Source organism: Pseudomonas sp., from assembly GCF_028293835.1.
GTDB lineage: Bacteria > Pseudomonadota > Gammaproteobacteria > Pseudomonadales > Pseudomonadaceae > Aquipseudomonas.
The window spans coordinates 1-56,905 of the sequence record NZ_JAQGNX010000184.1; the positions used below are offsets into that span (position 1 = coordinate 1).

General features: G+C 56.1%; 55 protein-coding genes and 2 pseudogenes (1 of these 57 cut by a window edge). 28 read left to right on the forward strand and 29 right to left on the reverse strand.

Translation table 11 applies throughout. The features are described 5' to 3' along the window. Positions 1-252: SDR family oxidoreductase (locus JWR17_RS25920; protein ID WP_299836181.1), on the forward strand; the 252-nt coding region annotated here is incomplete at its 5' end. Between the two features lie 216 nt (positions 253-468). Here the strand turns inward: JWR17_RS25920 and JWR17_RS25925 are convergent. After that, positions 469-915: a helix-turn-helix domain-containing protein gene (locus tag JWR17_RS25925; protein ID WP_299836183.1), complete on the reverse strand. Its 447-nt coding sequence runs from the start codon at positions 913-915 to the stop codon at positions 469-471. A 304-nt stretch (positions 916-1,219) separates the two neighbouring features. On the opposite strand from JWR17_RS25925, the gene JWR17_RS25930 reads away from it, so the two are divergent. The 7 genes from JWR17_RS25930 to JWR17_RS25960 all read left to right on the forward strand — a co-directional run bounded on the left by JWR17_RS25930 (position 1,220) and on the right by JWR17_RS25960 (position 7,758). Further along, positions 1,220-2,092 (forward strand): NmrA family NAD(P)-binding protein, encoded by an 873-nt coding sequence (locus JWR17_RS25930; protein WP_299836184.1) that lies wholly within the window; start codon positions 1,220-1,222, stop codon positions 2,090-2,092. 53 nt (positions 2,093-2,145) lie between these two features. Then, complete coding sequence (locus JWR17_RS25935; protein WP_299836186.1) at positions 2,146-2,511, forward strand: DoxX family protein; 366 nt, start codon at positions 2,146-2,148, stop codon at positions 2,509-2,511. Positions 2,512-2,845: 334 nt separating this feature from the next. Beyond that, positions 2,846-3,520, forward strand: a complete 675-nt coding sequence (locus tag JWR17_RS25940; protein WP_299836188.1) for a GntR family transcriptional regulator — start codon at positions 2,846-2,848, stop codon at positions 3,518-3,520. A gap of 97 nt (positions 3,521-3,617) precedes the next feature. Continuing rightward, positions 3,618-4,424 (forward strand): ABC transporter substrate-binding protein, encoded by an 807-nt coding sequence (locus JWR17_RS25945; RefSeq protein WP_299836190.1) that lies wholly within the window; start codon positions 3,618-3,620, stop codon positions 4,422-4,424. A gap of 23 nt (positions 4,425-4,447) precedes the next feature. Next, positions 4,448-5,215 (forward strand): amino acid ABC transporter permease, encoded by a 768-nt coding sequence (locus JWR17_RS25950; RefSeq protein WP_299836192.1) that lies wholly within the window; start codon positions 4,448-4,450, stop codon positions 5,213-5,215. A gap of 1 nt (position 5,216) precedes the next feature. Further along, entirely contained in the window at positions 5,217-5,996 is a 780-nt protein-coding gene (locus tag JWR17_RS25955; RefSeq protein WP_299836194.1) for an amino acid ABC transporter ATP-binding protein, read from the forward strand. Positions 5,997-6,147: 151 nt separating this feature from the next. Beyond that, positions 6,148-7,758 carry a gamma-glutamyltransferase family protein gene (locus tag JWR17_RS25960; protein WP_299836196.1) on the forward strand — a complete coding sequence of 537 codons (1,611 nt, stop codon included), beginning with the start codon at positions 6,148-6,150 and terminating at the stop codon, positions 7,756-7,758. A gap of 169 nt (positions 7,759-7,927) precedes the next feature. Here the strand turns inward: JWR17_RS25960 and JWR17_RS25965 are convergent, their stop codons facing one another. The 7 genes and pseudogenes from JWR17_RS25965 to JWR17_RS26415 form a co-directional block, all read right to left on the reverse strand. After that, positions 7,928-9,292 (reverse strand): ATP-binding protein, encoded by a 1,365-nt coding sequence (locus JWR17_RS25965; protein ID WP_299836198.1) that lies wholly within the window; start codon positions 9,290-9,292, stop codon positions 7,928-7,930. Then, entirely contained in the window at positions 9,268-9,933 is a 666-nt protein-coding gene (locus JWR17_RS25970) for a response regulator transcription factor (protein WP_299836200.1), read from the reverse strand. The genes JWR17_RS25965 and JWR17_RS25970 overlap by 25 nt, the downstream gene beginning before the upstream one ends. 135 nt (positions 9,934-10,068) lie before the next feature. Beyond that, a complete protein-coding gene (locus JWR17_RS25975; RefSeq protein WP_299836201.1) occupies positions 10,069-10,512 on the reverse strand; it encodes a hypothetical protein in 444 nt (147 codons plus the stop codon). Positions 10,513-10,539: 27 nt separating this feature from the next. Continuing rightward, positions 10,540-11,304, reverse strand: coding sequence for a hypothetical protein (locus JWR17_RS25980; protein ID WP_299836204.1), 765 nt, complete (start codon positions 11,302-11,304; stop codon positions 10,540-10,542). 151 nt (positions 11,305-11,455) lie between these two features. Next, a pseudogene (locus JWR17_RS25985) lies at positions 11,456-11,629 on the reverse strand (DUF892 family protein); the annotation flags it as partial. 8 nt (positions 11,630-11,637) lie between these two features. Next, positions 11,638-12,516 carry a manganese catalase family protein gene (locus JWR17_RS25990; protein WP_299836206.1) on the reverse strand — a complete coding sequence of 293 codons (879 nt, stop codon included), beginning with the start codon at positions 12,514-12,516 and terminating at the stop codon, positions 11,638-11,640. A 600-nt stretch (positions 12,517-13,116) separates the two neighbouring features. After that, on the reverse strand, positions 13,117-13,272 hold the full coding sequence (locus JWR17_RS26415; RefSeq protein ID WP_366944197.1) for a PSPA7_2676 family Cys-rich small protein: 156 nt from the start codon (positions 13,270-13,272) through the stop codon (positions 13,117-13,119). A gap of 356 nt (positions 13,273-13,628) precedes the next feature. Between JWR17_RS26415 and JWR17_RS25995 the strand changes: the two genes are divergently transcribed. The 7 genes from JWR17_RS25995 (at position 13,629) to JWR17_RS26025 (ending at position 19,419) form a co-directional block, all read left to right on the forward strand. After that, positions 13,629-14,126 carry a CinA family protein gene (locus JWR17_RS25995; RefSeq protein WP_299836208.1) on the forward strand — a complete coding sequence of 166 codons (498 nt, stop codon included), beginning with the start codon at positions 13,629-13,631 and terminating at the stop codon, positions 14,124-14,126. Between the two features lie 28 nt (positions 14,127-14,154). Then, on the forward strand, positions 14,155-15,222 hold the full coding sequence (locus tag JWR17_RS26000; protein ID WP_299836335.1) for a M42 family peptidase: 1,068 nt from the start codon (positions 14,155-14,157) through the stop codon (positions 15,220-15,222). Positions 15,223-15,273: 51 nt separating this feature from the next. Beyond that, positions 15,274-15,582, forward strand: coding sequence for a hypothetical protein (locus JWR17_RS26005; protein ID WP_299836211.1), 309 nt, complete (start codon positions 15,274-15,276; stop codon positions 15,580-15,582). A 451-nt stretch (positions 15,583-16,033) separates the two neighbouring features. Beyond that, entirely contained in the window at positions 16,034-16,327 is a 294-nt protein-coding gene (locus JWR17_RS26010; protein ID WP_299836213.1) for a hypothetical protein, read from the forward strand. 347 nt (positions 16,328-16,674) lie between these two features. After that, positions 16,675-17,526, forward strand: a complete 852-nt coding sequence (locus JWR17_RS26015; protein WP_299836215.1) for an SRPBCC family protein — start codon at positions 16,675-16,677, stop codon at positions 17,524-17,526. Then, positions 17,526-18,695 carry a zinc-dependent alcohol dehydrogenase gene (locus JWR17_RS26020; protein WP_299836218.1) on the forward strand — a complete coding sequence of 390 codons (1,170 nt, stop codon included), beginning with the start codon at positions 17,526-17,528 and terminating at the stop codon, positions 18,693-18,695. Before JWR17_RS26015 ends, JWR17_RS26020 begins: the two co-directional genes overlap by 1 nt. A 214-nt stretch (positions 18,696-18,909) precedes the next feature. Beyond that, positions 18,910-19,419, forward strand: coding sequence for a ferritin-like domain-containing protein (locus JWR17_RS26025; RefSeq protein WP_299836221.1), 510 nt, complete (start codon positions 18,910-18,912; stop codon positions 19,417-19,419). Positions 19,420-19,502: 83 nt separating this feature from the next. Here the strand turns inward: JWR17_RS26025 and JWR17_RS26030 are convergent, their stop codons facing one another. From JWR17_RS26030 to ppnN, 3 genes are all read right to left on the reverse strand, one after another. Beyond that, positions 19,503-20,591, reverse strand: a complete 1,089-nt coding sequence (locus tag JWR17_RS26030; RefSeq protein WP_299836223.1) for a glycosyltransferase family 1 protein — start codon at positions 20,589-20,591, stop codon at positions 19,503-19,505. Positions 20,592-20,910: 319 nt separating this feature from the next. Beyond that, entirely contained in the window at positions 20,911-21,495 is a 585-nt protein-coding gene (locus JWR17_RS26035; RefSeq protein WP_299836226.1) for a LysE family transporter, read from the reverse strand. A 126-nt stretch (positions 21,496-21,621) separates the two neighbouring features. Beyond that, on the reverse strand, positions 21,622-22,995 hold the full coding sequence (gene ppnN, locus JWR17_RS26040; RefSeq protein WP_299836229.1) for a nucleotide 5'-monophosphate nucleosidase PpnN: 1,374 nt from the start codon (positions 22,993-22,995) through the stop codon (positions 21,622-21,624). Positions 22,996-23,256: 261 nt separating this feature from the next. Here ppnN and JWR17_RS26045 point away from each other — a divergent pair, with 261 nt between their 5' ends. Then, positions 23,257-23,781, forward strand: coding sequence for a DUF3087 domain-containing protein (locus tag JWR17_RS26045; protein ID WP_299836232.1), 525 nt, complete (start codon positions 23,257-23,259; stop codon positions 23,779-23,781). A 37-nt stretch (positions 23,782-23,818) separates the two neighbouring features. On the opposite strand, the gene JWR17_RS26050 is transcribed toward JWR17_RS26045, so the two are convergent. Then, on the reverse strand, positions 23,819-24,049 hold the full coding sequence (locus JWR17_RS26050) for a DUF6555 family protein (RefSeq protein ID WP_299836235.1): 231 nt from the start codon (positions 24,047-24,049) through the stop codon (positions 23,819-23,821). Between the two features lie 115 nt (positions 24,050-24,164). Here JWR17_RS26050 and JWR17_RS26055 point away from each other — a divergent pair. After that, a pseudogene (locus JWR17_RS26055) lies at positions 24,165-24,326 on the forward strand (GlxA family transcriptional regulator); the annotation flags it as partial. 24 nt (positions 24,327-24,350) lie between these two features. Here JWR17_RS26055 and JWR17_RS26060 read toward each other — a convergent pair. The 4 genes from JWR17_RS26060 to gcl all read right to left on the reverse strand — a co-directional run bounded on the left by JWR17_RS26060 (position 24,351) and on the right by gcl (position 29,025). After that, positions 24,351-25,187 carry an aldo/keto reductase gene (locus tag JWR17_RS26060; RefSeq protein ID WP_299836238.1) on the reverse strand — a complete coding sequence of 279 codons (837 nt, stop codon included), beginning with the start codon at positions 25,185-25,187 and terminating at the stop codon, positions 24,351-24,353. Between the two features lie 187 nt (positions 25,188-25,374). Next, entirely contained in the window at positions 25,375-26,277 is a 903-nt protein-coding gene (locus JWR17_RS26065; RefSeq protein ID WP_299836240.1) for a 2-hydroxy-3-oxopropionate reductase, read from the reverse strand. A gap of 162 nt (positions 26,278-26,439) precedes the next feature. Then, the gene (hyi, locus tag JWR17_RS26070; protein ID WP_299836243.1) at positions 26,440-27,222 is read right to left on the reverse strand and encodes a hydroxypyruvate isomerase; all 783 of its coding nucleotides are present in this window, start codon (positions 27,220-27,222) and stop codon (positions 26,440-26,442) included. Positions 27,223-27,249: 27 nt separating this feature from the next. Next, a complete protein-coding gene (gene gcl, locus JWR17_RS26075) occupies positions 27,250-29,025 on the reverse strand; it encodes a glyoxylate carboligase (RefSeq protein WP_299836246.1) in 1,776 nt (591 codons plus the stop codon). 108 nt (positions 29,026-29,133) lie between these two features. Between gcl and JWR17_RS26080 the strand changes: the two genes are divergently transcribed. Continuing rightward, positions 29,134-30,042, forward strand: a complete 909-nt coding sequence (locus JWR17_RS26080; RefSeq protein ID WP_299836248.1) for a LysR family transcriptional regulator — start codon at positions 29,134-29,136, stop codon at positions 30,040-30,042. A gap of 38 nt (positions 30,043-30,080) precedes the next feature. Here the strand turns inward: JWR17_RS26080 and JWR17_RS26085 are convergent, their stop codons facing one another. The 3 genes from JWR17_RS26085 to JWR17_RS26095 form a co-directional block, all read right to left on the reverse strand. Continuing rightward, positions 30,081-30,845, reverse strand: coding sequence for a 2-keto-4-pentenoate hydratase (locus tag JWR17_RS26085; RefSeq protein WP_299836251.1), 765 nt, complete (start codon positions 30,843-30,845; stop codon positions 30,081-30,083). An 81-nt stretch (positions 30,846-30,926) separates the two neighbouring features. Beyond that, on the reverse strand, positions 30,927-32,243 hold the full coding sequence (locus JWR17_RS26090) for an MFS transporter (protein ID WP_299836254.1): 1,317 nt from the start codon (positions 32,241-32,243) through the stop codon (positions 30,927-30,929). A gap of 173 nt (positions 32,244-32,416) precedes the next feature. After that, on the reverse strand, positions 32,417-33,628 hold the full coding sequence (locus JWR17_RS26095) for an aminotransferase class V-fold PLP-dependent enzyme (protein ID WP_299836257.1): 1,212 nt from the start codon (positions 33,626-33,628) through the stop codon (positions 32,417-32,419). A 153-nt stretch (positions 33,629-33,781) separates the two neighbouring features. Here JWR17_RS26095 and JWR17_RS26100 point away from each other — a divergent pair, with 153 nt between their 5' ends. The 4 genes from JWR17_RS26100 (at position 33,782) to JWR17_RS26115 (ending at position 37,016) form a co-directional block, all read left to right on the forward strand. Beyond that, positions 33,782-34,507, forward strand: a complete 726-nt coding sequence (locus tag JWR17_RS26100; protein ID WP_299836260.1) for a GntR family transcriptional regulator — start codon at positions 33,782-33,784, stop codon at positions 34,505-34,507. A gap of 80 nt (positions 34,508-34,587) precedes the next feature. Beyond that, a complete protein-coding gene (gene tam / locus JWR17_RS26105) occupies positions 34,588-35,352 on the forward strand; it encodes a trans-aconitate 2-methyltransferase (RefSeq protein WP_299836263.1) in 765 nt (254 codons plus the stop codon). Positions 35,353-35,532: 180 nt separating this feature from the next. Beyond that, positions 35,533-36,546 carry an SDR family oxidoreductase gene (locus tag JWR17_RS26110; RefSeq protein WP_299836265.1) on the forward strand — a complete coding sequence of 338 codons (1,014 nt, stop codon included), beginning with the start codon at positions 35,533-35,535 and terminating at the stop codon, positions 36,544-36,546. A gap of 242 nt (positions 36,547-36,788) precedes the next feature. After that, positions 36,789-37,016, forward strand: coding sequence for a PLD nuclease N-terminal domain-containing protein (locus JWR17_RS26115; protein ID WP_299836268.1), 228 nt, complete (start codon positions 36,789-36,791; stop codon positions 37,014-37,016). Positions 37,017-37,080: 64 nt separating this feature from the next. Here JWR17_RS26115 and JWR17_RS26120 read toward each other — a convergent pair whose 3' ends face one another. The 5 genes from JWR17_RS26120 to JWR17_RS26140 all read right to left on the reverse strand — a co-directional run bounded on the left by JWR17_RS26120 (position 37,081) and on the right by JWR17_RS26140 (position 43,646). Further along, on the reverse strand, positions 37,081-39,252 hold the full coding sequence (locus JWR17_RS26120) for an ATP-binding protein (RefSeq protein WP_299836270.1): 2,172 nt from the start codon (positions 39,250-39,252) through the stop codon (positions 37,081-37,083). Positions 39,253-39,309: 57 nt separating this feature from the next. After that, the gene (locus JWR17_RS26125; RefSeq protein WP_299836273.1) at positions 39,310-39,921 is read right to left on the reverse strand and encodes a Yip1 family protein; all 612 of its coding nucleotides are present in this window, start codon (positions 39,919-39,921) and stop codon (positions 39,310-39,312) included. Between the two features lie 131 nt (positions 39,922-40,052). Continuing rightward, positions 40,053-40,886: a taurine dioxygenase gene (tauD, locus tag JWR17_RS26130; protein ID WP_299836276.1), complete on the reverse strand. Its 834-nt coding sequence runs from the start codon at positions 40,884-40,886 to the stop codon at positions 40,053-40,055. Between the two features lie 75 nt (positions 40,887-40,961). Then, complete coding sequence (tauA, locus tag JWR17_RS26135) at positions 40,962-41,948, reverse strand: taurine ABC transporter substrate-binding protein (RefSeq protein WP_299836279.1); 987 nt, start codon at positions 41,946-41,948, stop codon at positions 40,962-40,964. Positions 41,949-42,545: 597 nt separating this feature from the next. Beyond that, positions 42,546-43,646: a catalase family protein gene (locus JWR17_RS26140; RefSeq protein WP_299836282.1), complete on the reverse strand. Its 1,101-nt coding sequence runs from the start codon at positions 43,644-43,646 to the stop codon at positions 42,546-42,548. A gap of 284 nt (positions 43,647-43,930) precedes the next feature. Here JWR17_RS26140 and JWR17_RS26145 point away from each other — a divergent pair, with 284 nt between their 5' ends. Continuing rightward, complete coding sequence (locus JWR17_RS26145; RefSeq protein WP_299836284.1) at positions 43,931-45,043, forward strand: alpha/beta hydrolase; 1,113 nt, start codon at positions 43,931-43,933, stop codon at positions 45,041-45,043. A gap of 128 nt (positions 45,044-45,171) precedes the next feature. Here JWR17_RS26145 and JWR17_RS26150 read toward each other — a convergent pair whose 3' ends face one another. Next, complete coding sequence (locus tag JWR17_RS26150) at positions 45,172-45,501, reverse strand: hypothetical protein (protein WP_299836287.1); 330 nt, start codon at positions 45,499-45,501, stop codon at positions 45,172-45,174. A gap of 596 nt (positions 45,502-46,097) precedes the next feature. Between JWR17_RS26150 and ggt the strand changes: the two genes are divergently transcribed. Continuing rightward, complete coding sequence (gene ggt / locus JWR17_RS26155) at positions 46,098-47,825, forward strand: gamma-glutamyltransferase (RefSeq protein WP_299836290.1); 1,728 nt, start codon at positions 46,098-46,100, stop codon at positions 47,823-47,825. A 145-nt stretch (positions 47,826-47,970) separates the two neighbouring features. Then, entirely contained in the window at positions 47,971-48,615 is a 645-nt protein-coding gene (locus tag JWR17_RS26160; protein WP_299836292.1) for a glutathione S-transferase, read from the forward strand. 214 nt (positions 48,616-48,829) lie between these two features. On the opposite strand, the gene JWR17_RS26165 is transcribed toward JWR17_RS26160, so the two are convergent. Further along, complete coding sequence (locus tag JWR17_RS26165) at positions 48,830-49,270, reverse strand: CBS domain-containing protein (RefSeq protein WP_299836295.1); 441 nt, start codon at positions 49,268-49,270, stop codon at positions 48,830-48,832. A gap of 288 nt (positions 49,271-49,558) precedes the next feature. Between JWR17_RS26165 and JWR17_RS26170 the strand changes: the two genes are divergently transcribed. The 3 genes from JWR17_RS26170 (at position 49,559) to JWR17_RS26180 (ending at position 52,882) form a co-directional block, all read left to right on the forward strand. After that, positions 49,559-50,230, forward strand: coding sequence for an HAD-IA family hydrolase (locus JWR17_RS26170; RefSeq protein WP_299836297.1), 672 nt, complete (start codon positions 49,559-49,561; stop codon positions 50,228-50,230). A gap of 86 nt (positions 50,231-50,316) precedes the next feature. Further along, positions 50,317-51,354, forward strand: a complete 1,038-nt coding sequence (locus JWR17_RS26175; protein WP_299836300.1) for a metallophosphoesterase — start codon at positions 50,317-50,319, stop codon at positions 51,352-51,354. Between the two features lie 67 nt (positions 51,355-51,421). Then, positions 51,422-52,882 (forward strand): glycosyltransferase family 39 protein, encoded by a 1,461-nt coding sequence (locus JWR17_RS26180; RefSeq protein ID WP_299836303.1) that lies wholly within the window; start codon positions 51,422-51,424, stop codon positions 52,880-52,882. Here JWR17_RS26180 and arnT read toward each other — a convergent pair. The 3 genes from arnT to JWR17_RS26195 form a co-directional block, all read right to left on the reverse strand. Beyond that, a complete protein-coding gene (gene arnT, locus JWR17_RS26185; RefSeq protein WP_299836306.1) occupies positions 52,864-54,543 on the reverse strand; it encodes a lipid IV(A) 4-amino-4-deoxy-L-arabinosyltransferase in 1,680 nt (559 codons plus the stop codon). The two genes, JWR17_RS26180 and arnT, sit on opposite strands and share 19 nt — an antisense overlap. Before the next feature lie 28 nt (positions 54,544-54,571). Then, on the reverse strand, positions 54,572-55,246 hold the full coding sequence (locus tag JWR17_RS26190) for a histidine phosphatase family protein (protein ID WP_299836310.1): 675 nt from the start codon (positions 55,244-55,246) through the stop codon (positions 54,572-54,574). 367 nt (positions 55,247-55,613) lie between these two features. Then, a protein-coding gene (locus tag JWR17_RS26195) for an LTA synthase family protein (RefSeq protein WP_299836312.1) crosses the window boundary here: on the reverse strand, positions 55,614-56,905 show its 3' portion. It continues 640 nt past the right edge of the window; the window shows 1,292 of its 1,932 coding nt (coding positions 641-1,932); the start codon falls outside the window, past its right edge; the stop codon is at positions 55,614-55,616.

Here is a 56,905-nt window from a genome sequence, read left to right on the forward strand (position 1 = left end):
CGGACCTGGGCGGAGGACCTGAAGGGCACCGGCATCCGGGTCAACGTGCTGTCGCCCGGGGCGACTGCGACCGAACTCGCCAAGGAAGCGCTGGGCGAGGAAGGCCAGAAGGCCTACGCCGCGATGACTCCGCTCCAACGCATGGCCGATCCGGCGGAAATCGGAGCGGTGGCCGCCTTTCTCGCGTCGTCGGACAGCAGCTTCATGACCGCCAGCGAAGTCGCCGTCGACGGCGGCCTGGCGCAACTCTGACGCGCTACGCCCACCCTTTTCTAACGGTTAGCAAGCGCATATCTTCCGGAAACCCTCGACGCGTGATGCGGTGGAACTGTGCCAGGTTAACGAACAGCAGCGGCGTCAGGCACTAACGTTGGCGCTGACCAAGCAGCAGCCGATCTTAGGTACGGGTGTACTGGTAGGAGGTGACAGCGTGCCAGTTTGAGTTGTCACCCTTCCCGGTTGATGCTGTCAGGCGGCACCTTCGATTGAGCAGGCAAAGTCTGACGCGGGGGCATCACCGGGCGTGCCGTCAAAGCGGGCGCGTGCGGCATGGATGTCGCCATAGCAACGGTCCGCCCAATCGATGAGGCCCGCCATCGGGTCCAGCAGCGATTGGCCTAACGGGGCCAGACGATATTCGACGCTCGGCGGCTTGGTTGGAAAGACATGGCGGGTGATCAGTCCGTCGCGCTCCAGATCGCGCAGGGTCTGAGTAAGCATGCGTTTGGAGATATCGCGGATAGCGCGGTGAAGCTCGCTGAAGCGCTGCGGTCGCATCGCGAGAGCCATGATCATGAGCATGCTCCATTTGTCGCCGATACGGTCGAGCACATCTCGAACCGGGCAGTGCACGGATTGGGACTCGCCCAATGGGTATTGGCTGAATCTTTCAATCGCACTCAATGCGTTGCTCATGCGCAATTCCTCGAAAACTGTTGGTTACAAAAAACTGCCTCCTTACGGCATGCAGCAGCGGTCTCTATAGTAGACCTACCCCAGCTAATAAGCTCCAGCTCACGGAGTCTCCATGTCCCCATCTGTTCCCGCTCGCTTTCTCGTGTGCCGGCGTACAGGTGGATCACCCTTGGAGCGCCTTCGACGTCTGGCGGTTGGGCGGGGCTATGGCTTGGAATCACTTGCTCCAACTAAAGCGTATCGGTAGCAATGCCTGCCTGTTAGTTGGCCTTACGTACAAATCCTAAAGATCAGGAGAGCGCTCATGTTTTTAGTCATGGGAATTACCGGAAAAGTTGGCGGCGCAACGGCAAAACATCTGTTAGCGCAAGGCAAAGAAGTACGCGCGCTCGTCCGCAATCGTGGAAAGGCGGCGATATGGGCCGACCAAGGTGTGCAACTGGTAGACGGCGACTGGAATGATTCGGCAGCCATTGAGATGGCGCTTAGAGGCGTCGAAGGCGCGTTTGTCATGTTGCCAGCTGAATGGGCGCCGTCGCCTGATTACAAAGAAGCGAAGGCTGTGATTGCAAACTACGTCGGTGCGCTTGCCCAGGCAGCACCGCCGCGGGTGGTAGCACTCTCATCAATGGGTGCAAACAGAACCAGCGGGTTGGGGATGATCACGGCCCTGTCGCTTCTGGAGCAAGGATTTCGCGACCTGAAATTGCCGATAGCCTATGTGCGCGCCGGTGGATTTTTCGAAAACTTCCTCTACGGCCTACAGGTTGCCCAGGGCGGCACGCTCCCCGTCTACTACAACCCGACGGATCGGAAATCGACCATGGTCGCGACCAATGATATCGGCGCCGAGATCGCAGCGCTTCTGACCGGGCCGACCTGGTTGGAGCATCGGGTCATCGAGCTCGGTTCGATGGTCAGCGCGGAGGAAGTCGCGACACAACTGGGTGAGGTCTTGAAGATCGACGTCAAAGCTTTTGCTATCCCACGGGCCGGGTGGTCGGCGGCGTTCGAGCAGTTCGGCATCCCTAAGGGCCGGACGGGACCGGCCGAAGCGATGTTTGACGCCGTCAACTCAGGCTGGATGGACCTCGGGGTCGAGGGCACGGAGCACGTCCCGGGCGCGACGTCCGCCCGCGATGTTTTCGCGGCGGTTCGGAAGGCCGCTACAACGTAGGTCTTCAACTGCTGCATTCGTCGGCAACACACTCATCATCTAAGGTTGGACAAATGTCTAAAATCTCTTGGGGCCACGTCTTACCCTTAGCGCTTGCCGCTTTCTTTGTCGTGGGTTCACTCAGCAACATCTTCGCCCCAGTATCTATATACGAGGAATACCTGAAATGGGGCTACCCGCGCTGGTTCCATTTCGTGACCGGATCGCTGGAACTCACTGCTGCCATTCTGCTTTTCCGGGCGCCGAGTCGCCTGTTAGGCTCGGCGCTCGGCGGCACTGTCATGGTTGCCGCCCTCGCGACCGTTATTATCCACGGCGAATATGGGCACGCTGTGGCGCCACTCATCTTCGCGACACTGTCATGTGTGGTCGGCTGGATAAGCTGGACCAAGCGGATTGCATTGCAACCTACAGGTTGACCAGACACCACACCCAGCGCTTGCGCTGAACCCAAGCAGGTTTGCCCGCCAGTATTAAGGTCTGATCCATTCAACAACGCGGCCCAAGTGGCCGCGTTGTTGTTAGTGGCGGCACGGCCGGCATGCCACGAACAGCGCCGATGCAAAACCATGCACCACCCCGAGGTGCGCTTCGTTGGTGCTTCTTTAAGTAGCAACCGCGAGTCACCCTCTGCCCACTGTTTAGAAAATAAACGCGTGCATTCAAACGTTTAACGTTAACGCCTAACCATGGCACAGCGTTTGCTTGACTGAATTTATGGATTATTGGATACAAAAATTCAAAGGTAACGAGATGCGACCTGTAACTGGATATGCCGAACGTCAGCCAGTCACGGCCGAAGAGGAGGCTTACGCGTTCTTGTTGGATGCCATCTGCAAAGGCACGTATCGGATGGGCGACCGGCTAATCGCCGAGGACATTGCCGGCGAAATCGGCATGAGCCGCATGCCGGTGCGTGAGGCTTTTCGGCGTTTGGCAGCAGACGGGCTGGTAGTGCTGCGCCCTAATCGCGGCGCGGTAGTCAGCGAGTTGGATGTCGAGGGAATGCAGGAGGTGTTCGAGATGCGGAGCGCGCTAGAGGGACTCGCCGTCCGCGTCGCGGTGTCAAAGATCACCGACCGTAACCTGGCTCATCTGGAGCGACTGCTCGAAGACATGGACGATTATCGCGATGAAAGCGAAGAGTGGGTCAGTCGCCATCGCGGTTTCCATGAATACCTGTGCAGCCTCAGCGGACGACCAAGGCTGATGCGCCAGATTTCCAGCTTGTACATGGTGATCGAGCCGCACATGCGTGTGTGGCTGGAGCACGTGGAAAAGCCCTTGAGCGCACGAGAAGAGCACGCTGTGATTCTCGACGCTCTGCGTTCCCGGGATGCCCAACTGGCCGAGCGAGTGCTACGCGAACACATTGAAGGCACGGTCCCGAGCCTGATCGCCTTTGTGCAAACCCACCCAGGGCGCTAAGCGCCATAAATGAGCGGCCTCAGAGTCCGCCGTCGACACGTCGTGACGTTCAGTACTGCCGCGGTTAACCCTCAATCACTGCAATCGGAGTTTCGTCATGCATAAACCAAACGCCTTGGCTGCCCTTGTTTTCCTGGCTCTTTGTATATCGATGGCCACGGCTGCGCCTACGGTGCCGGATCGTTTGCAGAAGGTCGACAAGGTCACCTACTGCTCTGGGATGGACTCACCGCCGCTGGTGTCATTCGATGCGAGCCAAAAGCCTGTCGGACTGACCATTGATCTTGGCGTAGAGATCGCAAAGCGTCTGGGCGGCAAAAAAGTTGAATGGCGCGTGATTCCGTTCTCGGGCTTGGTGCCAGCGTTGTTGGCGCAGCAGTGCGACATGATCGTCGACCAGCTTTTCGACAAACCCGAGCGACGCGAAGTAATCAACATCGTTAATTACATGTACTCAAGCCAGTCAGTCGTCGTGCCCAAAGGTAACCCGAAAGGCATCAAGTCTCTCGACAGTCTGTCCGGGCACAAAGTCGCGGTGCTCAACGGTTCGACCATCAAGACGCTGCTCGACGCTCAGAACGAAACCCTCGTCAAGGCTGGCAAGCAACCGCTCAAGCTGGTGGTCTATAACACGGATACCGACGCCTTCCAGGCATTGCGCATCAACCAGGTCGACGCCTACGGGACCACCGTCGAGACCGCGGGTTTTTACGCCAACATGGCGCCGGATCTGTTTCAGGAAGGAGTACCCGCCTTCAGCCGCATCTTGACCGGGCTGGGCATCCGTAAGGACGACCCGCAACTGACCACCGCCGTACAACAAGTGATCAGCGACATGCGTAGCGACGGCAGCTACACCCAACTGCTCGCCAAATGGCACGTGGAAAGCGACAAGCTCGATTAAGCCAAGCCTACCGGGGTGAGTCGATGAACTTTAATTGGGATGTATTCTGGCAGTACCTGTTGCAGCCCAGCGGGGTCTATCTGACCGGGCTGTGGCTAACCTGCCTGATCAGCGTACTGGCAATGCTAATGGGCTGCGCGCTGGGGCTGATGGCGGCGCTCATGCGTCTGTCAAAGAACCCGCTGCTGAATTGGCCTGTGCGTTTCTACGTTTGGTTGATGCGCGGCACGCCGCTGCTGGTGCAGATTGTCTTTCTCTACACCGCGTTGGCGGCGGGCGGCATATTCCGTTTCGAGGACATCGACCTGGGCTGGTTTGTCGTACCGGGCAACATCCAGGCCGCAATCATCGCCTTGGGATTGAACGAAGGTGCTTACATGGCCGAAATCATTCGTGCCGGGATCGGTGCCGTGGACAAAGGCCAGTATGAGGCCGGACGCTCACTGGGCATGACCTTCGGCAAGCTAATGCGGCGTATCGTCCTCCCGCAGGCGTTTCGGGTAATCGTTCCGCCACTTGGCAATGAGTTCAACGTCATGCTCAAGAACACTACCCTGGTAAGTGTCATCGGTGTGCAGGAACTGCTGCTCAGCACGCAAATGGTGACGTCGGCTACCTTCCGCGTCTTCGAGTTGTACCTGGTAGTGGCTATATATTTCCTGATGCTCACCACGCTGTGGGGCTTTTTTCAACGCTGGCTCGAGCATCGATTTGGACAGTCGGATCGTCAGCCGCCGGCGGCCGGGCGGATGTTCGGACGCAGCGCAATGAAACTGCTGAGGGGACGCTGATATGGCGCAGAGACGTGAGGAGCTGGTCATCGAAGCGCTGGATATTCACAAGTCCTTTGGCGATCTAGAGATTCTTAAAGGAATTTCGCTGCAAGTGCGGCGTGGTGAAGTTGTGGTGCTGATCGGCGCTTCGGGGTCGGGCAAGACCACGTTTATTCGCTGCATCAATTTGCTGGAGGAGATTCAGTCTGGCCGCATCCGCGTCAACGGTAACCCCATGGGCTACCGCGAGCTTGCCGACGGGAGTCTGGTGCGAGATTCGGAGCGTAACATCGCTCGTCAACGACGGGATATCGGGATGGTGTTCCAGCGTTTCAATCTGTTTCCGCACATGACCGCGCTTGAAAATATCATCGAGGCGCCGATTCATGTGCTCGGTGTGTCGCGTGACGCAGCGCTGGCTCAAGCCCATGGACTTCTGTCGCGGGTGGGTCTCGCGGATAAGGCAGCGCATTACCCCTCCATGCTGTCTGGCGGCCAACAGCAACGTGTAGCAATTGCCCGTGCGCTGGCAATGAAACCGCAAGCGATGTTGTTTGATGAACCCACCAGCGCATTAGATCCGGAAACAGTAGGCGAAGTATTGCAAGTGATGAAGGAGTTGGCTGAGGAGGGCATGACCATGGTGATCGTGACCCACGAAATGGGATTTGCCCGAGAAGTGGCCGACCGCGTGGTGGTGCTCGATCAAGGGGAACTGATTGAGCAGGGGCCGCCGGAGCAAATATTCACACGGCCCAGTCACCCTCGGACTCAGGCTTTTCTCAGCCGCGTGCTGTAACGAGTGTTACCTGGGGAATCGTTCCTGGACGACGAGGTGACAGCTACACCGTCATCTCCTTCGATTGACCGGACAGCCTATAGCGGCCGGCTTCCCGACCTTGAACCGGGTAAAGCTGGCCACCGAATTTCGTTTATAAAGAGCATTTGCGATGTTGAAATATTCTGCCCACGAGTACCCCTATCCGTCGCAGCGCCAATGCGTGTTCGGACGCCGCGGCATGGTGGCCGCCTCGCAACCGCTTGCGGCCCAGGCCGGGATGGAGGTGATGCAAAAGGGCGGCAATGCCATCGATGCCGCCATCGCCACAGCCGCCGCATTGACCGTGGTCGAGCCCACGGGCTGCGGCATTGGCGGTGATGCGTTTGCGCTTGTCTGGTGCAAGGGACAACTACACGGTTTGAATGGCAACGGCCACGCTCCAGCGGCGCTTAGCATCGACGCGGTCAAGGCGGCGGGACATGAGCAGATGCCTCTCTATGGATGGACGCCAGTAACGGTTCCAGGCTGTCCTTCGGCTTGGGCCGAGCTGTCAAAGCGCTTTGGCAAGTTGCCGTTCGCCGAGCTGCTGAAGCCGGCGATAAGTTTAGCGCGAGACGGTTTTCCGCTGTCTCCCGTGGTCGCTCATCAATGGCAAATCGCGTTCAACGAATTCAGCGCGCACCGCACCGCCGCGCTGGAGAGCTGGTTCGAGACGTTCCTCATCGAGGGCCAAGTGCCGAAGGCGGGTGAGTTGTTCCGTAATCCAGCTCAGGCGAAAACCCTGGAAGAATTGGCAGCGACTGAATGCGAAACCCTTTATCGAGGCGCCTTGGCGCAAAGGCTTGACGCTCATGCGCGTGCTACGGGGGGTTATCTACGAGCGGAGGACTTGGCAAACTTTCGCGCGCAATGGGTTGATCCCATCAGCATTAACTACCGTGGCTACGACGTCTGGGAAATCCCGCCGAGCGGCCAAGGGTTGGTAGCGTTGATGACCCTGAAGATTCTTGAGGGCTTTAATTTCGATCATCGCGACAGTCAGTTGACCTGGCACCGTCAATTGGAAGCCATGAAGTTGGCTTACAGTGATGGCTTGCACCACATCACTGACCCACTGCACATGAAAGTGGCGGTGGCCGATCTATTGACCGACCGTTACAGCGCCAAACGTCGGGCAATGATAGGTAAGCGGGCCCTTGACCCACGGCCGGGCGACCCCCACGCCAGCGGCACGGTCTATCTGGCGACCGCAGATGCGCAAGGCAATATGGTGTCGTTCATCCAGAGCAACTACCATGGCTTCGGATCCGGGGTGGTGCTGCCCGACAGCGGTCTGGCATTGCAAAACCGTGGTCAGGAATTCAGCCTCGATCCAGCGCACGCCAACTGCCTGATGCCCGGCAAGAAGACTTTTCACACCATCATTCCTGGTTTCCTTAGCAAGGACGGCATTCCAGTCGGTCCATTTGGCGTCATGGGGGGTTACATGCAACCCCAAGGGCACGTACAGATGGTCATGAACCTCGTTGATTTCGGCCTTAATCCACAGGCCGCTCTGGATGCGCCGCGCTGGCAGTGGCTTGGGGGCCTGAAGGTCGGGATTGAGCAGGGCGCGTCAAGAGACCTGGCCGCAGCACTCGCCAGGCGCGGGCATGACATCAGCATCGCCTATGACTACACGGACTACGGTCGAGGGCAGATTATCGTACGCGATCCAGTTACGGGCGTGCTATGCGGCGGGACCGAGCCGAGGGCAGACTCGCACATCGCGGCGTGGTGATCGCATTTGATCAGGGGCTGGTTTATGCATGGAGGATTGGAGAAGTCGCGGTTGATCAAGTCGGCATGCGAAGCGAAGAGCTCCGCACGCCGTATTCAACCATGGTCAGCACTAAGCCGTCTTTTTAGCCGAGCTGTTGCAAACCGGCGTCAAGGTTCGAAATTGAGTGTCAGCGTCGATATGAGCCTCGTCCGCAATGAGGCAGCCACACCGATACGCACAATCCGCTTTGCGCCTTTTCATCGTTGAACCCCAGGCGAACGTCTGCGCCTGTACGGTCCGCTATCGCCTTAACGATGGACAGACCCAGCCCGGAGCCAATCTGGTGGCTGCCAAGGCTTCTATAGAAGGGATCAAACACCCGCTCCTGTTCCTCGGGCGGGATACCCGGGCCGGAATCCCTGATTTGCAGGCGAACCGCGTCCTGCTCGATGTCGACGTAAAGGTCGATTTTTCCCCCTGGCGGCGTATAACGAATCGCATTGTCGACGAGATTTTTCACCAGCATGATCAGGTCGATTTCGTGCATAAGCACGTATGCATCGTCTGCACCCTCGACGCCAATATCGATCTGCTTAGCCTCGGCCAGCTCCAGCAGATCTTCGAGGACACGGGCGTACACCGCGCGTACCGACACCGGGACCGCTGACGCCGGCGATACCGACTGGGCCTTGGCCAGCGTCAGTAATTGATCGATCAGGTATCGTCCGCGTTCGATCCCCCGCTGCAACGGCAACAGCCGTTCACGGGCCTCGACAGGCATGTCAACGCTGGCCAAACGCTCGGCTTGCAAGGACAGGGCAGTCAGCGGAGACCTCAGTTCGTGAGCGGCGTCGGCTACGAACCGGCCCTGGGCCTCCATGGACTGGCGCACCCGTTTGAATAAGCGATTGATGGCGACGACAAATGGCCGAATCTCCGCCGGTAGATGGCTTTCATCGATTGCGTGCAATGCTTGTTCAGGGCGCTGGTCGATTTCAGAAGACAACGTGGCGATGGGTTGGAACAATTTGCGCACCAGATCGGCAACTACCAGCAACAGCACAGGAAATAAAATCAAAAACGGCAGCAGGCTTCGCAACGCGCTTTCGCGGGCGTCCTTGTCGCGGCCGCCGATTTCCTGGGCCACGGCGATACGGTCGCCGTGCTCAGTCGTCTTGACCAACACCCGATAGGGTTCGCCGCCTACGTCGAGGGTTGAAATGCCGTCGGAGAGCGTCGTCGGCAGGGGCAGGGGCAACCAGGCGTCGCCTTGCTCAACGGCCTTGCTGCCGTCGGCCAAATACTGAACGGATACTCTTGATTCGTCGTCGTCTTCGACCCCGCTGCCGGGGTATCGCAACGTCATCTGCTGTCGATCAACCAGCACCGCCACCTGACGCAGGGTGGCGTCCTGCATCTCGTGGGCTTCATCCAATGCTGATACGAACGCGAAAATGCCAGCCAGAATCGCGACGATCAAAATGGCTAATGACAGGGCGATGGACAATCTGAGTTGGATGGACTCGCTCAAGCGTTTTTTGAAACCATCCATCCCACACCTCGCACGTTCTTGATGACATGGGTTCCCAATTTGCGACGCAACGCATGGATCAGAAATTCGACGGCGTTGCTTTCCACTTCATTGCCCCACCCGTAGATGCGGTCTTCAAGATCGGCGCGGGACAGAATCGCCCCCGGCCTGATGAGCAGCGCCTGAAGCAGGGCGAATTCCCGGTTGGATAGCTGGACGCCAGGGGTCTGCTCAGTGCTCGCTTCCTTTGACATCGGGTCCAGCGATACCACGCCGTTACCCAGCACCGGTTGCGCGCTGCCGCCTTTACGACGTAGAACGGCGCGCATGCGGGCGAGCAGTTCTGCCATATCGAAAGGCTTGAGCAGGTAGTCGTCAGCGCCGCCGTCCAAGCCGCGCAGGCGGTCGTCGAGACTGTCACGAGCTGTGATGATGAGCAACGGGACAGGGTTGTTCTTGCCACGAATGCTGGTGAGCACCGCTTGTCCATCCTTGCCGGGCAGCCCCAGATCAAGGAGCACCAGATCGTAGTGCTGGGTGTCAAGGGTGGCGAGGGCAATAAGGCCATCCTTGACCCAGTCAGCAGCGTAGCTGGCATCTTTCAACGCACCCTGAATGGCCTCTCCAATCATCAGATCGTCTTCGACGAGCAGTATCCGCACCTGTCTTTCTCCGTCTAAAGCAGCCAATGAGGAAGCGCGATGTCATTGTCGATTTGCATCGCAATGAACATCGCGCCGAGACAGATCATGTGCCGAGAACCGTTTTACTGTCGACCAAACATACCACCCACCTGGTCATTTTTTCCCTTGCAGAGAATCGAACACTTTAAGGAGGTCATCCATGGCGGCTTTGCAGTCGGCCTGGTTTGGGCTGCTAGCACGCAAAGCAGAAAGCGCGCGGTCAATGGCTTTGTCCAAGACATGCCAGTCGCTGGCGGCGCGGGGTTTAATTCCGGCTTCGGCTGAATCCCAGCTGGATTCCAGGTCTTTGATCCGGGTTTTGGCGCTCGGCAGATCGTTCTTGTCGACACGTCCGGCCACGTCCACAGCGATGCTGCGGAACTCAGACAGATCGCCGAGTTTGGAGGTGGACTCTTGAGTAGCGTCAGCTTGCGAAATCACGGCTCCAGCGGCAGGTTTCGGTTTGTCAGCAGGTTTGGAACAGCCGGCGGCTATGCTCAACAGGAAGATCGAAGACACGATGGCAACATGGCGGACAGCGTTTTGAAAGTAGCGCATGAGTATTCCTCGATGGCGGTTGAAAAATTATTGAGTGATGTGTTTGCGATTGCTGACGTTGGTCTGCGCCACCACCACCAGAATCAGAATGACGCACAAAAAAATGGCACTGGTCCAGGTAGCGCCCATGCCCAGGCCGCCGTAGGTTTTGGCTTGGGTCAGCAGGTCGCCCAGGGACGCACCGAACGGCCGGGTCAGGATGTAACCGATCCAGAACGTCAACACAGCATTGCCGCCCATACGCCATGCGGCGAAGGTGGCGGCGATCAGCGCGCCGAAGATCACCGCGCCCAGCGTGAAGCCCAATCCGAGCGCCTCGGTCGCCAGATCGCCTGCCGCAGTGCCGAGGGCGAAGGTGCAGAGCACGGCGGCCCAATAGAACCACTCTCGGCGTGGTGTGACGACTTCATGGATGGACAGCGTGTGCTCAACCCGGTACCAGACCAAAAAGAGGGTCGCCAGCAGTACGGAAAACACTGCAGTGCTGGTGTACAGACTGACATCCAGCAAATCCGTGAGCACATCGGTGATCTGGGTGCCGACGATGCTCACCAGCACGACGGTAAGCCAATAAGTCCAAGGGGTATAAGCACGGGTCCGAACTTGACCGAATAACGCGATGGCTAACAGGGTGACCATCCCGATGGTCGTCACGGCGGCGCCCAGACCGACGTCGACCGCGAGGAAATCAGCGAAGGTTTCGCCTACCGTCGTCGACATGATTTTGATCACCCAGAACGATACGGTGACTTCAGGGACTTTATTGAGCCAACCGGCTGTTGTGGCATTCATAGGGATCGCTTCTCCAAGGCAAGGCTGTAATGTGCGCAAGGGAGAAGATACGGAGCGAAACTTAGCTGTGACTGAGGGCGTTGAAATGAGGATGGCTACGGCGGATGGCGTAGGATGCGCCCGCCGTCGGGGCAGGCGCATCCTGGTACGCTTACAACGTTGTCGCTTGGTCTCCGCCTTTTTCTGCGATGGCGGACAATTTTTCTTCAGCACCTTTTTCTTCGGCAAGCGTGTCGGCCAACGAGCTCGCCGCTTCGGGCATACCAGGCTTGGTAGCCATGGCGATCAAGGTGCCGTCGCTGGCGATCTCGTAGTGCTCACCTTTTAGCACTGTCACTCACGGGGAATCGCTTTGCCTGATCCCAAATCTGCGCCGGTGAGCGGGTCTACCGATACATCAGAAGCAGTACGCGTTTTCATAGCGGTTACGGCGTCCATCTCGGCATCGCTGACGCTGCCTGATACCAGTCCATCGCCGCCGTCGACAGCCGGTTGTGGATTTTCCACAAATTCCCATTCCGGGCCTTCGTTCCAAGGGCCACGCAACGCTTCGCCTTGGGACATCTTGAAGTAGACGTTGGTGAACGAAGGGTCGCCCGGAAGCTTGCCTTGAGGAAAGTTAGGCTGGATGGAGTGCAGCGCTTTTTCGAATGACAGCTGGTGAGCTATTTCACGGGTCATCAGGAATTTGAGCGTGTCTTTAATGCCGGCGTCGTCAGTGACATTTATCAGGCGTTCGTATAGCAGTTTCGCCCGTGCCTCTGCGGCGATGTTCGACCTGAGGTCTGCTGTTGGTTCGCCAATGGTATCGACGTAAGCGCCAGACCACGGCACGCCAGCGGAGTTAACGAATGCGGGGCCGCCGCCGTAGAGAATCTGGGTGACGTGAGAATCGTTACCGGATCCAGTCAGCGATCGATAAAGCGTAGCCTCATCTTCAGCGCCTTCGGCCAACAGGCCTTTTGCGCCCTTATTTAGCATCATTACCAAAGAACCGATGATCTCAAGGTGGCTAAGCTCCTCTGTTGCGATATCGAACAGCATATCTTTGCGACCGGAATCATCTTCACCTACCGCTTGAGAAAAATAACGGCACGCAGCCGCCAGCTCACCCTGGGGGCCGCCGAATTGCTCGAGTAAAAGGTTAGCCAGCCCAGGATTGGGCTCAGCTACACGAACGGTGTATTGCAGTCGTTTGTTGTGAATGAACATGTATTTCTCCTCAACTTTCTCTAGGCCATCGTGGCTAAATTCGCGAGCCACCAAGAGGCAGACTCATGGAAAGTGAGAGCGAAAATAACGCGTAGTTCCGGCGCAATGGACGAGCGGCTGAAGGCACAACTCTGTTACTTAACAGAAGTGGGCCACTACGCTACATCGTCTACAGGCTGCAGCCTCTTTTTTAAGTTCAAGTAATGACGGACGGGCAGGTTATAGAAAAATCCCATTGGGACTTTCCGACGAGTTGACCACAGGTGGCCTGAACCCGGTTGACTAGTTTCTCTCATATCAATACGCCCAGCACTTATGCCGGCGGACGGAGATATTTATGAGCAATGACACGAACCCTTCAGCTTCGAACAGTGAGAGCCCAGCGGCTGAGGAAGGACGCACCAGGAGCAAGGAATTGCTTCCTGATGACAACGTAAGTGAAGGCCTTACTGATGATCAGCGGGTAAGTCGCGAGGGCGATTCTGACGAGGAGGGGGCTAGAGTAACGCCAGGCCCGGCAGATGAAGAACGGTTATCTAAATGACAGGAGCCGGTTCGGCATATAAGCCGGAAACGGATGGGGTTGATTTTCCGCTGACGCTAACGGACGGAGCGAAGGGGGGACATTGACTCCAGAGATCGATATCGGCAGGCGCCGCAACGATGACATCGTTGAACAGCAAGCGTTAACCCGTTCCGATCAGCTTTTATCTCATCTGACCAAGTACACCCTCTAAGAAAACATAATGTCGTCATGATTGCTCCTTTAACCTATTGCTGGTAATGCCTACAGGCCTTCAGATTTGCCGTCGAGTCATCGCGGTCTCCTTACTAGACGCGCTGTTTTCTCGCTGCGTTCCGCGGGGTTGATGAACGGCTTACCTTCATTATTGAAGGACCACTTGCCGCCGCTACGTTTCGCGAATGTCTTAGTATCCGCAAGGTGATCTTTCAAGGCTGATTCAGCGCTATGGCGAACTACCGCTAGTCCCTCCGTCTTCAGGCACGCCGGCGATCCCGCGCCCGGTCTCCAACGCATTTATATTTGGGACAAAGGCATTCGGAGTCTGTCCCATTTAAAAGAGTGCATGACTGACTAAGGGGGTGTTCTCATGATTCCAGATGACATCGTTGCGTATTTGAAAGAGCAGTCGCTACTTCTAGCGACAGCGGAATCGTGCACGGCAGGCCGCATCGTGGCACTGCTTGCTCAGGTGCCAGGCAGCGGCTCGTTGATTGAATGCGGCTACGTTGTTTATTCGCCCGAGGCGAAACAGCGGTTGCTGGGCGTAAGTGCCGAAACTATTGAGCGCTTCAATCTGACCAGCGTTGAGGTCGCTCAGGAAATGGCTTTGGGAGCATTACATGACAGTCCCGCCACCGCCGCCATCGCCACTACTGGATTGTGCGGTACTGAGGACGTCGATGGTATTCCCGCAGGCACTGTCTGTTTTGCCTGGGCATTCGTGTGTCATAACCGGGTGAGTGTGTTTACCCGCCGCCACCGCTTTTTTGGCGATAGAGAAAGTCTTCAACACCAGGCGGCGCTCCATGCCCTTCAAGCCTTGCCTGATTTTCATCAACGAGCGCTTGCTGGGGAATCTGCGTGAGTACCCTGTCCAGCCTGGAGGTCATTTTATGAGTGAAACGAGTCTGCTGGAGCAACTGCTTTTCGCACGAGGGCCAGGTGGAGAGGAAGATGAGGTTCGAGAAATCTGCCACGCGGAGCTGCGCCGTCATTGCGATGAAACCTGGACTGACGATGCCGGAAATCTGATCGGCTTGATTCGTAGCATGGCGTCCGAACCGTCTGAAGCGCGAGCGGCGACTTTGATCATGGCGCACCTTGATGAAATCGCTATGGCGGTTAAAAGCATCAGCGATGATGGCTCTCTTCAGGTGACCGCACTCGGCGGGGTCAATCCGGTAAATTTTGGAATGTGCCCGGTGGACATAATGGGTGATGAGCACGTGTGCCCGGGCGTCCTGTCCTTCGGTAGCATGCACGCCACTGCGCAGTCACGCCAAGGAGCGGATGTGCAAAGCGGCAACGTGCATTGGCAAGATGTCCACGTCGTGACCAGACGCAGCACCGAACAGTTGAAGGAGGCGGGAATTCGGCCTGGCACCCGCGTGGTCATGAGCCGACATTGGCGCAAGCCGTTTTATTTGGTAGACGCGGTCGCGGCCCACTTTCTTGATGACAGGGCGCCCGTCGTAACTGTACTCCAGACGGCGGCGGCGCTGGTTGGTCGTCGTGCAGAGCTCAGTGGCGATGTCTATTTCGCGTTCACTACAATGGAAGAGGAAACCAACGCTGGGGCATTATTCGCTGCCCTTCATTTGCCCTGCAAAATAGCAGTTGCTGTGGAAGTGGGCCCCATCGCTGAGGAGTACGGAACAACGCTATCAGTGAACCCCATTATTGTTTCTGGGGACGAGAAGGGACACTACACCCGCGCGATCACAGATTCTTTGATCTACGCAGCGCGCGCTGCGGGATACGAACCCCAAGTTGCGTTGTTGGACGACTTTGCGTCTGATGCCAGCGCGATCTTAAGCGCCGGCGCAATGGGGAAGGCGGGGTGTATTGCTATCCCGACCGAAAATACCCATGGCTTCGAAATAGTGCTTAACGAGGCCATCACTGCGTGCACCGCAACGCTTACCCATTATTTGACCATCACACCCAAATCGGTTGCCTAAGCGACGCCGATTGACTGCCAGCACGGCCGAGACAAGTTGGGGAACGAACGCATGTATTTGATCGAAGTTTTTCTCCCGGTTAACGACAATGACGGTCTCAAACAGCCCGGTCATTTATTCGGGGACGTGCGCAAGGAGTTGGTGCGGCAGTTTGGTGGTATGACCGCTTTTACTCGCAGTCCGGCCACCGGAATTTGGGACGGGGCTGAGAATGGACGGCGTGAAGATGAAATCGTCATTTATGAAGTGATGGCCGATACCTTGGACCGCACGTGGTGGAAAGCCTATAAGGCTGATCTTGAAAAGCGTTTCAGGCAGGACGAGCTTGTCATTCGGTCATCTGAACTTGATTTACTATGACCTTAACGTTTGCCCCGGGCTCCTGTCGCTTCGGCTATCGCAGAAAGTGTCTCCTCCATTTCAGTAATCGAGGTGTGCAACAGCGCAAAGCACTGTGAGAGAGACTGCTTTGTGTCAACGGTCTGGTGACCGGCCAGGTCTGTCACTTCTGCAAGCTCGATCTGCTCGAGACGTTGAACGGAACTTCGGAGCGACCGAAGTAACGTCGCGGTATCTAGACTAGTCGCGGTATTAAGACTATGGGCGTCACTGAGCTTCTTCATAAAAATCCACGAATTCCGCCTGGGTGTTTGTCGGTTGACCGCAAGCTTTGAAAGCCGTTCAAACCGAGCATGTACCGCGGAAAATTCCCGGTGATATGAGCAGTAAGGCCCCGGAGGGTATGGACATTCGTTGAATTTTTTTATAGCGGGGAAGTCGACCTATTAGCCCATTACCCTGGAGACTCATCATGGAAATCAATGAAAATGCGCCTGGAAACATCTCTCAAGGGGGTGTAACGAGCGGTACGGACAACGAAACCGGCTTTGATCGCCAGCGGGATGCAGGCAAGCCGCCGTTGGCTGAGGAGGAAGTCGACCAGTTGGAAGGACATGAATTGATCGAGCCGCGTGAACCAGGCGTCGATCTCCTGTCGGATAATCAAAGTGAGGTTCCACTGTCTCCCAACGACGACATCGATGAGGATATGGCGGATGTCGATATCAATAATTTGGTATCGGACGAGCATCCTGACTCGCGATGATCAATCCTGCCCAACGAGCCCGGCCGTATGTCGGGCTTTTTAATGGCTCGGTTTTGGCCAGAACACTCGTGGACTCTATGAGCCCACGCGCTTGTTCAAGCCACTATTGCTCACGTTCGTTAGTGGTCAGACGAACGGAGCCGTATCAGGTTGAACAATAGGGCGCCGCTCTCGATCACATTTTTGTGACGCTAATCTCCCATCAGGTCAGGGTTTAGCCCGTGCTGTAGGCGGGCTTTTTTTCTGTTGCTTGTGCGTACGAGGTGGCGTGCTTTCAAGGTAATGAATTAGTTGGCTCCGAGGGCGATCGCTGCGTGCATCGTGACGGGCTACAGGAGAATTTGTTTATGACTGAATATCCCTTGGTCGCAACCCGCGCCCGCCTTTCGACGATACACGAGCCCAACCTTACCGCCTCAGAGCGAACGCTCTCGGTCGCGGCAGGCGCAGTCTTACTCATAAATGGTCTGCGCACTGGAGGCTTCGGTGGGATTGCCCAAGCGTGTCTGGGCAGCTACGGCCTGATTCGTGGTGTAACCGGAAACTGTGCATTAAAGAAAGCAGTTGCACCGACCCCGTTCGAAGAAGAGTTTCAAGAACAACGCGGCTGGAGCACCAGTGAGGCAGTGACACGTAGCATCACGATCAACAAACCCCAGGATGAAGTACTGGCGTTCATCAGGGAGCCGCAAAACATCGCGCGCCTTATACCCTGGATTGATAGCGTCCAGTCGACCGACAGGAACACATCGCGGTGGATCGCCAATGCACCTCTGGGTCGAAAACTCGAATGGAATCTCACATTAGCAGAGGTTCAAGCAGATTCATTGCGCTGGAGTACTGCACCGGAAACCAGGTGGGAACATGATATTTCGGTTCAATTCAAGCAAGCCCCTGCCAACCGAGGCACCGAAGTCAAAGTAGTGATTGTTGGCAAGCCACCGCTGGGAACGCTTGGCTATGCGTTAGCCAACGCACTCGCGTTGTTTACAGATAAAGCCCTGCTAAATGTGTTGCGTAGCGTCAAGCAGCAGTTGGAGACAGGTGAAGTCAGCACTAATCACATGCGTCAGGATAAATCGTCGGACCTTTTTCACGTTGACTTAAAAGCTGATGAGAGCGAAGGCAGCGGTGCGTCGCAGCGCCCATCCGTGAGCTCGGTCAAGTCCGGCGTCGCCCTGGAAGGAGGAAACGTCTAATGCGCGCACTAACCTGGCAAGGCCCAAATAAACTGCAGGTCGATAATGTTCCAGACCCGACTCTCCTTAACCCGCGAGACGTGATCATTCGCGTTATTTTGTCATCGGTATGCGGTTCTGATTTACACCTTTTGGGCGGCTATGTGCCGTCCATGGAACCGGGCGATATCATCGGTCACGAATTTCTCGGAGAGGTAGTGGAAGCCGGTTCGGGCGTGACAGGATTTAAAAAGGGCGACAAGGTCATCACTGTCTCAATCATCGGCTGCGGGGACTGCGAGCATTGTCGGCGCAGTGATTTTTCATGCTGTGACAATTCCAACCCCAACCCCAGCGTAACCGACATCGCCTACGGTCAGCCTTGCTGTGGGATCATCGGTTACAGCCATGCATTTGGCGGCTACTCAGGCAGCCATGCTACTTATGTCAGAGTCCCGTTTGCCGACGTAAACCTGTTCGCCGTTCCCGATGGCGTCAGCGATCAGCAGGCAGTGTTTGTGTCTGATGCGGCGCCTACGGGCTATTACGCGGCGGACAACGCTGACATTCAGCCGGGGGATACTGTGGCGGTGTGGGGCTGCGGCGGCGTAGGGCAAATGGCAATTCGCAGTGCTTATTTATTAGGTGCGGAACGGGTCATTGCTATAGACCGTTTCCCGGATCGACTAAAGCTCGCCGAAGTTCATGCGGGTGCGATCATTATAAATTATGAAACCACCAACGTTCACGAAGCCCTGCTGGAGCTTACGGGAGGACGAGGTCCGGATCGCTGCATTGACTGCGTGGGTATGGAAGCCCATGGCACTGAACTTGACTATGCCTATGACAAGGCCAAGCAACTGCTGCGTTTGCATACCGAGCGCGGGACCGTGCTTCGCCAGGCCATACGCGCTTGTCGCAAAGGTGGCACCGTGTCGGTGGTCGGTGTTTATGGCGGTCTGTTGGACAAGTTCCCAATGGGCGCCATCGTTAATAAAGCGTTGACATTGCGCTCTGGCCAACAGCCAGGGCAGCGATATGCCAAGCTGCTGTTCGAGCACATCCTTAACGGTGAGCTTGATCCTTCTTATCTATTAACCCACCCCATGAGCCTGGAGCAGGCACCCGAAGGCTATGCGATGTTCAAGAATAAATCGCAGGACTGTATGCGGGCGGTGTTCCGGCCCTAAACGGAATTAGAGGGCCGCGAATTACCCTGGATATTATGTTCTTTCAAGACTGGTAATAAGCCAGCCGCTGGAGGTGGATCTGTGTAAGCGTTCGAAAGGGCCTCTCAGTTGCTTACCAGTACCGACGAATGGAACTAATAACCGATCGTCAAAGGCAATGAACTCCGCCTAACCACGGGTATCAATCTTATACACTCACGAAGAGGATACACTCATGGCTACCCCTCAAGAAAACCTTCTCGACTGGCTCCGTGATGCTCATGCAATGGAGCAACAAGCTGAAAAGATGCTGAAAGCGCAGTCAGAGCGTTTAGAACACTACCCTGAGCTCAAAACCCGTATTGATCAGCACATCCAGGAAACGCTGAATCAGCAAAAGCTCGTCGATGGATGCCTTTCCCGCCTGGGAGGGAGTTCATCCACCCTGAAGGACGTGACCGGCAAGCTGATGGCGTTTGGACAGGCTGTAGGTGGCTCAATGATGAGCGACGAAGTGATAAAAGGCGCAATGGCTGGCTACGTGTTTGAGAACGTAGAAATCGCGACGTACACGCTTTTGATTGCCGCCGCTAACGCAGCCGGCGACGCCCAGACTCAAGCAGCATGTGAGCAGATATTGCCTCAGGAACAAGCCATGGCTGACTGGCTTCTCGAGCATCTTCCGAAACTCACAGAAGCGTTTTTGCTTCGTTCCGCAAGTCCAGACCTTGAAGCTAAAAAGTAATGGCAGGTGACGCTAGCCGTTTCGATGGCTACGTCACCTTAACCTAAAGTGTTTGTATCTACAGGGAAGGTCTGCCCCATAAGTCAGTAGGGAAATCCCTGTGAAAGTTCGTCGGGCGTTTGGTTGGCTATTAGACCGTCTAAATAATTCGACAGTTTTAAGGCCGAGGCATCCCATGAATACCTGGCGGAGTTAACCAACCCTTCCGCTCTTAGCCTTTGACGTAACGCTTGATTGGTGAGTATTTCAGCCATCGCCCCGGCGATGCTTGAGACGTCCAGCGGATCAAAAAAAACGGCACTTTTTTGCATGATTTCCGGTAAAGAGGCTGCGTTAGAGCTAATGACAGGGCAGCCACAGGCTTGGGCTTCGATGGCGGGTAGTCCAAAGCCCTCATACAGGGAGGGCACGACTAAAGCATATGCCCCCTGGTATTGATCGAGCAATTCAGCATCGCTAATCCGGCCGAGCAATTTTACCTGGTGTTGGGACGCTTCAGTAGACAGTTCAACGTGCGCAAAGCTTTTGTTATGACCACCGACAATTCTTAACTCCACATCAAACAGGTGCCGAATCTGGTTAAATGCCTGTAGCAGATTAGCAAAATTCTTATGGGGTGCAGGCGTAGAGACTGCCAGAAGAAAGCTGGAATCCCTTACTTCCTGGGGCTCAGCGAAAATTTTGCTCGGCGCGTTGCCGATTACCATTATTTTATCCATCGGGTAATTATAATAATTAGAGATTTCCGTCGCCGAAAATTGACTGACTGTTATTAAAGACCTGATGTTTCGAAGAAGAATCGGTGTCATCAATTTATACGTTGAGCGAAAAGCACGAGAATAACTTTCCGGGTGCCGTATATAACTAATGTCGTGGTGCGTGGCAACTTGGTTCTTGTATAGAATGGGGGCGGTATTAGTAAGCGTCACCAACAGCGGACTTCCCAGGGTGTGCAAGTAACGCGGCAACTCAAGCTGCTCCCAGAGATGCCCGCTAAACCGTCCGAAGGTCTGTATGCCCAGCTTCTTGGCCCCGGCATGATTGACAATGTTCATTGGCGCGACGAAAACGATGTCTGTCCGTAGCCGATTAAGTTCGTAACAAATTTGTTCGGCAAAGCGTTGAACGCCGGTTGTTTCCTGACATAGAAATCGTGCGTTGATCACTATCATAAAGGCCTCTTGTTCGCTCAATGGGCAGAGGTATGGCGAAACTCCTTCTCCGTAGGAACTCGGAGTCTTTTGCGTCGAGATTGTTCTATCATTGCGATGAATGGTGCGTTCATGGCCGAGCTTCAGACGGATGAACGAAGATGAACAACCGACCTTGCAGCCGGGTTGGCTCTCATCAAACAACGCATAAATTATTGACCTGAAAATAATCGTACGGGTACTGTGTTTGCTGTGAGACAGCGCGGCGTCGGAGACGTGGCGGAACCTCCTACAGAGACTGTATTGCAAGGCGATAGCGATTGCGCCACTAGCAACGAAACTATAGCCACATCGGCACAACCGATCCCACCACCAGCACACCCAATGTCATGTTTAACACTCGCCATTGCCTATCAGTGCGCAGTATCCGCGCCAGCAGCAATCCCGCCAGGCACCAAATAACCAACGACACCGTAGCCGCGATACCAAATAGCCCAGCCATTTGCGCAGGCCCGCTGGCGAGTGCGGCAAAGGACGCCGCAGCACTCAAGGTCATGGCCCAGCCTTTTGGGTTGTGCCAGAGCATCCAGGCGCCGCCGATGAGGCTGGTGGGTTTGGCCAGCCCTGAACTTAGATTCGGTGCGCCGCTTAGGCCTATTCTCAACGCCAGCCAGATCAAGTAGATCGAGCCGATGGTTTTCATGGCGAGTTGTAGCGACGGTGCGGCCAATAAAACGCCCGCCAGCCCCAAAGAGGTGGCCGCAGCCATGGACGCCAGACCCAAAGCGATGCCCGCGATCAGGGGTATGGAACGGCGAAAGCCGAAGTGTGCGCCTGAGGCGGTTGCGAGTGTTGTTGCACCGCCCGGTGTGATCGTTGAAATGACGGCAAAAGCGGCCAGCGGCCAGAAACTCTCAAATCCCATAATGCGCTCGCTTTACCCGACTGCCTGAGGATCAGCGAGGCTAGTCCAGCGGTAGGGATCGCGATAACGAATATTGCTGATGCCAGGCATTAGGTCTGCTAATACCCGGCAATGAGTCTGAATCTCTTACGTCACCACTCGGTAGCAGGGCACATAGGCTGCGCCGCCGGGAAGCTTCATTCGGTGTTGTGCAACGAAGGCCTGCAGCAGATGGTCCAGGGGTTCCATCACGGCAGCGTCGCCATGTATTTCATAGGGCCCGTGTTCTTCGATCAAACGGATGCCTTTGTCTTTAACGTTGCCCGCCACGATCCCGGAAAACGCCCGACGCAAATTCGCCGCCAGTTCATGAGGGGGCAGGTCGCGGCTTAATTTCAAGCTGGCCATGTTCTCATGGGTTGGATCGAATGGACGCTGAAAGCCTTCGTCGATTCTCAGCAGCCAGTTGAAATGGAACGCGTCGTTACGTTCGCGTCGGAACTGTTTTACCTCCTTGAGCGCAAGGGTCATTTCCCGCGCGACCTTGACCGGGTCGTCAATAATGATCTGGTAGCGGCTTTGCGCTGCTTCGCCCAATGTGGCGCCAACGAAATTGTGCAATTGTTGCAGATACGGTGCGGCGTGTTTTGGCCCCGTCAGAATCACCGGGAACGGCAAGTTTTGGTTGTCCGGGTGCATCAGGATGCCCAGCAGGTAAAGAAACTCTTCTGCCGTGCCGGCGCCGCCTGGAAAGATGATGATGCCATGGCCGACACGGACAAAGGCTTCCAGGCGTTTCTCGATGTCCGGCAAAATCACCAGTTCGTTGACAATCGGGTTAGGCGCTTCGGCAGCAATGATGCCCGGCTCGGTCAAGCCCAAGTAGCGACCGCCGCTGATTCGTTGTTTGGCGTGAGCAATGGTCGCGCCCTTCATCGGACCCTTCATGACCCCAGGGCCACAACCGGTACAGATGTCCAGGCTGCGCAGGCCCAGCTCATGGCCGACTTTTTTGGTGTATTTGTATTCTTCTGTGTTAATCGAGTGGCCGCCCCAACACACGACGATCTTCGGCTCGACACCGGGGCGCAGGGTGCGGGCGTTACGCAATAGGTGAAAAACGTAGTCGGTGATGCCTTGTGAGCTTTCAAGGTCGATACGCGGGCTGTCCAGCTCGTTTTCGGTGTACACGATGTCACGCAGGGCGCAAAACAGCATTTCCCGGGTACTGGCGATCATCTCGCCGTCGACGAACGCGTCGGCAGGTGCGTTAAGCAATTCCAGGCGCACGCCGCGGTCTTGCTGATGGATGCGCACTTCAAAACTTTCATACGCCTCAAGAATGGTCTTGGCGTTATCAACATGGGCACCTGTATTGAGGATTGCCAAGGCGCATTGGCGGAATAATGTATAGATGCTGCCTGAACCGGCTTCGCTCAGTTGCTGAACTTCGCGCTGGGACAATGTTTCCAGGCTGCCCTTGGGGCTGACAGAAGCGTTGATGACTTGTCTTGAAACCATTCTAAATTCCCTGAAAACGAAGCAACCGAGCCAAAACGGTGTTCAGTTGCATCAAAAAAGTGAGCGCCGATAGGTAACCGCGCGTCGGGCATTTTCTCCGGGTGCCAGGCGCGAATGCAAACAGTGTGTGTGGTCCCTCGGTGGCGCGCTGTCTCCCGGCGTAGGAAAGAGCGACCGATTAGCTGTGTGTTTGACCCTTGCTACAGGTGATAATGCCACACGGTTTAGTCATTACCTTACCCCTGGAGTTCGGCAGCAGTGATGTTCGAAATAAAACAACTGAATCCTGAAGTCTATCGCCAGCAAACACGGCGCAGCACGTTAATAATAGCCGTGATGTTTGCGGTGTTGGCGGTGGCGTTTTCCAGCATCGCGGTGATGCTGTTCGGCGAGACGGGGGGTGATAATTTTCGGTTCAATGCAGCGGGTGTTATTGCTGGCCTGCTGCTGACCATTGCCTTGGTGCGCGTGCAATTTTGGTCGCAGCCGTGGATGGCGCCAGCGGTCTACGGCTGGCAGCTCAAGCGCAACCTGATGAAAATCACCAACGCCATGCACCACGTGACCGCTGGGGTGGAAATCAACGATCCGGCAGCAATGAAATTGTTGCGTTTCTACCATCTTGGAATAACCCAGATGCATGTACTGGATGCGAACTCCAGTGCCCACCTACAGATGATCCAGGAGATAGATCAGCATCAGCAGCGCCTGGTCGCACTGGCAATCGATCCCGATCAGTTTCGACTGGACCCCGCATGGATTGATGCCGTGAAACGTCGGAACTGAAGGTCAAACCAGACAGGTTGTATCTTGCCGGATGTAATCAATACGGCACCAAGTTCCAGGTCACTCCGGAAATGCCCGCCTGGATGGCATTTAACCGAACAACCTGGGTTGCGTTCCGAACATCACTTTGTCCATACGCCAGATCAATTTTTGAATGCAGCGACGCGTAGTACCACGCGTCTTCTTCTGACATTCGTGTATCAATCTGCACGAACCGCTTCGCTTCGCCTTTATGGCAATAGCTGATTTCATAGCGTTTGTGTTTCATCAGTCGCCTCTCCAAGTCGAGAGTGTGACCGTCAAGACAAACTGTCAGTTCAAACTAAATGACCGGGATTGGTGGCCTGTGGGTTTTCTGCCATGCTGCGGTTGGTCTTCCTGACATTCGTGTGGAATCGGCCCGATTGATGATGAAAACCGGGCGACATTCCATCGACGCGGTGGCCGCTGACCGCGGTGTTGGCGATCGCGAACGCATGCGCAGAGCCTTCCTGCGAGCATTTGGCCAGCCGCAACGAATGATCCAGCGGGCCAACCGTAGTTAAGTCAGTCATCCACCGTGCTTGGACTCAAGCACCCAGGTTGAAGGTGGCAGGATCGGGGCCCAGACGCTTGCCTTGCTCGATGGCGGCAATGGCAGCCATGTCTTCAGCACTGAGTTCAAAATCAAACACTGCAAAGTTCTGAACGATGCGCCCCGGGTTGCTGGAGCGCGGTATGACGATATGACCGGTTTGTAAATGCCAGCGCAGAATGACTTGCGCCACGGTTCTACCGTGATGGGCAGCAATGCCTTTCAAAGTCAGTTGATTAAGCAGCTCACCCCCTTGTCCAAGCGGGCTCCAGGATTCAGTGTGAATGCCTTGGGATTGGCAGAACTCAACCAGGTCGTGCTGCACGAAATCCGGGTGGATCTCAATTTGGTTGAGCGCCGGTTTCACGCCGGTATCGCCAATGATTCGCTCCAGGTGCTCGGCGTTGAAGTTGCACACACCGATTGAACCTACACGACCTTGTTTCTGTAACTGGACCAATGCGCGCCAACTGGAGGGGTACGCATTCTTGCTCGGCAGCGGCCAGTGGATCAGGTACAAGTCGACCTTTTCCAGCCCCATCAATTTAAGGCTCGCATCGTATGCACGCAGGGTGCTGTCGAAACCCTGGTCGGCGTTCCACAGTTTGGTAGTGACGAAAATCTCATCGCGGGGCACATCGCTTTCGGCAATGGCGCGACCGACACCGGCTTCATTGCCGTAGATCATGGCGGTATCGATGTGTCGGTAGCCAGCGGCCAGTGCAGCGGCCGATGAAGCAAAGGCTTGCTCGTCGCTAAGCTGCCATACCCCAAGGCCCAGTTGAGGGATTTGTACGCCATCGTTCAGCGTGATCAGCGGAGCGTGTGACATAGATAATAATCCTGCATCGGAGAGCGGAAGCGCATGGGCGCAAGCATACGCCCAATCGCTAAACAGCATGGACGCCCAAAGAAGTTGAGACTTCCGCTCAGGCTGCAGGGTTCAATGTATATCTGGGCGCCGCGCTATCGCGCAGCAAACACAAAACCTTCGGCAGCTCCTGCAATTCTGCGTGGATTCAGGCTTTTGGTTCGTCGCCGCGAATCGAGAAATTCGCCATGTGCTCCAACCCTTTAATCAGTGCCGAATGGTCCCATTGACTGCCACCTATCGCCGCGCACGTGCTGAATACTTGCTGAGCATTGGCGGTGTTTGGCAGGTTCAGGTTTAGCTCCTTGGCGCCTTCGAGTGCCAGGTTCAGGTCTTTTTGATGCAGGGCGATACGGAAGCCCGGGTTGAAGGTGCCTTTGATCATGCGATCACCGTGCACTTCGAGAATCTTCGAGCTGGCGAATCCCCCCATCAAAGCTTCACGGACCTTGGCGGGGTCGGCACCGTTTTTGGCGGCGAATAATAACGCTTCAGCCACGGCCTGGATGTTCAACGCAACAATGATCTGGTTGGCGACTTTGGCGGTTTGGCCGTCGCCGTTGCCGCCGACCAACGTGATGTTTTTGCCCATGGTTTGCAGCAGCGGCAGGGCACGTTCAAACGTATCCTGACTGCCGCCGACCATGATGCTCAGGGTGGCGGCCTTGGCGCCGACTTCACCACCGGAAACCGGCGCGTCGAGGTATTGCGCGCCAGTGGCATTGATTTTCTCGGCAAAGACTTTGGTGGCTGAGGGTGAGATCGAACTCATGTCGATCACCACTTTGCCTTCGGTCGTGCCTTCAGCGATGCCGTTTTCGCCAAACAACACCGTGTCGACGTAAGGGGTGTCAGGCAGCATGACGATGATGAATTCTGCTGCTTCAGCGACGGCTTTCGGGCTGCGCAACACTTGGGCGCCGCCTTCAGCCAGCGAGGCGGGCGGTGTGCTGTGATGGTCTGACAACAGCACGGTGTGCCCGGCCTTTAGCAGGTTTTGCGCCATAGGCAGACCCATGATGCCGGTGCCGATAAATCCAATTGTTGCCATGATGGTGATCCTTTTGAAGTTGCCGGGCGACGTTCAATTCACCCAAAATTCGGACTGGACGCAGATCCTGTAGGAGCCAACGTGTTGGCGAGGCATCTGCCGGGCATACCCATTACATCGCCTCGCCAACACCTTGGCGCCTACAGCGGAACTGATAGTTCTCTAAACCACGTTATACGTTTTCAACCAGCCCAAACCGGCTTCGGTAGTGGTCAGTGGTTTGTATTCGCAACCGACCCAGCCTTGGTAACCAATGCGGTCCAGGTGTTCGAACAGGAAGTGATAGTTGATTTCGCCGGTGCCAGGCTCGTGGCGGCCAGGGTTATCCGCCAGTTGCACATGTTGGATCACTGGCAGGTGTGTTTGCAGGGTGCGCGCCAGGTCGCCTTCCATAATTTGCATGTGGTAGATGTCGTATTGCAGCGCCAGGTTCTTGCTGCCGACTTTTTCCCGAATAGCCAGTGCCTGACGCGTGGTGTTCAGATAGAAACCGGGAATATCCAGCGTATTGATCATCTCCATGATCAAGCTCAGGCCAACCGCTTCCAGCTTGTCTGCGGCGTATTTCAGGTTGGCGATGAAGGTGTTTTCGATCAACTCATCACTGCCCTCTGCTGGACGAATACCCGCCAGGCAGTTGACTTGCGTGTTACCCAACACCTGCGCATAAGCAATGGCCAGATCAACCCCAGCGCGAAATTCCTCCACCCGGTCCGGGTGGCACGCAATGCCTCGTTCACCTTTGGCCCAGTCACCTGCAGGCAGATTAAACAGCACTTGGGTCAGTCCGTTGGCCGCCAGCCGCTCTTTGATTTGCGCCGAGTTGAACTCGTAGGGAAACAGGTATTCAACGCCGGTAAAACCTGCCGCCGCAGCAGCGTCGAAGCGTTGCAGGAAATCTTGTTCGGTGAACAGCATGGACAAGTTGGCGCATAAACGTGGCATGGTTGAATCCTCAATCAAAACGGTAGATCAGTCCATCAGGCTGACAGATGTGGGAGCGTCGGCGCGAGACTCTGCCAACGCTTCGAATTCGTTTATTGCATTGATTTCTGTGCCCATGGAAATGTTGGTCACGCGCTCCAGAATCACCTCGACGACCACCGGCACGCTGTACTGCTGCATCAGCGCCCGGGCTTCAGCGAAGGCCGCTTGCAGGTGCGCCGCATCAGTGACGCGAATGGCTTTACAGCCCAGGCCTTCAGCGACGGCGACGTGGTCTACGCCATAGCCTTCGAGTTCCGGCGCATTGATATTATCGAAGGCCAGTTGCACACAGAAATCCATGTCAAAGCCCCGCTGTGCCTGTCGGATCAAGCCCAGATACGAGTTATTCACCACCACGTGTATGTACGGCAGTTTGAACTGCGCACCCACGGCCAGTTCTTCAATCATGAATTGGAAATCATAGTCTCCCGACAGCGCCACCACAGTGCGTGAAGGATCGGCCTTAGCCACGCCCAGGGCCGCTGGAATAGTCCAACCCAACGGTCCGGCTTGACCGCAATTGATCCAATGCCGTGGTTTGTAAACGTGTAGAAATTGTGCGCCGGCGATCTGCGAAAGACCAATGGTGGTGACGTAGCATGTGTCCTTGCCGAAGAACCGGTTCATCTCTTCGTACACCCGCTGCGGCTTGACCGGCACGTTGTCGAAGTGGGTCTTGCGTTGCAGCGTGCGCTTGCGTTCCTGACAACTGCTCAGCCAGGCGCTGCGGTTTTTCAGGGTCCCGGCAACATGCATTTCCCGAGCGACTTCGAGGAACATTTCCAGTGCCGCGCCTGCGTCCGAGACGATGCCCAGATCCGGCATCAAAACCCGGCCAATTTGCGTCGGTTCGATGTCGATGTGAATGAATTTACGCCCTTCGCTGTACACCGAAACGGTGCCGGTGTGACGGTTGGCCCAGCGGTTGCCGATGCCCAATACCAGATCCGATTCCAGCAGCGTGGCGTTACCGTAGCGGTGCGAGGTTTGCAACCCCACCATGCCCGCCATTTGCGGGTGATCATCGGGTATGGTGCCCCAGCCCATGAGCGTTGGAATCACGGGAATACCGGTCAGTTCGGCGAACTCCACCAAGGCTGCCGAGGCGTCGGCGTTGATAATCCCACCACCAGCAACGATCAATGGACGCTCTGATTGATTAAGCATCGCCAGGGCTTTTTCCACCTGCTTGCGGCTGGCCCGTGGTTTGACGATGGGCAGCGGCTCGTAAGCGTCGATATCGAACTCGATGTCAGCCATCTGCACGTCGAACGGCAGGTCGATCAATACCGGACCGGGGCGACCGCTGCGCATCAATTGGAAGGCTTTCTGGAACACATAGGGTACTTGCCCCGGCTCCATGACCGTGGTTGCCCACTTGCATACCGGCGCAGCAATGCTGGCTATGTCCACCGCCTGGAAGTCTTCTTTATGCAGGCGGGCGCGAGGTGCCTGGCCGGTGATGCACAAGATAGGGATCGAGTCTGCCGAGGCGGAGTACAAGCCAGTGATCATGTCGGTGCCGGCCGGGCCTGAAGTGCCGATGCACACGCCGATGTTGCCAGCAACTGCTCGGGTGTAACCCTCTGCCATGTGCGAAGCGCCTTCGACGTGACGTGCCAGCACGTGGTCGATGCCACCGAGTTTCTTCAACGCGGCGTACAAAGGATTGATCGCTGCGCCGGGGATTCCGAACGCGGTGTCGATCCCCTCGCGTTGCATCACCAGTACGGCAGCTTCGATAGCGCGCATGACAGTCATTTGGTAGTCTCCTTGAGTCGATATTATTAGTACCTGGCTAGGGTGCTTTATCAGGAGACGTTTTAGAATTGCCGGTTTAATCCTTTCTGTCGGTATCAGGAGTATCGAATGGACCGTTACACGGAATTGCACAGTTACGTGCTGGTGGCTGCCAAAGGCAGCTTTGCGGCGGCGGCGCTGGCTGAGGGAGTGACGCCGGCAATCATGGGCCGACGCCTGTCGGCACTGGAAGATCGGTTGGGCATCAAGCTGATTCACCGTTCTACACGGGGCCTGACCTTGACCGAATTGGGCGAAACCTACCTGGAGAGCGCCAAGGCGCTGCTGCGGACCTTCGACGATCTTGATGCCAGCGTCAGCGAGAACCAGAGCGCGGTGCGGGGCCACCTGATGGTGTCGGCGCCTGCCGGTTTCGGGCGTCGGCACGTGGCGCCCCATGCGCCGGAGTTTCAGGCGCGATACCCAGAGCTCAGTTTGTCGTTCGATTTGACCGATAACGTGATTGATCTGGTGCGTGAAGGCTACGATTTGGCGATTCGTATCGGCGAAGTGCTGGACCCCAACTACGTGGCGATCAAGTTGTTCGCCAACCAGCGGGTGGTCTGTGGCTCGCCGGACTACTTCGCCGCCCATGGCTACCCGCACACCCTGGAAGACCTGGCGAAGCACAACTGCCTGACCTTCAACCTGCAAGGTGGGCAACACCGTGGCTGGACGTTTCAGCGTGACGGCCGACAGGTCGCGGTCAAAGTCGCGGGTAATTTGTACTGCAACGACGGCGAGCTGCTGTTTGATTGGGCCAAGCGAGGGTTGGGATTGAGCTGGCGCTCGGTCTGGGAAATTCAGAGCGAACTGGAGAGCGGCGAGTTGGTAACCGTGCTGGATGACTACGCGTTGCCCAGCTATGACATTCAAGGTGTTTACCCGCAACAACATTACTTGCCCGCCAAGGTTCGGTTTTTCATTGCCTTCTTGAAGGAGGTCTACAACCGCCCGAATTACTGGGTTGAATCCTGAACGGCGGTTTGCTGGTTTGAAAGCAAACCGCCGGCGGATCAGGCGAGGCTCAGCGACACGGCTGGCAGCCCATTAATCTTGCCCTCTGCGATGCCGGGCCCTTCAACCACATACATGCCGGTAAACGAACCACAGGTAATCACTGTGTCCTTGTTCAACGCCAGGCCTTTACCGGTGTGATGGTTGACCAGCCACGCCAGCAGACGACGTGGATCGCCCGCCGGATTGGCCGGTTTACCGGGCACGATGTCTTGGCCGGCGAAGGTGAATGTCATCTGCGGTTCGGCGAAAGGAAAATCCTCGCGGTACTCGATGAATTCGCCTACCGCTAGCGCGCCGTGATTGAGCAAGTCGCCCAAGGCCAACAACGGTTCTACCTTGGGCCAAGCCGCAAAACGGCTGGCAACCAGCTCGATGGTTGCGGCCATGTAGCCGATGCCTTGACGGACCTCTTCGTCGGAATACGCCTCGGCGCGGGGTGCAAAATCGCGATTGAAGCGGAAGGCGATTTCCAGTTCCAGTATTGGCGGAAAATACGCGGCTTTTTCCACGCTGCTGCCGCTGGGTAACAGGCAGTCGGCAGGCAATGGCGCACCCTGAATCGGGCCAGTGTGAGATTTTGAACCGATTTTCCAACCACCTGCCCGTGATCCGCGCAGGCGCAAAATCTCTTGTTGCAGTGCATAGGCAGCCCCTGGGTCGGCCGGCACTTGGTCTGCGGGTATTTCAACGATGGGCTGACGATCACGACCGGCGTCGACAATCAATTGGGCAATGCTGGACGTGAGAGCGGTGTCAGTCATGGGGGCAGTTTCCTTCAACACTTGAATGTGGAACCCGCGCTCGTCCGGTAAGGAGTCTGCACGGGGATAAAACGTTTCAGATCATTTGCCGACAGTAACCGAAGCCCGGCGCGGGTGCTGCTCGTCTGTCACGACAACCCCGGTGGGCAGGTTAGTCACGCATTCGAACTTGTTCTCAGGCTTCATGCGGAACGCCAGAATAACCCCGATTGCCATCAGTAACATGCTGCCGACAAAAGGCAGATCCCAACTGCCATATCGGTCGATCAGGTAGCCGGAAACCACTGGCGAAAGAATCGCCGCAGCAGCGGAACCGGTGCTCATGATGCCGCTCGCGGTGCCGCTGAACTCTGGCGCGATGTCCATTGGAATGGCCCACATCGGACCAATCATCATTTCGGCAAAGAAGAAGCCGCCCGCCAGGCAGGCCATTGAAATGTACATGTTGTGGTTGAACATGACCGGGAGCAGGCACGCCAAGGTCAGAAACATGCACACCGCAACCATCCAGCTGCGGGACTTCTTCAGCGATCCGGTTTTGATCAGCAGTTTGTCGGTGACCAGGCCACCGACCGTGTCGCCAATTACTCCGGCGAAGAATACGGCTGAGGCAAACACTGCGGATTTTTTCAGGTCCATGTTGTAGCTGTGCAGAAAATACTGAGGAATCCACGACAGGAACAACCACAGGGTCCAGCCGTAGCAGAAGTAAACGATGGTCACCGGCGCCATGCGTTTGAACAGCGCTTTCCATGGCACCTTCGGCGCGGGGCCTTTGGGTGCTGGCAGCACCGCCAGTTCTGCCGGGGTAATGAGCGGGTGATCTTTAGGGTGCTCGGTGAAAACGAATGCCCAAACGACTACCCAGACCAGACTTATCGCCCCACAGACATAGAACGCCATGCGCCAGTTGTAAGCGGCCATCACGGCCACGATCACCGTCGGCGCGACGGCGTTACCGATGCGTGCCGCCGAGTGGGTGATGCCTTGGGCAAAGCCGCGTTTTTCTTTGGCCACCCAGCGTGTCATTGCTGCGGTGGCAGCCGGGAAGGTCGCGCCTTCACCCAGGCCCAGCAGCAGGCGGGCGGCGAGCATTGAATAGAGGCCGCCAGCGAATCCGGTCAGAATGGTCGCCACGCCCCACAGCAATCCGCAAAAGATCAGCGTTCGGCGCGCGCCATATTTGTCGCTGATCCAGCCACCAATGACCTGAAACACCAGATAAGGGTAGGCGAAGGCAGAAAATACCAGGCCGATTTGAGTATTGGACAGGCCGAACTCGGCGCCGAACCCAGAGGCTGCGGTGCTGACGTTGACGCGGTCCAGATAAGTGATGAAGTACATGACGCAGAGCATGAGCAACACCATGCTCGTCGGGCGTAGACGAAACAGTTTCATGACGCTATCTCCAGTTTCTTATTGTTCGTGCGGCGAAGCACGCTAGGTCGGGATAGATCTTTTATTGTTCTATTGATTGTGGGGCATCAGGTGAATCAACCGGCCTCCTACAGAGAGTCTACGTGCTACCCGATCTGTAGGAAGTATCGACAGTTCCGTGGCAGTGGGGAATTTCAAGAACGACGCAACGGCACATCCTGTGAACCGAGGAAGTCCATGGCCGCAATCACGCCGCTGCCGTTGAGCTTCACTCCGGCCATTTTCAGGCCCATCTCGCAACCGGTCAGCGTGGCCATCAGGGTCAGGTCGTTGCAATCACCCAAGTGACCGATGCGGAACATGCGGCCTTTCATTTTGCCCAGGCCAGTGCCCAGCGACATGTCGAAGCGCTCATAGATAATCTTGCGCACGTGATCGGCATCGATCCCCTCTGGCGTCATCACACCGGTCAATACCGGGCTGTAAACGCTCGGGTCAGCACACTGAATATCCAGGCCCCAGGCGTTTACCGCGATGCGGCATGCTTCAGCCAAGCGGTTGTGCCGGGCAAAAACATTGTCCAGACCTTCATCCAGGATCATGTCCAGCGCTTCGCTGAGGCCATACAGCAGGTTGGTGCTTGGGGTGTACGGCCAATAACCGGTTTTGTTCATTTCAATGATGTCGTCCCACGCCCAGAAACTGCGGGGCAGACCGGCTGTTTTGCTGGCGGCTATGGCCTTGGGCGAGATCGCGTTGAAGCTGATGCCGGGCGGCAACATCAAGCCTTTTTGCGAGCCGGAAATGGTCACGTCAACGCCCCATTCGTCATGACGGTAATCCGCTGAGGCCAGGCCCGAAATGGTGTCGACCAGCAACAGGGCAGGGTGCCCGGCGGCGTCCATGGCCTTGCGCACAGCGGCGATGTCAGAGGTGACGCCGGTACTGGTTTCGTTATGCACTACGCAGACCGCTTTGATGCTGTGCTGGGAGTCTTCACGCAGGCGCGCCTCGATCATCTCCGGCTTGAGTCCTTGGCGCCACCCTTCAACGCCGGGCAACCCGATGAACTCCGGTTTCAGGCCCAGGCTTTCGGCCATTTTTTTCCATAAGGTAGCGAAATGCCCTGTTTCAAACATTAATACGCTGTCGCCGGAGCTCAAGGTATTACACAGCGCAGCTTCCCAGGCGCCGGTACCGGAGGCTGGGTAAATGACCACTGGGTGTTTGGTTTTGAACACCTGCTTGATGCCGTCAAGCACCTTCAGGCCGAGCTCGGCGAACTCCGGGCCGCGGTGGTCGATGGTGGGGTAGCTCATCGCCCGAAGAATGCGATCAGGAACAGGACTTGGACCAGGAATTTGTAAAAAATGGCGGCCGGCAGGGTGAAAATCGAGCTTTACCATGGACGTTTTCCTTGTTGTTGTATTTTGAATTCAAAATACCATAGCAGGACTTGAAGCTACGTCAACCACAATAATTTCACCTGATAACCAGCATCCATTGGGCCAAAGCACAAAAAATGGATTAAGATCGTTTCAGCCATTTGAGGATTTTGTATGCAAGATTCAGATTTCATTACGGAAAAGGTCGGTGTTCGGCAATTGCCCAGGGTCGAGCGTCAACGTCTGCACGACACCGTCGTCGAGCACCTGCGTAGCTTCATTATTGAAGGTGTGCTGGAGGCTGGCAGAAAGCTGAATGAGCGTGAATTATGCGAAACCCTTGGCATCTCCAGAACGCCATTGCGCGAAGCACTCAAGGTTTTGGCGGCGGAAGGCTTGATTGAAATTTCGCCCAATCGCGGCGCCAGTGTTGCGCGCATGTCCGAGCTGGAGATTCGCGAGGCCTTTGAATTGATGAGCGGCCTGGAAGCGTTTTCCGGCGAGTTGGCGTGTGAGCGAATCACCGCCGAAGAGTTGGCAGAGGTTAAAGCGCTGCATTACGCCATGGTGGTGTGCAAAAACCAGCATGATTTGCCGGGGTACTACCAACGCAATCGGGCGATTCACGATTTAATCAACCAGGCAGCGCGTAACTCTGCGCTGCGTCAGGCCTACCAAGCGCTTAACTTCAGATTGCAGGCGCTGCGTTTTCGCTCCAACTACCAAGCGCCAAAATGGGACCGTGCGGTACACGACCATGAGCAGATGATCGAGGCGCTGGAAGCCCGTGACGGCAAACGCTTAAGCTCGATCCTGCGCCATCACTTGCTGGAAAAACGCGATGCATTGATGTTGATGGTTCGGCAGGACGATGAGCATGTGCGGTCGATTCGTAGCTAGCGGGTTACAGTTTTTCATGAGGCGGTGGCCGAGTTCGGGCTACCCTTGCTGCAAATCCATTCGCAGCGAAGGGCATCAAGATGACTTGGTCGGCCAAGCAATACACGGCTTTTGAAGACGAACGTACCCGCCCGGTGCGGGATTTGGTGGCCGCTATTCCTGATCGGGAGGTCCGCCTTGCCATCGACCTGGGCTGCGGCCCGGGGAACTCCACTGAAGTGCTTGCCGAGCGCTTTCCGGAGGCTGCGGTGAGCGGCATCGACAGTTCAGAGGACATGATCGCTGCCGCCAACAAACGTCTACCAGCGATGCAGTTCGAAGTCAGCGATATCGCTGGCTGGAAGCCGGCGCAGCAGTACGATGTCATCCTGGCCAACGCTTCATTGCAGTGGGTGCCCGATCACGATGCGCTGTATCCGCGATTGGTCAGTCAACTGGCGCCAGGTGGCAGCCTCGCAATCCAGACCCCCGACAACCTTGAAGAACCCGCGCATCGAATGGCGCGAGAGATCGCCGCAACCGGGACTTGGGCCAGTAAGATCGGTGGCCAGATGCATCCTCCCCGTCACGCCGCTGGGTACTACTATGACCTGCTGACAGCGCATTGCACTCGGGTTGATGTGTGGCGAACCACGTATTACCACCCATTGGATGGCGGCGCGCAGGCAGTGGTTGAATGGTTCAAGGGTTCGGCATTACGCCCGTACCTTGCGCCCCTCAGCGATGCGGAAAAGGCCGAGTTCCTGGCGCGGTACCTGGCCGCCATGCAAGAGGCCTATCCGGCCGCCGCTAACGGTAAAGTGCTGTTGCCGTTTCCAAGGTTATTTATCGTCGCTACTCGGTAATCCCTCTGACCTGCAGGCGGTTCAGCTGCTGCGGAGCCGCTACCACCGACAGTCACGTCGCTTGAACCATGTTGAAAACCTGTACGTCTATCACGGTAATGCCGACCTGTCGCGTTTGCGTACATGCCTTCCCTGCGCCTCGACGGTTTACAGCAACGTTTGACGTAAAGGAAAACAACAATGAATCCAGAAGATTTGGCTACCTCCAGGCGCCGCCTGATGCAGGGCGTAGCCTTGACTGCTGCGGCTTCGTTGGTGGTCCCGGCCTTCGCCCGAGCCGACGAGGCTAAAACCACCACGGCTGCGCCGCCGGTGCCCATTGGTGACCCGAAAAATGGTCGGCCAAAACCGCCTTTTGCTGAGCAAAGTCAACCCTGGCCCGGGCTGGCTAGCAAGATGTCACCGCAGCCTGATCACGGTGAAACCAGTTATCAGGGGCGAAACCGGTTGCTGGGACGCAAAGCCCTGATCACTGGCGGTGACTCCGGCATCGGTCGGGCAGTGGCCATCGCCTTCGCCCGGGAAGGCGCCGACGTTGCCATCTGCTACTTGCCCGCTGAAGAATCCGACGCCCAAGAGGTGGTTAAGTTGATTCAGGACGCGGGACGTAAGGCGGTAACGGTTCCGGGGGACATTCGTGAAGAAGCGTTTTGCCGCGACATGGTCGACCGAGCCGTCCAAGGCCTGGGCGGGCTCGATATTTTGGTGAACAACGCGGGTCGACAACACAGTTTCGATTCGATACTCGACATCAGTACCGAAGACTTCGACTGGACGCTGAAGACCAATCTTTATGGGATGTTCTGGATTACTAAAGCGGCAATCCCGCACCTGCCAGAAGGCGCGGCGATCATCAATACCGCCTCGGTGAATGCCTATGATCCATCGGCCAACCTGCTGGATTACGCCATGACCAAAGCCGCCATCGCCAACTTCAGCAAAGGGCTGGCAAAACAGATGATCAAGCGCGGTATACGGGTCAACGCCGTCGCGCCGGGGCCGTTTTGGACCCCCTTGCAGGTCAGTGGTGGCCAGACCATGGAAAAGCTGAAAGCGTTTGGCAGTGATACACCTATCGGGCGCCCCGGACAGCCGGTGGAGATTGCTCCGATTTACGTGCAGTTGGCGGCAAGTGAAGCGAGCTACATCACCGGCCAAGTGTTTGGTGCATCGGGCGGCGCAGGCCAGCCATGATCGAAACGGTCAGCTCACAAACCAACGACACAAAGGAGATGAAATGAACCCGGCACGAGTAGTTGTACTGACATGCAGTCTGTTGTTTCTGCATGGCTGCTTTGACAAATCGGATAACGAAACCAAGAACAACACCGATGGCAGTAAATCGTCGGTTCAGATGCAAAAATCCGATAGCAACGAGAACAGCAACAATAAATAGCAGGTCTGCTTGAGGCTATTAACTGGATGAGGGTAACGCTATGTCTGACGACATGTCTTATTTCGGTATCGGTATTGCGGTGATTATCTTGCTGGTCGACCTATGGGCGATTGTGAGTGTATTTCGCAGTGAAAAAACCACAGGCACCAAAGCCGCGTGGGCGATTGGGCTGATTGTGTTTCCAGTGTTGGGACTCATCGTCTGGGGCGTGGCAGGGCCCAGAGGGGTGAAGGCTGGGCCGACATCACCCGAGCATAGCAAGGGTTAGCGATGCCTTGCCGGGTGCAGGCAGTGCGTGCACTGCGCCCGGCAATGGCGAGCGCGCCCAAGGATTAATCTGCCCCTAGGATCGCCCGAATACGTTCGCTGAAATCATTAATGCTGAACGGCTTGGCCAGCACGTGGGTAGCGGGTTTTGCGTTTTCGTTTAGCTGCAGGTTTTTTGCAAAGCCGGTGATGAACAATACCTTTAGCTGCGGATGCCGAACGCGCAACAACGCGGCCAGTTGCTGTCCGTCGAGTCCACCGGGCAAGCCGATGTCCGTTACCAACAAATCAATATGTTCGAGCTTTTCCGCACGGCTTAATGCTGATCGACCGTCAATGGCCTCCGGCACGGTGTATCCCAGGTCGGTGAGCAACTCGATCATGACCTGCCGTACCACTAACTCATCATCTACCAGTAGCACTGTTTCACCCGTTGCCCGGGGCAATGGCTTGGACGTTCTGGACTGAAACGAGATGTCATCGGCTGCTATCCGGTGCATTGGAAAGTTGAGCACGATGGACGTGCCGCTGCCCATTTGACTACTGATCTGAGTATGCCCACCGGATTGTTGAACGAAGCCGTAAATCATGGAAAGGCCCAGGCCGGTGCCCTCTCCTGACTGTTTGGTGGTGAAAAATGGATCGAAGGCGCGCTCCATTACCTCTCGGGTCATGCCGGTGCCAGAGTCCGTTACGGTGATGCTTATGTAGTCGCCATCGGGTAAATCCTGGCCTCGGGGGAGGGGGCGTTCGACTTTCGCGTGGCTGGTTTTTATCGACAGCGAGCCACCGTTGGGCATCGCATCGCGCGCATTGATCGCCAGGTTTAAAATCGCGTTTTCCAACTGGTTCGGATCACACAGAATCGAGCCGTTGGCGCTCAGCAGCGTTTCCAGTTCGATGCCGGGGCCAACGGTCCGTCGCAGCAAGTCCTCAAGCCCGGCGACCAGTTTGTTTGGATGGATGACCTTGGGCTCCAGCGTCTGCTGCCGAGAGAAGGCCAATAACCGATGAGTTAATGCCGCCGCACGTTGCACAGTGGATTTAGCCAAATCGATATAAGAGGGCAGCTTATCCACTTTGCCCTGGGATAATCTCAGTTGCATCAGCTCAAGACTGCCGAGGGTGCCGGCCAGCATATTATTGAAGTCATGTGCCAACCCTCCCGTCAGTTGTCCGACCGCTTCCATTTTCTGGCTTTGGCGAAGTTTTTCCTCGGTGGCCTCGCGTTCTCCCTGTTCTTTGACCAATGCCAATGTACGCTCAACCACGCGCTCTTCCAGCGTTTCGTTCCAGTCACGTAGGGCCGACTCGAGGCGCACGCGCTCTTCAATGTCCTCAATGGTTCCATACCACTGCAAACACTCACCCTGACCGTCCAGTTGAGGAAACGCTCGGATTCTGAACCAGCCATACTCGTCGCCGTTTTTGCGCAACGGAGCGCTGACGTCATAAGGCGCTTTGGTCTGGACTGAGTGGGCCCATGCATCGGCCATCTGTTGCTTGTAGTCGCGATGGCACACCTGTAGCCAGCCAGACTCGAGGGCTTGATCCCGAGTAAGACCGGTCAGTTGCAGCCAGCGTTGATCAAATGATGTAACGCCGCCTTTGGCATCGGCCGTCCAGATGATTTGCGGATTGAGCTCTACCGCTACCCGAAAGTGTTCCTCGCTGCTGCGTAACGCTAACTCGGAGGCCTTGATTTCATCCAGCGCGCGAAAGCGTTCTACCGCTCCCGCGATAAAATTGGCGTAGGTTCGCAGGAAGTACACATCGCGCGGAGGAAAGGCTCGAGGGGTTTTACTGGCGACTTCAAAAATCCCAAAGGGGGACTTTCCGTCCACCACGAGAATCGGCACATTAGCCAGTGCCTGAACGCCGTGTTCAAGCAGGAAGGGCGCATAGCGGAAACGTTTTTCGAGGCTGACATCGGCTGAAATGACCGGGTTTTTCGAATGAAACGCATAGCCTTCAGACAGGCCAGGGTCGGACGGTACCTTCAATTGACCCACTACATGGGATTGCCAGCCGACCCCGGCACGCACTTGCAAAGAGCGACCGTCGTCGCACAGCATCATGATCTTGGCAAAATCCGTATTCAGCGCGTCACGCACCAAGCCGCACGCTTGTTGCAGAATCTCGTCAAGACTCGGCGACTTCAGCGCGAGTTCTCCAAACTGAGCCAAGGCATTAAGTCTGCGTAACAGCGCTGGCTGTAACTTATGTGATTCGGTCACGGAATGTATTCCATTGTTACGCCCAACAACGCGGGCCTGTTTATCCGGTAATAGCGTTCACGTGCCCGGCGCACGCAAGTATTCGGGCGTCAATCCGTTGAACCAGAGCAAGATCATTGAGACCAGGATTGTGACTAAAACCAGTAACCCGATGCCCCAGACACTTGCCGAATACAGCAACCCTTCTTCTTCGCGTAAGCGCATGAACGTTGGCAGGCCGACGAACAGCAAAAACGTCGAGTACAGTGCCGCAATCATCAATACCGTGACGGCCAGCCAGCGGCTGGGGTACAGGCCGGCAATCCCGGCGATGAAGAACGGAGTGGCGGTATAAGCGGCAAAGCCAATGCATTGATTGAGGGTTGGGCGGGCGTCGAAAGTGCGAGACATCCAGCGGATAAATCCACCCACTATGGCGACACCGATGAGGATCGTCACAAAGAGCAAACCGCAGAGTCCCATGGCACTGGCTGAACTGAGTTTTACCGTTTCGTCTTTGGCCAGGCTCCAGCCTACAAACGTCGTACCGATAAACAGGCAAACCGTAGGAATAAGCGCCAGTAATAACAAATGCCCGACATAGTGCCGCGGCTTTTGTTCCTCATCTTTACGAATGCTCGCCCAGACGAAATTGGGTTGGGTAAACAACTTTATAAAGTGCGCAGACATCGCAGCCTCCTAAACGTCTGATGGCCGGTAAACCGGACCTTATGACGTATTGAGGCTTGTGATGAAGAAGGGTTGCATCTTTTTTTACCAGCGGTGAGTCTGACATCGGTCAGACCCTCTGCAACGCTGCTTTAGAACGGTTTGTCACCCAGAATTGTCGCTCGATGCATGACTCGACGCTGTGGCCGATAGTCATCGACGGCATAGTGCTGGGTGACGCGGTTGTCCCAAAAAGCCAAGTCGTTGGCTGCCCAGCGCCAACGCACGGTAAATTCCGGGCGGCTGATGTGGTTGAACAACAGGGTTAACAGCGCGGCACTTTCGGCAGGCTGTAATTCGTTGATACGTGTGGTGAAGCCGTCGTTGACGAACAACGCTTTACGCCTGCTTATCGGATGGGTACGGATGACCGGGTGTGACAACGGCGGATGGTCGCGGCGGGTTTGTTCATAACGTGCAAGGTCATCCGGGGTGCTACCAAATCGTTCAAGGGGAAATGACCTGGTGAAGTCGTGGCTCGCTGTCAGCCCGTCGAGCATCTTGGCCAAGGGCGCGGATAAGGCCTCATACGCGGCTATTCCGCTGGCCCACAGCGTATCTCCGCCAAAAGGCGGCACCTGTTTGGCGCTGAGTATGGCCCCCAGGGCAGGAGCCTCGAGGAAGGTCACATCGGTGTGCCAGGATGCGTTGTCGCGCAGATCGACAACGTCGGTATCAAGCAGCAGCAACTCCGGGTGTTGCGGTACATTCGGGTAAAGCGGATGGATGTGCAGCTTGCCGAAACCGGCGGCAAAGCGAAGGTGCTGTTCGGGGGTCAACGGCTGATTGCGAAAAAACAGCACTTGGTGCTGCAACAGTGCCTGTTCAATCGCCGCGTAGTGTTCTGCGTGCAATGGAAGGCTGAGGTCAATTCCCTCTATTTCGGCACCAAGGGCCGAGCCTATGGGAGTGATGGTCAGGCTCATGATCGGACTCGAACGGTGCGCGTGGGAGACCACGCGGTAAATGAAGGCGAGGCCTTACGGCCTCGCAGCGGTCAATCACTGGGGGATGAATTTCGCGCTGACGTAGGACGCATAATCGGGCAGCACGCTGTCGATTTTCCCCTGCTCCTTGAGGAAAGCTGCGGTTTGCGCGATATCTTTTGCCGTACCGCCGCCCAGCAACTCGGCGGACGTTTGCTCTTTCGCTGTCGGGAAATGCGAGCCTTCCAGCAGTTCCGGAATGTCTGCGGCATTGGCGCCGGTAAACCGGGCGATTTTTTGAACTTCAATGGACTCTGGCGTCCATGCGGCCTTGTGTGCGGTGTAATCAGCGATAGCGTCCAGGCTGACTTTGGCGAACCCGGCGACTATTTCCGGGTGTTTCTCAGCGAAGTCTTTGCGCGCAACCCACACTTCGAAGGTGGGAGACCCCCAGGTTGATACTTCACCTGCATCGGTCAGTATCTTGCCGGTTTTACGGATTTCGCCGAGGGCAGGCGACCAGGTGAAGGCGCCGTCGATGTCTCCGCGCTTCCACGCGGCGGTAATTTCAGCCGGGCTCAAATTGACCACTTTCACTTTGCTCGGATCGATGTTCCAGTGCTTGAGCGCGCCAAGCAGGCTGTAATGGGAGGTCGAAACAAACGGCGTGGCGATGGTCTTGCCAATCAAGTCCTGGGGGCTGCTGATACCGCTGCCGTTGCGGACCACCAGTGCCTCGGAGCTCTTGATTTGCGAAGTAACGATAAACGCCACCAGCGGCACGTTGCGCGATGCGGCGGCAGCCAGGGGGCTTGATCCGAGATTACCTATTTGTAAATCTCCCGAAGCAATAGCCGCCACCACCGCTGGACCTGCATCGAAACGCCGCCAATCAATTTTTTCACCTATGACTTTGTCGTAAGTGCCATCGGACATAGGAAGCTTAGTGGGGTCGATCCCGGTGATATAGCCAATGGTCAGCGGCGCGGCATGAGCGCTAAGCGCGAGGCCTGACACCATCAGCCCGGTGATTAATGTGCGAGTGAACGAAGAACGCGCCATGGGTAAGCCTTGTCGGGATTATGGAATAGGGGTGGGCTGGGGTTGACTATGAGAAGGGCGGCTTACCCTGAAATCGGGTGCTGTAGGTCACCGAACTCCGAGCATGGTTGGAATGCTCTATATAACTGTCCGGTGATCCGGTGGGCAGAATTTAAAGCTTTTAGGTCTAAGGGCGAAATACCATTTTGGAACTAGCTTAGACACGGTAAACATGAACAAACCAGCCTGCCTGTAGAAGCGAACTTGTTGGCGAGCGTAGCGAAAGGCTTACACGACGTAGAGTACTTTCGCTCTATGCGTGCCCCGGTCGGCGGCGATATTCTTGATCCATCAGCGCAAGTGCAGGAGTGCTTGCGGATCACGGATGATCGACCATGGCCCGGACGGCCACCGACAGGAAGTTGGAATGGTCTTGGAAAAACCCGCTTCGGCGGGTTTTTGTTGCGCTGGTTTTTTGTACAGACCGCGCCGCCTGCTGCCCGAATGAATTCGGTCCCGCAGGAATGGCGGCATGGCGCGGGATTTGGGGCAATCCGGTAAGAGCGAACGTGTTCGCGAAGCACGTCACTCGGTTCTTCAATAACTCCCGTTATTCAGTCATTGACTTTTCAATGCACGGGGTTCGCTCATTGGGCAGCCGTTGTGCTCACCGCGAAAGGTTGACGACATATCGTACGAGGGCTTGCGCACCCGCATGACGCCACCCAATGGACGGTGAGCCGCAAGACCATGCCAGGGGCTGAACGCCATGCCGTCATCAATCTCCGCTTCGCGGCTTTGTGACCAGGATTGCTGCTGCGCAACCTCGATTCGGGCAACCGTGACAAACGGACTGACATCCTCTGGCCATTCTGCGGAAGCGTCTTCTATGGGCATCTTCTCGAGGTCGGTGGCCAACTGAATACGTACTTCCCACGTCCCGCTATTGGTCGAAAAGTAGTCCTGAACCGCTGCGCGCAAACCATCCGGATTGCCATTGAGGTCAACTGTTTTGTCGGTTAATGCGGTTAATTCAGCAGATATCGGCACGACGCTCAGCTTGGCGTAATACGGGCCATACAGAAATGGCACAACGCTGTAATAGGTCTCGCCCAGCAGGTGGGTAATCGGATGCCCACCCAGGCTTTTAAGCGTGGCGCTTTCACCGCCGACCGCCTCGACGATACTTTCCACGCCCCTAAGTACAGCAGAAAACGCCTTTTTCGACCCCGGCGCTTTATCGGTGGTTTTGGCCAGCATTTTCAGGGTTTTCAAAAAGGATTTTGGATCGGCGGCGGTGAAGACCTTGGCATTTTGCAACACGAAATCCTGAGTGACATCACGCTCGCTGCCCGGTAAACGGCTGCCTTCAACACCAATAATCTTGATTGCCAGACCACGAGGCGCAGACACTTTATCGTCGAGAATATCGCCAGGATTAGTGGAAAACCGTAACGCGACCGGAAGTTTAACGGGTTTGGCAAACATGCCTTGGGCCAATTCCGGTGGAAGGTTATCAACCACTTGGATTTCGCCATAAAGCAAACCATGGGCCTTGGCATGGACGCTGCGTACGGCGTGGCCATAATCGTGATAAGTGGTTTCCAGAATGCTACGCATGGCTTCAGCCAAGTCATGGCTGGTGTGTGATTCGTCTTCCGGTATTTGCTCAAAGGACGGTTCAAACAGTAACGGTTGCACACTAAGGAGCGTTGTCATCGGGGTATCTCCGAGTCGATCAATCACGAAGTCAGGTCCGTCCGGTGGCGCTCTTGATTGGCACTTATATCGGCTAAACCATGGGGACATAGTGACCGACCGACGTTGCCTGGGCGGGTTCAACAGCAGCGACAAACAACTCGATTTCTCCGTTAATGAATTGCCGGAATCAGGGTTTTCGCCTGCTTGGCGCCGTTCGTCTACTGTCTGAAAAAGCTTTTGAACGCTGCCCGGGTCCGTCAGGACAGATGCATGAGCGAGTTGCTCCTACAGTGGAGAATAAAATGTTAAAAACTTCAAAAACGCTGAGAGCAGGTGCGTTTCTGCTGACCGCAATCAGCGTTGCTTTAGTATTGAATGGCTGCGCGCGCGACCCGGAAAAGCGCTCTGTGAGTGAACTGGCAGTCAGCGGCACCAAGAGCATGTTTAGAACTGACGCTGACATGCAGAAGGTATTGAACAAGTTTGCCAGCTTCGACGCTAAGGCCGTTGAAAAGACCACCCCCACTGAAGCGCGCTTGCAACCGACCATAGCGGATGCGGTGATGGCCGTATTGGCTGACCAGAAGCGCGATGCGTCCCCTGAAGCCCTGGTTCCAGGTGTGAGTAGCGTCGACCGAACCGTTCCCGGTGCGGCGGGTAATATGCAGGCCCGGGTGTTTACGCCTGCCGGTTCAGGCCCGTTCCCAGTGATTTTGTACTTTCACGGTGGCGGTTGGGTTATTGCGGATCGGGTGGTTTACGACGGTGGCGCACGCGGTTTGGCGAAACAGGCAAACGCCATTGTGGTCTCGGTCGATTATCGCAGGGCACCGGAGAACAAGTTTCCGGCAGCGCACGATGACGGCGTAGCCGCTTATAAATGGTTGGCCAACAACGCAGCGTCGCTTAACGGTGATCCGAAGCGGCTGGCAATCGCTGGGGAAAGTGCGGGTGGCAACCTGGCAGTGGCGACAGCCATCGCGGCACGCAAGGCGCACCTTACTGCGCCGCTGCACGTATTGTCGGTGTACCCGGTTGCGCAAACCACGACCACCACGGCGTCTTACCAAAAGTACGCCGATGCGATGCCGCTCAATCGACCGATGATGCTCTGGTTTATCGCTCAGACCACCACCAGCGCGAATGACCTCAAGGATCCACGGCTTGATTTGGTCCACGCCGACTTGAGCGGTTTGCCACCGGTGACCCTGATCAACGCTGAAATTGATCCGCTGCAGGACGACGGCGCGCAATTGGAAACAGCCTTGCGTACCGCTGGCGTCAGTGTTGAGCGCAAGGTGTACTCCGGGGTTACCCACGAATTTTTTGGCGCGGCCGCCGTGGTAGCAAAAGCTCAGGAAGCTCAGCAATACGCTGGACAGCGATTGAGTGCGAGTTTGAAATCAGGCATGTAGGGCGGGGGAAGTCTACAGATTATTTTTAAGTCGATAAGTTATGCGTTGTTTGATAAGAGATTGTGCCCGTTTTTGACACCGGTTGCGGCGCAGCAGACACAATCTCCTACAGAGTCGTTGACCTACTATCAGCAGTAGCTGTCGACAACCCGAACGCGTGAGGTGTTATCCAGCGAGCGCCATTCACGGGTCAGGGTTTGCAGCACCTGGCCCATGAAGTTCTCGTCGGCTGCGGCTTTCTTGCCGACATAACCTTGGCCTCGGCGGTACATCTTCAGCCTGGCGCGCATCTTCGGGTTGGACTGTTCAAATTCCCCTTCGCCAGCTTTGTCCGCCAGTCGGTCGATGTGCACATCGCCGGCGTCGCAGACCCAGAGTATGTGGCAATCCAGACTGTCTTTTTGTGAAGCGAACAGTTGGGCCAGCTCTTGAATAGTAGGTTGGTTGTTCAGATTCATAGTAATCCCCTTGCCATTTTTGTTGGCCTGTTAGTGGTTAGCTCAATGACCATGTGGTCGATCGAATGCACATCGGGCAGGGGTTTGATGAAAGCAGGGGGACAAGCGGACGTTCAAAAATACATCGGGTGACGTTAATGCGGTCAACCACAAGCATCATGAGAACGTTTCGCCAGCCTTCTCGTCCTGGGACGATCCCGCCAGTCAACTTCATCAATCTGCCTTGTGGGCAGTACACATCCGTTAACGACTCGACGGCTCGTCGAGGGTGTCTGGAATACCTTTGCCGGCGCTCCCGATCGGGGAGACAGGGCCATCATGCCGGGCCGACCAGGGGGCGTCAATAGTTATGTAGTGTTTTTTTAAAGGCACTACATAAATTTACAAAAGGCGCGACAAGAGGCGTTCGGGCCTCTGTCACGGTGCTCCGTCGCGTACCAGACAGATAACCGAAAGAGCTGCGCTTTGCCCATGACCGGCCCCGTGACAGTCTATATTGGTGCTGTATTCGAGATTCGAGAGCCGGTACTTTTAACCACTTGCTGATATGCGCTGTCCGTCGCGCCACATAAATTTAAAACAAGAGAGTCGAATTCATGAAGTTCCAACCTTTTGCCAGATCGCTTCTTGTGACCACCCTCACGCTTAGTTACACCTTCGCTCAAGCAGCGTCCCAGGCTCCGGTTGCTGCGGAAAACGGCATGGTAGTCACGGCCCAGCATTTGGCGACCCACGTGGGCGTCGACGTGCTCAAGGACGGTGGCAACGCCATCGATGCTGCGGTAGCTGTGGGTTATGCGCTGGCGGTGGTGTATCCCGCCGCGGGTAACCTCGGCGGTGGCGGGTTCATGACCGTGCAATTGGCGGATGGCCGAAAGACCTTTCTGGACTTTCGCGAAAAGGCACCCTTGGCTGCCACCGCCGATATGTACCTTGATAAAGACGGCAACGTTATTCCTGATCTGAGCACCAAAGGCTACTTGGCCGTCGGGGTTCCCGGCACCGTGTCGGGCATGGAGTTGGCGCTGAAGAAGTACGGCACCATGAAGCGCGAGCAAGTGATCGCTCCCGCGATCAAATACGCCGATGAAGGTTTCGTCCTTGAGCAAGGTGATGTCGACCTGCTTGAAACGGCGACCGATGAATTCAAAAAAGACATCCATGACTCAGGCTCGATTTTCCTGAACAAGGGTGAGCCGATGAAGGTCGGTCAGAAACTGGTGCAGAAGGACTTGGCCAGGACGCTCCGAGAAATATCCAGCAAAGGCGCCGACGGCTTCTATAAAGGCTGGGTGGCGAACGCCATCGTGTCTTCAAGCTATGCCGGTAAAGGCCTGATTACCCAGGCCGACCTGGATAAATACCAGACCCGCGAACTTGCGCCGATCGAGTGCGATTACCGTGGCTATCACGTGGTCTCCGCGCCGCCTCCAAGTTCCGGTGGGGTCGTCATCTGCGAGATCATGAACATCCTGGAAGGCTATCCGATGCCGGATCTGGGATTCCGCTCCGCCCAGAGCATGCAATACCAGATCGAAGCCATGCGTCACGCGTATGTCGACCGCAACAGCTATCTGGGTGACCCGGATTTCGTCAAGAATCCAGTCGCGCACTTGTTGGATAAGGACTATGCGGCAAAAATACGCGCGGCTATCGACCCGCAAAAGGCCGGTATTTCCCGGGATATCAAGCCCGGTGTAGCGCCCCATGAAGGCAATAACACCACGCACTATTCCATCGTCGATAAATGGGGCAATGCCGTGTCGGTGACCTATACCTTGAACGATTGGTTCGGTGCGGGCGTTATGGCGAGCAAGACCGGGGTGATACTCAACGACGAAATGGATGACTTCACGTCCAAGATCGGCGTTCCCAACATGTACGGTCTGGTCCAGGGAGAGGCCAACGCTATCGCTCCGGGCAAAACGCCGTTGTCGTCCATGAGCCCGACGATCGTCACCAAAGACGGCAAGACGGTGATGGTGGTGGGCACTCCTGGCGGCAGCCGAATTATTACGGCGACACTGGAGACGATACTTAACGTGATCGACTACGGTATGAACATTCAAGAGGCAGTGGATGCGCCTCGTTTCCACCAGCAGTGGTTGCCTGAAGAAACCAATCTGGAAAAGTTCGCGGTCAGCCCGGACACGCAGAAACTGCTTGAAAGCTGGGGCCAGAAGTTTACTGGCGCGCAACCCTCTAACCACGTTGCGGCGATCCTGGTGGGGGCGCCGTCCCTGGGCGGGAAACCCGTAGGGAACAATCGTTTCTACGGTGCTAATGATCCGCGCCGTAATACAGGTCTTTCTTTAGGCTACTAATCGGTACACGGCGAGGTCCTGCTTCAGGGCTTCGCCACTGACACGCCCTCGAAAAAAACCTACCTAGTGGTAGATAGCGATTGACATAAGGCTGGCTTTTGACCAGTATCTATCACTCGATAGATAGGCGAGAACTGGTACTCACATGAAAGTTTATGACATCCCCGGCTTCCCTAGTCCGTTGCGCATCCGCGTTGTCCTGGCCGAAAAAGGTCTGACCTCGCAGGTGGAATTTATCAACATCGATCTGCCTGCTGCTGAGCACAAGCAGCCAGCGTTTCTGGCGATGAATCCGGCTGGCACCGTTCCGGTGTTGGAACTTGACGACGGCTTTTACCTGTCGGAATGCACCGCGATCACCGAATACCTCGATAACCTGGATGGCAACCCAACGCTTACCGGCACTACGCCAAAAGAGAAAGGGGTTATTCATATGATGCAGAAACGCGCGGATGACCAACTGATCGACGCCATCGGCATCTACTTTCACCACGCCACCGACGGTTTGGGCGATGGCTTGAAACCCTACAAGAGCCCCGAGTGGGCCGATCGTACCGTCTGGGGCGAAATGCACCGTGACAAGGCAATCAAAGGTATGAAGTACTTTGATTCGGTACTGAAAACCCAGCCGTACGTGGCCGGTGATCAATTTTCCATGGCCGACATCACGGTCTGGGCTGGTTTGATTTTCGCCGGGTACGCACAGATCAAGGTGCCGCAAGCGTGCACCGCACTGATCGCCTGGAATGCCAAAGTTGGCGAACGCCCAAGCGTAAAAAACCCAGCCTGATCCAAACTGATTCCCACAGCGCCTCGGCCGATTTCTTCAAACCCGGTGGGAGCGAACTCACTCGCGGATGCAGCAGCGCGGTACGTCAGATTGATCGCGTCGCCCGCTTCGCGACTGGATTCGGTCCCACAGTATTCCAGCATGATCGCGCTGGTTGACACCGAATCCAGTCTGCTTAAATCAGAAAACCCTGTTGCTGGCAGGGCAGGGCAGATCACTCGCCGCGAATGTACTGCTCCAGTTGCTGGATCAGTACAGCCTGCTCGGCAATCGCTTCCTTCACCAGGTCGCCAATCGACAACAAACCGATCAGTTGCCCGTCCTTGACCACCGGCAAATGACGCAAGCGGCTGTCGGTCATGATGCCCATGCACGACTCCACGCTTTCACTGGGGCTCACGGTGATGATGCGCTCGCTCATGATGGTGCTGACCAGGGTGTCGGCGGACGAACGTCCTTTGAGTGCCACCTTGCGTGCGTAGTCGCGCTCGCTGATGATGCCTATGACATGGCCGTCTTTGACCACGGGCAGTGCACCGACGTTTTTTTCCGCCATGATCCCCAGCGCGACCAATACCGTTTGCTCAGGGGCGATGGTATGGACTTGCTGGTTGGTTTCGGCTTTTGCGTTCAGCAATTGTGCGACGGTCTTCATTCGGGCCTCTCCTGTGGTGGGCTCGGGGGCGACCACGAATCGCCCTGTTGCTTCTACAGAATCGTAGAGAGAAGCCGATTGGGCAAGGTGTAAACGGCGCTATATGGCATAGAAATAACGGATTAGACGTTTATGCCGCCAGCGGATGTCGTTGCTGAGTGTCGAAACGCCAGGCAACGTCTGGTCGAGGCAGCCTGACCCTAGACAAAATTAGGGAGCTGGGGTTTATTGACGGACGCCCTGATCGGGTCACTTTTATCTCCCGCGCTTGCCGAAAGGAACTGAATTTTGCCTGCTCGCTCATCGGTTTTTAACGCCCGCTACAGCGGTTTTCTGTTCGATATGGACGGAACGCTGATCAATTCCATCGCTGCAGCCGAGCGTATCTGGAGCGCATGGGCAAATGCCCATGGCCTTGACGTCGAGACGTTCCTGCCGACCATCCATGGCGCCCGCGCCATCGACACCATCGCTCGGCTGGGACTGCCCGGAATTGACCCGGAAGTTGAGGCTTGCGCCATCACCGAGGCCGAAATTTTCGACCTCGCGGGTATCGTCGAAGTGTCAGGTGCGGCTGCGTTTCTAAAGACGTTGCCCGCCAATAAATGGGCGATTGTCACCTCCGCGCCCAAGGAGTTGGCAATTCGCCGCCTGCAAGCGGCTGGCATTCCGCTGCCCTTGGTGTTTGTGACCTCCGAAGACGTCAGCGACGGTAAGCCCAACCCGGATTGCTACCTGCTCGCGGCACAACAACTGGGTATCAACGCGGCTGATTGCCTGGTCTTTGAAGATGCGCCCATCGGCATTCGAGCGGGCGAAGCGTCAGGCGCCCAGGTCATGGTGGTGAGTGCCACACACGTTCATCCGATGCAAACGCCACACGCCTCAATTGACGATTATTGCGGGACGGTCGTTAGGGTTGACGAACAGGGATACCTGCACCTTTGTGAGGTCCTTTGATCGCTTGGCCTTTACACCGGCTTCACCTCTTTTTCACTCATATGGCCATAGGCTAGGCATTCTGCGAGCTATCGGAACACTTGGAAATGCCTGGTACTGCACACCTGCAACACCTTCCTGCCGTCGGCTATAAACGCACCCGCAGGTGGGCACTCATCGGCGCGGCCATCGTTTGTGTGGCGGCGTTGGCTGTGATGGGCTCCATCTTCTTGCCCGCGACACCCTACACCCCCATGACTGGATTGAGCCCGTCGCAGGTTTCACTCATTGCTATTGGGGATCAAGGCAGCGGCAACTTTCAGCAGTGGGCGGTGGCCTATGCCATGGAAAACGTCGCGGAGACGGATGGCCGGTTGGACATGGTGGTGCTGCTGGGTGATAACTTCTACGGAAAATCGCTGACCGGCACGTCTGATTTGAGCTGGCGGACGAAGTTTGAAAGTGTCTATTGGGGCCGCTGGTTGAGCCATGTACCTTTTTATGCGGTGTTGGGCAACCATGATTACCCTGACTCCCAGCAGATCGAAATCGAATACAGTCGCAAGCACAAGGGTTCCGGCCGCTGGCAGATGCCTGATCACACTTACATGCGGGACTTTGGCACTGACGACGGTCGGCCTGTGGTGCGCATGGTGTTTATCGACACGTCCGTGCCTGTCAGCGAGTTGCCGGCGCAAATAAAGATACTTGAACAAGGGTTTCAGCAGCCTGGCCCTGAGCCGATCTGGCGCGTGGTCGCGGGCCATCACCCGGTGCGAAACGTCGGCGAACACGACGAAGATTCGGTAATGGTCACTGAGCTGCTGCCAGTATTGAGACGCCTCAACGTGGATCTTTATTTATCCGGGCACGATCACAATCAGCAACTGATTCTGAAAGAGGGCGAACCCGCCTGGGTTATCTCCGGCGGCGGCGGACAAAAGCTTTATCCTCTGAAGGAGAAACATTCCCCGGTCAGTTTCGCCAAATCCGAAGCTGGCTTCGCCAAACTCGATTTCACCCCGGCCGAGATGAAACTGGCTTTTTATACCGAAAGCGCCGGTGCGGCTGCCCGTTATGAATGGAGCCGGGCGTGCCCGTGGATGGCCAAGGGCTGCCTGGTGGGCTCAACGATGTCACCTTGATACACTCCGCCCGGCTCCTGACTACTGATTTCCTTATTGCTCATCACCCTGTGAGTCACACGCGCTTATGTCAACTCGTCCCGTCCTCCTGTTGTTCGTACTTGGTTGTCTGCTGTTTTTCGTCGCGCTGGGAAATCATCAGCTACAAGGTTCTACCGAACCCCGGGTGGCGGGGATCGCCATGGAAATGCACTTGGACAATGATTGGGTAACCCCCCGGTTGAACGGCCAGCCGTTTTTAGAAAAACCTCCCTTGAGCCTATGGCTGGATGCGGGCGCCATCAGACTGTTTGGTGCCAACACATGGGCGGTGAGGTTGGCATCTGCAGTGGCCGGTCTGTTGAGCCTGTTGGCGCTGTATGGCGCGTTGCGAAAACTGGGGCGTCCAGTGGCGATCGCCGCCGGGGCAGCCGTGTTGCTGGCAACCATGGGCAGTTACTGGGGCAATGTGCGCCAGGTCGGTGAGGACTCATTGCTGACGTTGGGGGTGACCTTGGCGTTGCTGGCGTTTTTTCTGGCCAATCGTGAATGGGCCGCACATGGTCGACGTTCGGTAGGGTTTTGGGCGGTGTTTGCCCTGGGAATCGCCATCGCCACGTTGAGTAAGGGCGTACTGGGCCTGGCGTTGCCGGGGGCGGTTATTTTTGCGTTTCTGGTTGCGCAAAGCGTGATCGAAAAGCGCCTGGTGCTGGCCGACTGGGTGTGGCCGGCGGCCGTTACCGTGATCGCCTTGTTGCCGTTGGCGGTGTGGCTGGTGTTTTTGTATCAGAGCGGCGGTTCGGCTGCGATCAAAGAGGTGTTATGGGCCAACAGCATAGGGCGGTTCAGCGGCGGCTTCTCTGAAGCCGGTCATTTCGAGCCATTTTATTACTACCTCGGCAAACTGCCTCAATCGTTTTTGCCGTGGAATATTTTGGTCTATGTCGGGCTTTGGCACTTTTGCAGAAAAATGCGCGCCAGCCCGTATATGCTTTTTTTCAGTCTATGGCTGTTGGCCCAATTGACCCTGCTGACGCTGGCGTCCAGCAAACGCATGGTGTACCTGATGTCGCTGACACCTGCTGCTGCCGTCATTGCTGCGGAATATTCGGCGGTGCTGCTGGAACGATTGCGTGAACGATCAGCGACGTCGGCTTGGGCGCAACCCCTGGTTCGTCATCAACGTGCTTTCATAGTGGGCGTATTAGGCTTGATGGTCGTCAGCTACCTGGGGGTGGCGATCTGGGTCATGCCCAGGGAAGACCGCAACCAATCCTTTACACCCTTGACTGAGCAAATGCGGGCGCTGCAGGAAAGCGGTCGGCGAGTCGTGTTGTTCACCCCTAGCGAGCGGCTTGCCGGAGCAGGGGTGTTCTACACCCAAAGTGTACTGGTGGCCTTGCAGACCGAAGACCAGCTCAACAGTTTTCTCAGTGAGTCGCCGAATAACGTCGCGGTCATGGAGCGTCAGGACGATCCGGTCGCTCCACTGAAAATCTTGAAGAAGATTGTCGTGGGCGACCGCGCGTACTATTTTTTGGTGATGTGATCGGCGTCGGTTTGCGCATACATGAGAATGGTAATGCTGCCCTGGTCAAAACGCGTTGCGTCCTTGGGCAGCTGTTCCAGTTCATGGGCATCATCTTCGCTTTTGATTCGCATCACGACCCCGACTGAGCCTTCCCGGCGAGCCTGGACCAACCAGTGCTGAACATCGCCTTCATCGACGGTTCGGTCTTTGACGTCAGGGTAGGCTAGGCCGTATTTGGCCTCGCCGGCGGTGTCGTACAGCGTCACGTCGGGATTAGCCGTCTGCCAGGCGAGCGCTGAAGCAACCCCCAGGTCGTTACTCATCAACGCGTGGGTTTGACGAAGTGCCGGCGCATGGGCGGCTATGAACCTCTCGGGCGTCTTGTTTTCAGTGATTGAGTCTGGCATTGCCGCTGGCAACAGGGCCACCGCCAGCCACATACCGAACGCCGGGGCCAGATAGAAATGTTGAGGTCGGATCACCTGCAACGCGTTAGCCAGAATCCAGCCGGCCAGCGCAATGAGCAACAACGCTACGTGCAGCGGCTCGTGGTTGAAAACAGGCTGCTTGAATTGCACGTAAATTACCGCCACCAGGCCCGACACACCGATGATCAGATTCAGCGTCGCGTTGCTGCGCAGCGAGAGGGTTTTGGCCTGTTCAAGGCGGTTAATCAAGGCGTCGCTCAACAGCAAGGCCAAAGGCAGCATGCACGGCAATATGTACGGGGGAAGCTTGCCATTGCTCAGGCTGAGAAACACCAGCGGCAGGCACAACCACATCAGCAGAAACGCGGTTTTCAATTGGTTTCGGTTTTGCCAGGCCAGCTTGAACGTGACCGGCAGCAGCAACGCCCACGGCAAACTGGCTGCGATCAGCAACGGGCCATAAAACCACCAGGGTTCAGCATGCTGCGCGTCGTCACCGGCAAAGCGGCGAATGTGTTCATGCCAGAAAAAGAATCGCCAGAAGTCAGGCTCGCGGGCCTGCACAGTTAACACCCACGGCAATGAAACCAATGCCGCAACCAGCACCGCAATACAGCCATAACGCACCAACTCACCGAAACGCCGTTGCCAGATCATATAGGGTAGGGCGATCAGCACCGGTAGCAACAGGGCCAAAAATCCCTTGGTCATGAAACCCATGCCGCAGGCGAATCCAAGGCAAGCCCACGATGCCAATCTTGCCCGGTGTCTGGTGCTGTCGACGGCATACCACAGCGCGACGATGCTCAGGTTGACCCACAGGGCGAACTGCGGATCGAGATTGGCGTAGCCGGCTTGGCTGATGATCAGGCCAAAGCTCAAATAGACCACGGCGCAGGTCAGGCTTTTGCGCGGTGAGTTCCACAGCCGCCGGGCGATCAGGTAGGCCAGCACTGCGCTGAGGCCCAGGCTGAGCGCCGACGCAATGCGTACACCGAACAGGTTATGACCAAACACAGCTTGGCCAAGGGCAATGAACCAATAACCCATTGCAGGTTTTTCGAAATAGCGCAGCCCCAGAAAATGCGGGGCCGCCCAGTTGCCGCTTAAAAGCATTTCCTGGCTGATTTGCGCGTACCGGGTTTCGTCCGGCATCCACAGGCCATGACTGCTCAAGGGCAATAAATAGAAGATAACAAAGGCCAGAAATAACAGCGGCAAGGCCCAACGCTGGGCCACGGTATTTAACATTGGATAGGCTCGGTATGGACGTAGGGGCTTAAGGTCTTTTATCCAGGGTCGATGCCCAGTCTGGGTAGTTGATAAAACCCAGCACTTTCGGTTTCCCGTCCGGTCCGATGGAAACAAGTAACGTGCTGGCGTACTCGCTGGTCTTTGCGTGAGTAAACCCCAACTCCTTTTCCAACGTGCTTATACAACCACTGTGGGTCACCAAGACCATGTTGCGATGGGGTGTCTTATGGCTAAGCAGGTTGTCGAGCATTGCGTGTTCGCACGTGCTTAACCACGCTTGTGCGGGGCTGGCTTTGCCAAACATGGAAAATGAGGTTTGTACGGTTCGTTGCAACGGACTGCTCATGACGTCGGTGTTGCTCATGCCCAGCCTGTTGAATGCCTTGCCCAACACGACCGCCGTGTCACTGCCCGCTTGGGTGATGCCGTCTGCGGGACCCATGCAAGGATTACTCGACCGGTCACAACGCTCGGCATGGCGCACGAGGGCAACCACGTCGCCAGCCTGCCAATGGCTGTAGACGCCAGCCGTGATCATATTCTCGTGTTTGCCTAAATCGGTCAGCGACCTTGGCCACCAGACGAAACCCACGATCAGTGCGACGCAAAGGATGAGCACTGCACCCAGCACGATCTTTTTAAACCGCTGCGCGTTGGGTGCTGTTGATGACGAGGTGGAACCGTCAGTTGTAGTTTTCACCTGCGTAGTGCTCCAAGAACATAAATAGTCGACGCACAATGACGGCAACCTAAAAGCGCTGATCAGCGTTTCGAGGAAGTGGTAGTGCGTTCGTTATAGGCTGGGAGGCTAAAGCAGGGTGCGTAGCTTGGTGGTAAAAAAGATGTGAAAATTTAGCGAAGACGCAAGACGTCTCGAACTAACGTTGGGATTTACCAGGTGTAATGGAAGAATAAAAAAACCGACGTCAATGGGTAATATTGACGTCGGCTGCTTACCTTTTTAAACCCGATATCAGTGGATATCCGGAAGGCCCCTCGCCTGTAAGAGCCAACGTGTTGGCGAAGGTCCTTCGGAGCTTACCGCTGCCTTTGGCAGCGCCTAGTGGCTACGGAGCCGCTGTACGTGGCATCCAATTCAGCAAATGCTGTTTGTAGTCGTAGCTGGCGCCTTGGTAATAGCTGATTGCACGAATGACCAGCGGGTCAGTGTCATTGACCTTCGATTCACGGCTTTCAGCTAATGCCTGATCATGCCGCCGCAGCAACTTTTGTGGGCTAAGGATGGCGAGGTTAGTGCCATCAAATAGCCCGAGGTGCTGGTAGTTACCGACCACTACACGGGGCGGTAGCGAGTTGTCCTGAAGTAGGTTTCGGCCAAAAAACGTCGACTGATAACTCTGGTTCAACAAACCGAGCAGGGTCGGTGCCAAGTCGATCTGGCTCGCCAGTTGGGTCGACTCCCGGGCTTCGATCATGGTGGGTGCATAGATAAACAACGGGATTTGATAGTTGGTGATCGGCAAGTCTTCTCGGCCTGCGCTCCCAGCGGTGTGGTCGGCTACAAAGACGAAAATAGTGTCGTTGAACCACGGTTTTTGACGTGCATCGTCAAGAAACTTGCCGATGGCGTAGTCGGTGTACTTCACTGCGCCGTTGCGGCCATCACCCGATTTTATGTCGATGCGCCCACTAGGGTAGGTATAAGGACGGTGGTTCGAGGTGGTCATCAGCTGTAAGAAAAACGGTTTGTGCTTGGCATACCCAGCGTCGGCCTCGTTCAGCGATTGCTGAAACAGGTCTTCGTCGGCGATACCCCAGGCGTTTTTGAAATGAATGTCCGACTCTTTGATACTGCTTTGGTCGATGATGCGGTAACCGTTGCCGCTGAAAAACGCGTTCATGTTGTCGAAATAACCACGGCCGCCGTACATGAATACGCTGTCGTAACCCACCGCGTTCAGTTGTTGGCCCAAGGCGCCATAGCCACTTTCATGGCCGATGCGCTTGACGATGGATCGGCCAGGCGTCGGCGGGATAGACAAGGTGATAGCTTCCAGTCCGCGGTCAGTGCGGGTGCCGGTGGCGTAGAAGTTGCTGAAGTACAGGCTGTGCTTACGCAGTTCGTCCAGATTAGGCGTCAGGTTATGCGGGTCGCCGTTACTGCCCAGGTACTTGGCACTGAGACTTTCGATGGTCACCAGAATTATGTTGGGCGTACGCGGCGTGCCGGGGTTGGTGATGTTGCGGCGAATGTCCTGAGGGTCTTTGCCAACGAACGAGGCGTTGGGCTCGGCCAATTCGGCGCGTAATTGTTGGGCCACTTCGTCGTTGGGCAGGGTGGCGTAGAACTGCTTGTAATCCAGTTCGTTATTCCTGAAAGCGGCAAAAAACTGGAACG

Excerpts from the sequence above, each read along its gene's own strand:
- hyi (WP_299836243.1), bottom strand. The coding sequence starts at position 27,222 with ATGCCACGTTTATGCGCCAACTTGTCCATGCTGTTCACCGAACAAGAT.
- gcl (WP_299836246.1), bottom strand. The coding sequence starts at position 29,025 with ATGACTGTCATGCGCGCTATCGAAGCTGCCGTACTGGTGATGCAACGC.
- JWR17_RS26100 (WP_299836260.1), top strand. The coding sequence starts at position 33,782 with ATGCAAGATTCAGATTTCATTACGGAAAAGGTCGGTGTTCGGCAATTG.
- JWR17_RS25925 (WP_299836183.1), bottom strand. The coding sequence starts at position 915 with ATGAGCAACGCATTGAGTGCGATTGAAAGATTCAGCCAATACCCATTG.
- JWR17_RS26140 (WP_299836282.1), bottom strand. The coding sequence starts at position 43,646 with ATGACAACGCTCCTTAGTGTGCAACCGTTACTGTTTGAACCGTCCTTT.
- JWR17_RS26110 (WP_299836265.1), top strand. The coding sequence starts at position 35,533 with ATGAATCCAGAAGATTTGGCTACCTCCAGGCGCCGCCTGATGCAGGGC.
- JWR17_RS26150 (WP_299836287.1), bottom strand. The coding sequence starts at position 45,501 with ATGAATCTGAACAACCAACCTACTATTCAAGAGCTGGCCCAACTGTTC.
- JWR17_RS26060 (WP_299836238.1), bottom strand. The coding sequence starts at position 25,187 with ATGTCACACGCTCCGCTGATCACGCTGAACGATGGCGTACAAATCCCT.
- JWR17_RS26145 (WP_299836284.1), top strand. The coding sequence starts at position 43,931 with ATGTTAAAAACTTCAAAAACGCTGAGAGCAGGTGCGTTTCTGCTGACC.
- JWR17_RS25950 (WP_299836192.1), top strand. The coding sequence starts at position 4,448 with ATGAACTTTAATTGGGATGTATTCTGGCAGTACCTGTTGCAGCCCAGC.
- JWR17_RS26045 (WP_299836232.1), top strand. The coding sequence starts at position 23,257 with ATGTTCGAAATAAAACAACTGAATCCTGAAGTCTATCGCCAGCAAACA.
- JWR17_RS26085 (WP_299836251.1), bottom strand. The coding sequence starts at position 30,845 with ATGACTGACACCGCTCTCACGTCCAGCATTGCCCAATTGATTGTCGAC.
- JWR17_RS26010 (WP_299836213.1), top strand. The coding sequence starts at position 16,034 with ATGGAAATCAATGAAAATGCGCCTGGAAACATCTCTCAAGGGGGTGTA.
- JWR17_RS25930 (WP_299836184.1), top strand. The coding sequence starts at position 1,220 with ATGTTTTTAGTCATGGGAATTACCGGAAAAGTTGGCGGCGCAACGGCA.
- JWR17_RS26050 (WP_299836235.1), bottom strand. The coding sequence starts at position 24,049 with ATGAAACACAAACGCTATGAAATCAGCTATTGCCATAAAGGCGAAGCG.
- JWR17_RS26415 (WP_366944197.1), bottom strand. The coding sequence starts at position 13,272 with ATGACGACATTATGTTTTCTTAGAGGGTGTACTTGGTCAGATGAGATA.
- tauD (WP_299836276.1), bottom strand. The coding sequence starts at position 40,886 with ATGAGCCTGACCATCACTCCCATAGGCTCGGCCCTTGGTGCCGAAATA.
- JWR17_RS25960 (WP_299836196.1), top strand. The coding sequence starts at position 6,148 with ATGTTGAAATATTCTGCCCACGAGTACCCCTATCCGTCGCAGCGCCAA.
- JWR17_RS26160 (WP_299836292.1), top strand. The coding sequence starts at position 47,971 with ATGAAAGTTTATGACATCCCCGGCTTCCCTAGTCCGTTGCGCATCCGC.
- arnT (WP_299836306.1), bottom strand. The coding sequence starts at position 54,543 with ATGTTAAATACCGTGGCCCAGCGTTGGGCCTTGCCGCTGTTATTTCTG.
- JWR17_RS26090 (WP_299836254.1), bottom strand. The coding sequence starts at position 32,243 with ATGAAACTGTTTCGTCTACGCCCGACGAGCATGGTGTTGCTCATGCTC.
- JWR17_RS25955 (WP_299836194.1), top strand. The coding sequence starts at position 5,217 with ATGGCGCAGAGACGTGAGGAGCTGGTCATCGAAGCGCTGGATATTCAC.
- JWR17_RS25990 (WP_299836206.1), bottom strand. The coding sequence starts at position 12,516 with ATGTTCATTCACAACAAACGACTGCAATACACCGTTCGTGTAGCTGAG.
- JWR17_RS26065 (WP_299836240.1), bottom strand. The coding sequence starts at position 26,277 with ATGGCAACAATTGGATTTATCGGCACCGGCATCATGGGTCTGCCTATG.
- JWR17_RS26015 (WP_299836215.1), top strand. The coding sequence starts at position 16,675 with ATGACTGAATATCCCTTGGTCGCAACCCGCGCCCGCCTTTCGACGATA.
- JWR17_RS26025 (WP_299836221.1), top strand. The coding sequence starts at position 18,910 with ATGGCTACCCCTCAAGAAAACCTTCTCGACTGGCTCCGTGATGCTCAT.
- JWR17_RS25975 (WP_299836201.1), bottom strand. The coding sequence starts at position 10,512 with ATGCGCTACTTTCAAAACGCTGTCCGCCATGTTGCCATCGTGTCTTCG.
- JWR17_RS25940 (WP_299836188.1), top strand. The coding sequence starts at position 2,846 with ATGCGACCTGTAACTGGATATGCCGAACGTCAGCCAGTCACGGCCGAA.
- JWR17_RS26180 (WP_299836303.1), top strand. The coding sequence starts at position 51,422 with ATGTCAACTCGTCCCGTCCTCCTGTTGTTCGTACTTGGTTGTCTGCTG.
- JWR17_RS26020 (WP_299836218.1), top strand. The coding sequence starts at position 17,526 with ATGCGCGCACTAACCTGGCAAGGCCCAAATAAACTGCAGGTCGATAAT.
- JWR17_RS26030 (WP_299836223.1), bottom strand. The coding sequence starts at position 20,591 with ATGATAGTGATCAACGCACGATTTCTATGTCAGGAAACAACCGGCGTT.
- JWR17_RS26095 (WP_299836257.1), bottom strand. The coding sequence starts at position 33,628 with ATGGTAAAGCTCGATTTTCACCCTGCCGGCCGCCATTTTTTACAAATT.
- JWR17_RS26080 (WP_299836248.1), top strand. The coding sequence starts at position 29,134 with ATGGACCGTTACACGGAATTGCACAGTTACGTGCTGGTGGCTGCCAAA.
- JWR17_RS25995 (WP_299836208.1), top strand. The coding sequence starts at position 13,629 with ATGATTCCAGATGACATCGTTGCGTATTTGAAAGAGCAGTCGCTACTT.
- JWR17_RS26005 (WP_299836211.1), top strand. The coding sequence starts at position 15,274 with ATGTATTTGATCGAAGTTTTTCTCCCGGTTAACGACAATGACGGTCTC.
- JWR17_RS26035 (WP_299836226.1), bottom strand. The coding sequence starts at position 21,495 with ATGGGATTTGAGAGTTTCTGGCCGCTGGCCGCTTTTGCCGTCATTTCA.
- tam (WP_299836263.1), top strand. The coding sequence starts at position 34,588 with ATGACTTGGTCGGCCAAGCAATACACGGCTTTTGAAGACGAACGTACC.
- JWR17_RS26175 (WP_299836300.1), top strand. The coding sequence starts at position 50,317 with ATGCCTGGTACTGCACACCTGCAACACCTTCCTGCCGTCGGCTATAAA.
- JWR17_RS25945 (WP_299836190.1), top strand. The coding sequence starts at position 3,618 with ATGCATAAACCAAACGCCTTGGCTGCCCTTGTTTTCCTGGCTCTTTGT.
- ppnN (WP_299836229.1), bottom strand. The coding sequence starts at position 22,995 with ATGGTTTCAAGACAAGTCATCAACGCTTCTGTCAGCCCCAAGGGCAGC.
- JWR17_RS26165 (WP_299836295.1), bottom strand. The coding sequence starts at position 49,270 with ATGAAGACCGTCGCACAATTGCTGAACGCAAAAGCCGAAACCAACCAG.
- JWR17_RS26115 (WP_299836268.1), top strand. The coding sequence starts at position 36,789 with ATGTCTGACGACATGTCTTATTTCGGTATCGGTATTGCGGTGATTATC.
- JWR17_RS26000 (WP_299836335.1), top strand. The coding sequence starts at position 14,155 with ATGAGTGAAACGAGTCTGCTGGAGCAACTGCTTTTCGCACGAGGGCCA.
- ggt (WP_299836290.1), top strand. The coding sequence starts at position 46,098 with ATGAAGTTCCAACCTTTTGCCAGATCGCTTCTTGTGACCACCCTCACG.
- tauA (WP_299836279.1), bottom strand. The coding sequence starts at position 41,948 with ATGGCGCGTTCTTCGTTCACTCGCACATTAATCACCGGGCTGATGGTG.
- JWR17_RS25980 (WP_299836204.1), bottom strand. The coding sequence starts at position 11,304 with ATGAATGCCACAACAGCCGGTTGGCTCAATAAAGTCCCTGAAGTCACC.
- JWR17_RS25935 (WP_299836186.1), top strand. The coding sequence starts at position 2,146 with ATGTCTAAAATCTCTTGGGGCCACGTCTTACCCTTAGCGCTTGCCGCT.
- JWR17_RS25965 (WP_299836198.1), bottom strand. The coding sequence starts at position 9,292 with ATGGATGGTTTCAAAAAACGCTTGAGCGAGTCCATCCAACTCAGATTG.
- JWR17_RS26125 (WP_299836273.1), bottom strand. The coding sequence starts at position 39,921 with ATGTCTGCGCACTTTATAAAGTTGTTTACCCAACCCAATTTCGTCTGG.